At 39.4% G+C, this 57,671-nt stretch carries 43 protein-coding genes and 2 tRNA genes (1 of these 45 running past the window's edge); 20 read left to right on the plus strand and 25 right to left on the minus strand.

What is annotated here, in order from left to right; genetic code table 11:
• Nucleotide 1: 1 nt before the first annotated feature.
• The 3 genes from WNY98_RS17895 to WNY98_RS17905 all read left to right on the plus strand — a co-directional run bounded on the left by WNY98_RS17895 (nt 2) and on the right by WNY98_RS17905 (nt 1,525).
• Nucleotides 2–77: transfer RNA gene (locus tag WNY98_RS17895), tRNA-Lys, on the plus strand.
• Nucleotides 78–218: 141 nt separating this feature from the next.
• A complete protein-coding gene (gene nadA, locus WNY98_RS17900) occupies nt 219–1,259 on the plus strand; it encodes a quinolinate synthase NadA (protein WP_342878569.1) in 1,041 nt (346 codons plus the stop codon).
• Nucleotides 1,260–1,435: 176 nt separating this feature from the next.
• Nucleotides 1,436–1,525 (plus strand) — tRNA-Ser (locus WNY98_RS17905).
• Nucleotides 1,526–1,595: 70 nt separating this feature from the next.
• Here the strand turns inward: WNY98_RS17905 and WNY98_RS17910 are convergent.
• Nucleotides 1,596–4,274 (minus strand): CHASE domain-containing protein, encoded by a 2,679-nt coding sequence (locus WNY98_RS17910; protein WP_342878570.1) that lies wholly within the window; start codon nt 4,272–4,274, stop codon nt 1,596–1,598.
• 812 nt (nt 4,275–5,086) lie between these two features.
• Here WNY98_RS17910 and WNY98_RS17915 point away from each other — a divergent pair.
• Together WNY98_RS17915 and WNY98_RS17920 are read left to right on the plus strand one after the other, a co-directional pair.
• On the plus strand, nt 5,087–6,412 hold the full coding sequence (locus WNY98_RS17915) for an OprD family outer membrane porin (protein ID WP_342878571.1): 1,326 nt from the start codon (nt 5,087–5,089) through the stop codon (nt 6,410–6,412).
• Between the two features lie 96 nt (nt 6,413–6,508).
• Nucleotides 6,509–7,375, plus strand: coding sequence for an alpha/beta hydrolase (locus WNY98_RS17920; RefSeq protein WP_342876440.1), 867 nt, complete (start codon nt 6,509–6,511; stop codon nt 7,373–7,375).
• 71 nt (nt 7,376–7,446) lie between these two features.
• Here WNY98_RS17920 and WNY98_RS17925 read toward each other — a convergent pair whose 3' ends face one another.
• Entirely contained in the window at nt 7,447–7,836 is a 390-nt protein-coding gene (locus WNY98_RS17925) for a DUF2750 domain-containing protein (RefSeq protein ID WP_024599157.1), read from the minus strand.
• Between the two features lie 226 nt (nt 7,837–8,062).
• Here WNY98_RS17925 and WNY98_RS17930 point away from each other — a divergent pair, with 226 nt between their 5' ends.
• From WNY98_RS17930 to WNY98_RS17965, 8 genes are all read left to right on the plus strand, one after another.
• A complete protein-coding gene (locus WNY98_RS17930) occupies nt 8,063–9,106 on the plus strand; it encodes an alkene reductase (protein ID WP_342878572.1) in 1,044 nt (347 codons plus the stop codon).
• A gap of 202 nt (nt 9,107–9,308) precedes the next feature.
• Nucleotides 9,309–11,678, plus strand: a complete 2,370-nt coding sequence (locus WNY98_RS17935; protein ID WP_342878573.1) for a TonB-dependent receptor — start codon at nt 9,309–9,311, stop codon at nt 11,676–11,678.
• 168 nt (nt 11,679–11,846) lie between these two features.
• Entirely contained in the window at nt 11,847–15,146 is a 3,300-nt protein-coding gene (gene recC, locus WNY98_RS17940; protein WP_342878574.1) for an exodeoxyribonuclease V subunit gamma, read from the plus strand.
• Entirely contained in the window at nt 15,133–18,711 is a 3,579-nt protein-coding gene (gene recB, locus WNY98_RS17945) for an exodeoxyribonuclease V subunit beta (protein WP_342878575.1), read from the plus strand. Before recC ends, recB begins: the two co-directional genes overlap by 14 nt.
• Nucleotides 18,708–20,723, plus strand: coding sequence for an exodeoxyribonuclease V subunit alpha (recD, locus tag WNY98_RS17950; RefSeq protein WP_342878576.1), 2,016 nt, complete (start codon nt 18,708–18,710; stop codon nt 20,721–20,723). Before recB ends, recD begins: the two co-directional genes overlap by 4 nt.
• A gap of 430 nt (nt 20,724–21,153) precedes the next feature.
• Nucleotides 21,154–22,479 (plus strand): PAS domain-containing methyl-accepting chemotaxis protein, encoded by a 1,326-nt coding sequence (locus WNY98_RS17955; RefSeq protein WP_342878577.1) that lies wholly within the window; start codon nt 21,154–21,156, stop codon nt 22,477–22,479.
• A 292-nt stretch (nt 22,480–22,771) separates the two neighbouring features.
• On the plus strand, nt 22,772–23,839 hold the full coding sequence (locus WNY98_RS17960) for a hypothetical protein (protein WP_024599149.1): 1,068 nt from the start codon (nt 22,772–22,774) through the stop codon (nt 23,837–23,839).
• A gap of 54 nt (nt 23,840–23,893) precedes the next feature.
• Nucleotides 23,894–24,955, plus strand: coding sequence for a hypothetical protein (locus tag WNY98_RS17965; RefSeq protein ID WP_076923817.1), 1,062 nt, complete (start codon nt 23,894–23,896; stop codon nt 24,953–24,955).
• Between the two features lie 85 nt (nt 24,956–25,040).
• Here WNY98_RS17965 and ttcA read toward each other — a convergent pair whose 3' ends face one another.
• The 11 genes from ttcA to ccoN all read right to left on the minus strand — a co-directional run bounded on the left by ttcA (nt 25,041) and on the right by ccoN (nt 35,130).
• Nucleotides 25,041–25,955 (minus strand): tRNA 2-thiocytidine(32) synthetase TtcA, encoded by a 915-nt coding sequence (gene ttcA / locus WNY98_RS17970; protein ID WP_024599147.1) that lies wholly within the window; start codon nt 25,953–25,955, stop codon nt 25,041–25,043.
• A gap of 172 nt (nt 25,956–26,127) precedes the next feature.
• Nucleotides 26,128–27,054: a universal stress protein UspE gene (uspE, locus tag WNY98_RS17975; RefSeq protein WP_024599146.1), complete on the minus strand. Its 927-nt coding sequence runs from the start codon at nt 27,052–27,054 to the stop codon at nt 26,128–26,130.
• A 94-nt stretch (nt 27,055–27,148) separates the two neighbouring features.
• The gene (locus tag WNY98_RS17980) at nt 27,149–27,895 is read right to left on the minus strand and encodes an FNR family transcription factor (RefSeq protein WP_024596435.1); all 747 of its coding nucleotides are present in this window, start codon (nt 27,893–27,895) and stop codon (nt 27,149–27,151) included.
• Nucleotides 27,896–27,936: 41 nt separating this feature from the next.
• Nucleotides 27,937–28,608: a sulfite exporter TauE/SafE family protein gene (locus WNY98_RS17985; protein WP_294118223.1), complete on the minus strand. Its 672-nt coding sequence runs from the start codon at nt 28,606–28,608 to the stop codon at nt 27,937–27,939.
• The gene (ccoS, locus tag WNY98_RS17990; RefSeq protein ID WP_342878578.1) at nt 28,601–28,768 is read right to left on the minus strand and encodes a cbb3-type cytochrome oxidase assembly protein CcoS; all 168 of its coding nucleotides are present in this window, start codon (nt 28,766–28,768) and stop codon (nt 28,601–28,603) included. Before ccoS ends, WNY98_RS17985 begins: the two co-directional genes overlap by 8 nt.
• Complete coding sequence (locus WNY98_RS17995; protein ID WP_342878579.1) at nt 28,765–31,140, minus strand: heavy metal translocating P-type ATPase; 2,376 nt, start codon at nt 31,138–31,140, stop codon at nt 28,765–28,767. Before WNY98_RS17995 ends, ccoS begins: the two co-directional genes overlap by 4 nt.
• 7 nt (nt 31,141–31,147) lie before the next feature.
• Nucleotides 31,148–31,639 (minus strand): FixH family protein, encoded by a 492-nt coding sequence (locus WNY98_RS18000; RefSeq protein ID WP_076923819.1) that lies wholly within the window; start codon nt 31,637–31,639, stop codon nt 31,148–31,150.
• Between the two features lie 148 nt (nt 31,640–31,787).
• Nucleotides 31,788–32,822 (minus strand): cytochrome-c oxidase, cbb3-type subunit III, encoded by a 1,035-nt coding sequence (ccoP, locus tag WNY98_RS18005; RefSeq protein ID WP_076923820.1) that lies wholly within the window; start codon nt 32,820–32,822, stop codon nt 31,788–31,790.
• Nucleotides 32,819–33,004, minus strand: a complete 186-nt coding sequence (locus WNY98_RS18010; protein ID WP_010554061.1) for a cbb3-type cytochrome c oxidase subunit 3 — start codon at nt 33,002–33,004, stop codon at nt 32,819–32,821. Before WNY98_RS18010 ends, ccoP begins: the two co-directional genes overlap by 4 nt.
• Nucleotides 33,005–33,009: 5 nt before the next feature.
• Nucleotides 33,010–33,684: a cytochrome-c oxidase, cbb3-type subunit II gene (ccoO, locus tag WNY98_RS18015; protein ID WP_024599141.1), complete on the minus strand. Its 675-nt coding sequence runs from the start codon at nt 33,682–33,684 to the stop codon at nt 33,010–33,012.
• 12 nt (nt 33,685–33,696) lie between these two features.
• Nucleotides 33,697–35,130 carry a cytochrome-c oxidase, cbb3-type subunit I gene (gene ccoN, locus WNY98_RS18020; protein ID WP_007585649.1) on the minus strand — a complete coding sequence of 478 codons (1,434 nt, stop codon included), beginning with the start codon at nt 35,128–35,130 and terminating at the stop codon, nt 33,697–33,699.
• A 339-nt stretch (nt 35,131–35,469) separates the two neighbouring features.
• Between ccoN and WNY98_RS18025 the strand changes: the two genes are divergently transcribed.
• From WNY98_RS18025 to WNY98_RS18035, 3 genes are all read left to right on the plus strand, one after another.
• A complete protein-coding gene (locus tag WNY98_RS18025) occupies nt 35,470–35,895 on the plus strand; it encodes a hypothetical protein (protein ID WP_342876427.1) in 426 nt (141 codons plus the stop codon).
• A gap of 620 nt (nt 35,896–36,515) precedes the next feature.
• On the plus strand, nt 36,516–38,966 hold the full coding sequence (locus tag WNY98_RS18030) for a TonB-dependent receptor (RefSeq protein WP_337120529.1): 2,451 nt from the start codon (nt 36,516–36,518) through the stop codon (nt 38,964–38,966).
• 104 nt (nt 38,967–39,070) lie between these two features.
• A complete protein-coding gene (locus WNY98_RS18035) occupies nt 39,071–40,423 on the plus strand; it encodes a hypothetical protein (RefSeq protein WP_024599138.1) in 1,353 nt (450 codons plus the stop codon).
• 49 nt (nt 40,424–40,472) lie between these two features.
• On the opposite strand, the gene WNY98_RS18040 is transcribed toward WNY98_RS18035, so the two are convergent.
• The 8 genes from WNY98_RS18040 to WNY98_RS18075 all read right to left on the minus strand — a co-directional run bounded on the left by WNY98_RS18040 (nt 40,473) and on the right by WNY98_RS18075 (nt 49,365).
• On the minus strand, nt 40,473–40,727 hold the full coding sequence (locus WNY98_RS18040) for a hypothetical protein (RefSeq protein ID WP_007585664.1): 255 nt from the start codon (nt 40,725–40,727) through the stop codon (nt 40,473–40,475).
• Nucleotides 40,728–40,746: 19 nt separating this feature from the next.
• Nucleotides 40,747–41,583, minus strand: coding sequence for a peptidoglycan binding protein CsiV (locus WNY98_RS18045; RefSeq protein ID WP_342876425.1), 837 nt, complete (start codon nt 41,581–41,583; stop codon nt 40,747–40,749).
• Nucleotides 41,583–45,056 (minus strand): transcription-repair coupling factor, encoded by a 3,474-nt coding sequence (gene mfd, locus WNY98_RS18050; RefSeq protein ID WP_024599135.1) that lies wholly within the window; start codon nt 45,054–45,056, stop codon nt 41,583–41,585. Before mfd ends, WNY98_RS18045 begins: the two co-directional genes overlap by 1 nt.
• 59 nt (nt 45,057–45,115) lie before the next feature.
• A complete protein-coding gene (locus WNY98_RS18055; protein WP_342878580.1) occupies nt 45,116–46,009 on the minus strand; it encodes a carbon-nitrogen hydrolase in 894 nt (297 codons plus the stop codon).
• Complete coding sequence (locus WNY98_RS18060) at nt 46,006–47,061, minus strand: agmatine deiminase family protein (protein ID WP_342878581.1); 1,056 nt, start codon at nt 47,059–47,061, stop codon at nt 46,006–46,008. The genes WNY98_RS18055 and WNY98_RS18060 overlap by 4 nt, the downstream gene beginning before the upstream one ends.
• A gap of 57 nt (nt 47,062–47,118) precedes the next feature.
• The gene (locus WNY98_RS18065) at nt 47,119–47,727 is read right to left on the minus strand and encodes a PilZ domain-containing protein (RefSeq protein ID WP_007585675.1); all 609 of its coding nucleotides are present in this window, start codon (nt 47,725–47,727) and stop codon (nt 47,119–47,121) included.
• Between the two features lie 220 nt (nt 47,728–47,947).
• Nucleotides 47,948–48,715: a haloacid dehalogenase type II gene (locus WNY98_RS18070; protein ID WP_024599132.1), complete on the minus strand. Its 768-nt coding sequence runs from the start codon at nt 48,713–48,715 to the stop codon at nt 47,948–47,950.
• Nucleotides 48,715–49,365, minus strand: coding sequence for a peroxiredoxin-like family protein (locus WNY98_RS18075; RefSeq protein ID WP_342878582.1), 651 nt, complete (start codon nt 49,363–49,365; stop codon nt 48,715–48,717). The genes WNY98_RS18070 and WNY98_RS18075 overlap by 1 nt, the downstream gene beginning before the upstream one ends.
• A gap of 122 nt (nt 49,366–49,487) precedes the next feature.
• On the opposite strand from WNY98_RS18075, the gene WNY98_RS18080 reads away from it, so the two are divergent.
• Nucleotides 49,488–50,375 carry a LysR family transcriptional regulator gene (locus WNY98_RS18080; RefSeq protein ID WP_024599130.1) on the plus strand — a complete coding sequence of 296 codons (888 nt, stop codon included), beginning with the start codon at nt 49,488–49,490 and terminating at the stop codon, nt 50,373–50,375.
• On the opposite strand, the gene WNY98_RS18085 is transcribed toward WNY98_RS18080, so the two are convergent.
• Complete coding sequence (locus WNY98_RS18085) at nt 50,355–50,870, minus strand: DUF2937 family protein (RefSeq protein ID WP_024599129.1); 516 nt, start codon at nt 50,868–50,870, stop codon at nt 50,355–50,357. The two genes, WNY98_RS18080 and WNY98_RS18085, sit on opposite strands and share 21 nt — an antisense overlap.
• 108 nt (nt 50,871–50,978) lie before the next feature.
• Between WNY98_RS18085 and WNY98_RS18090 the strand changes: the two genes are divergently transcribed.
• From WNY98_RS18090 to WNY98_RS18100, 3 genes are read left to right on the plus strand one after another with little or no spacing between them, the layout of a single operon-like run.
• Complete coding sequence (locus tag WNY98_RS18090; protein ID WP_024599128.1) at nt 50,979–51,545, plus strand: RNA polymerase sigma factor; 567 nt, start codon at nt 50,979–50,981, stop codon at nt 51,543–51,545.
• On the plus strand, nt 51,542–52,621 hold the full coding sequence (locus WNY98_RS18095; protein ID WP_342878583.1) for a FecR domain-containing protein: 1,080 nt from the start codon (nt 51,542–51,544) through the stop codon (nt 52,619–52,621). The genes WNY98_RS18090 and WNY98_RS18095 overlap by 4 nt, the downstream gene beginning before the upstream one ends.
• 9 nt (nt 52,622–52,630) lie before the next feature.
• Nucleotides 52,631–55,666, plus strand: a complete 3,036-nt coding sequence (locus tag WNY98_RS18100; RefSeq protein WP_342878584.1) for a TonB-dependent receptor — start codon at nt 52,631–52,633, stop codon at nt 55,664–55,666.
• A 372-nt stretch (nt 55,667–56,038) separates the two neighbouring features.
• Here WNY98_RS18100 and WNY98_RS18105 read toward each other — a convergent pair whose 3' ends face one another.
• The 3 genes from WNY98_RS18105 to aceK form a co-directional block, all read right to left on the minus strand.
• Nucleotides 56,039–56,482: a PA2169 family four-helix-bundle protein gene (locus WNY98_RS18105; protein WP_024604016.1), complete on the minus strand. Its 444-nt coding sequence runs from the start codon at nt 56,480–56,482 to the stop codon at nt 56,039–56,041.
• Between the two features lie 177 nt (nt 56,483–56,659).
• Nucleotides 56,660–57,598 carry a LysR family transcriptional regulator gene (locus tag WNY98_RS18110; protein ID WP_076923831.1) on the minus strand — a complete coding sequence of 313 codons (939 nt, stop codon included), beginning with the start codon at nt 57,596–57,598 and terminating at the stop codon, nt 56,660–56,662.
• Nucleotides 57,599–57,617: 19 nt separating this feature from the next.
• Nucleotides 57,618–57,671, minus strand: partial view of a bifunctional isocitrate dehydrogenase kinase/phosphatase gene (gene aceK, locus WNY98_RS18115; protein WP_197185088.1) — the 3' end only. The gene runs 1,665 nt beyond the window's last position; the window shows 54 of its 1,719 coding nt (coding positions 1,666–1,719); its start codon lies off the right edge, out of view — the gene reads right to left on this strand; the stop codon is at nt 57,618–57,620.

Here is a 57,671-nt window from a genome sequence, read left to right on the forward strand (position 1 = left end):
CGGGTCATTAGCTCAGTTGGTAGAGCAGTTGACTTTTAATCAATTGGTCGATGGTTCAAATCCATCATGACCCACCACTCTCTAATACTTTCCTTTATATTCTTTTTTAATTTCCCACTTTATTTTTTATAAACAGCCTTACTAGTTCGCTGTTATTTGCTTTCATATTCTCGTATAATTCGCCCTAATTAATGCACTGTAGATAAGTGGTCGAGAACATGAGTCTAGCTCAAACTATTATGCCTGAAGGTTATATTTTTCCCCCTAAGCCAGCACCGTTAACACAAGACGAGCAAGGCGAATATAAAGCGCGTATAAAACAATTACTAAAAGATAAAAATGCAGTACTTGTTGCCCATTATTATACCGATCCTGAAATTCAAGCACTTGCTGAAGAAACCGGCGGCTGCGTTGCCGACTCGCTAGAAATGGCGCGTTTTGGCGCACGTCACGATGCAGATATGATTATTGTTGCGGGCGTAAAATTTATGGGCGAAACAGCCAAAATTTTAACGCCAAATAAAACGGTTGTTATGCCAACGCTTGAAGCAACATGTTCGTTAGATATTGGCTGCCCGATAGACGAGTTCTCTGCGTTTTGCGATCAGCACCCTGATCGTAAAGTAGTTGTATATGCAAACACCTCTACGGCTGTTAAAGCACGTGCAGATTGGATTGTAACTTCATCCTGTGCACTTGAAATAGTAGAGTACCTCGATGAGCAAGGCGAAAAAATCATTTGGGGCCCAGATAAGCACCTTGGTAGTTATATTCAAAAAAATACCGGTGCTGATATGCTTATGTGGAATGGCGCATGTATTGTACATGACGAGTTTAAAACAAAAGCACTCAAAGACATGAAAGCGCTACACCCAGATGCAGGCGTTTTAGTTCATCCTGAGTCACCAGCAGAAATAGTTGCTCTTGCCGATTCGGTTGGATCTACGAGCCAATTGATCAAAGCAGCGCAAACAATGGACAACAAAAAGTTTATTGTAGCAACTGATCGCGGCATCTTTTATAAAATGCAGCAACTATGTCCAGATAAAGAGTTTTTTGCGGCTCCTACTGCAGGTGAGGGCGCTTCATGTAAAAGTTGCGCACATTGCCCTTGGATGGCAATGAATGGCTTAAAAGCGATTGAAGAAGCCCTCATAAGTCCTAAAGGCAAAGAAGTATTCGTTGATATGGATTTACGCGAAGGCGCTCTTAAATCCTTAAATCGCATGCTTGAGTTTACTGCGAGCATGGCTAAGTAACTTTTAGAGTATAAATTAAAAACGGTTAAGTCTTAGATTTAGCCGTTTTTTTGTGCCTATAGGTAAGTGTTGCTTGATTAGTAAGCATTTAAAGGCCCAAATTTAAAAATGCCTTGCACCTTAAGGGTCTATTTCATACTATAGCGCGCTGTTGCATTACACAATTGCAGCACCGTGGAGGGATGGCTGAGTGGCTGAAGGCGCACGCCTGGAAAGTGTGTTTAGGTTTATCCCTAACGAGGGTTCGAATCCCTCTCCCTCCACCATTATTCTTAGAGCCCAGTTATTAATATCGAAAGGTAACAATAACTGGGTTTTTTAATGCCCTCAGAATGACTAATTATTTACTAAGCAAAGTGTCGATAACATGCCGACAAGTTCATGTTTTTCGATTGGTTTTGAAACGTAACCATCAAATAGCTGCCTGTATATTTCTTTTTGTTCTGTAAAAACATTAGCAGTTAATGCAATAACAATTTGTTCGCTATTAAGCGCCTTAATTTTTTTACATGCCTGAAGACCATCCATTTTTGGCATTTGAATGTCCATAAAAATAATGTCTGGTTTGTGTAACTCGTATAATGAAATCGCTTCTAAACCATTGTTGGCAATAATAATGGTGGCTTTAGTTGGTTCAAGCATCGCAGCTGCAACAAGCTGATTTATTTTATTATCTTCAGCTAATAAAATAATTTTTCCAGATAGGTCAGGAAGCTCAATATTTTTGGTTGTTAATGTGCTGTCATCCACCTGCGCTTGTTTTAATGGTAAGTACACATAAAACTGACTCCCTGAACCTAACTGGCTTGTTACTTTAATTTCGCCATTCATAAGGCCTATTAATGATTTAGTGATGGGTAAGCCAAGGCCCGTACCACCATATTCACGCGTGGTTGATTGCTCAGCTTGTTCAAAGCGCTCAAACAATCGATCAATTGCTTGCTCAGAGATTCCAATTCCGGTGTCTGATATACAACAACATATTTTTTTTTCGTCGGTTAGCCTAAACGTTACTGTAACGCCACCTTGAGATGTAAACTTAATCGCGTTAGATATTAAGTTTAAAAATACCTGTCTGAGTCTAACTGGGTCGCCCACCCAATGCTTGTGCTCAATATCAATCACAAATTTAAGGTATATGTTTTTATCGCTAGCTTGCAGACCAAGATCGGACTCTAGGTGATGAATAAGTTCAAAAAGATCAAAAGGTTTATGCTCTAATGAAAGCTTACCGGCCTCAATTTTAGAAAAATCGAGAATATCATTAATAATAGTGGTGAGTGAGCGGGTCGAATAAAGTGATTTTTTTAAATACTCTTTTGACTTTTCATTGAGGGGCTGCTCTTGCAATAACTGTAATGTGCCAAGTATGCCATTCATTGGGGTTCGTATTTCGTGGCTCATATTTGCTAAAAACTCAGATTTAGCCTGAGATGCTTGTTCAGCTAGTTCTTTAGCGTGTCCTAGAGCTTGTTCGTGATTAATTTGCTCTGTTAAATCATAAGCAATACCTAAATAGCCAACGATTTCATTTTCATTATCTAATAAAGAGGTGACGCTTATATTAACTTGTACGTGCTCGCCTGTAGAAGAAATGTATGTCCACTGATTGATATCAGGCTCTGTAGCCGTTGCTTTTAAAATCAAGACTTCAAAACTAGGCGGTACAGCTTTATTTAATTCAGTACTAAGCTGGTTCGCTTTTTTTATTATTTCTTCTTTTAAATGAAAAATTGCTGGGTTTTCAATTCCAATAACATCTTGCGCTTTATAACCTAATAACTTTTCAGAGGCGGGGTTAAATAAAGTAATTAAGCCGTTTATGTCGGTTGCAATAATTGAATAACTGGCACTATTTAAAATACTTCGTTGAAGCATACTAATATCGGCAATTTCCTTAGTGCGTAATTTTACTTCTTTTTCTAATTTTAAATTTGTTTGCTGAAGCATATGCTTATTTTGTTTAGCTTTGACAATTCTTCGCTGCGTTCGTTGTGCCCTACGGTAAAAAAATAGCTGTAGTAATAAAATTATAAACATGCAAATAAGAGTATAAAAAATACCATTGACAATAGCTTGATATTTACCCGGCAAATGCAATGTTTCAATAAATGCGTCTGAAGCACTAAGCGTGAGTTCCCATGTTCTTCCCATCACTTTAATTATTTTAGTTAACTGGTAATTAGCTGAATTGCTTTGAATACCGTAGCTAAAAAAGTCAGTTTTAGCGTTGTTAGCTATATCGCTAATGACTAGCTTATTCTCATCAACTAGCGAGAGAGAGTCTAAAATTTTATTTATTAATAATGGAGCGTATGCCCAGCCTAAGATCTCATTAATGCGTTGCTCTTTATTATCCGCAATCGTAATGCTTTTATAAATTGGCAGTAAAATTAAAAACCCTTGCAGTGATTGCTCATTAGCCTGTACTAAAGTTATAGGGCCCGTGAGTTGAGCCTTATTGTTAGAAGCTGCATTTAATGCTGCTTTTTTACGCATGCTCTCTGAGCCAATATCTAAACCTATTGCTTGTAAATTTTTATGTTCAGGAAAAATATACTGAATAATAAAATGTTCATTATTATCATTATTAAGCTGATTAAAGTTAAATGTTTGAGTGGGTCTATCATATTTTGCAGTATGTAAAAACTGGGTTAGATTCTTAGATGTTACCTTTCGAATGAAACCAATCCCGTTTGCACCGGGGAATTCTTGGCCATAGTTACGACTATTAGAGTAATTAGAAAATGTTTGGTAGTTTAAATTATTAACGCCTATACCGTGTATAAACCCTTTTAAACCGAAGAGCCCATATTTATATAAGTCGATTCTATTCGTTACGCCTGTTGAGAGCGTAGAAAGGCGGTTGTTAAGTGCTTCGTTTATTTTATAGTTAAGTGCGTTTTGGTGTTTAATGTGAGCGAAGAAAGTTAATACAATACCGCTGATAAGAAAAATGGCATGAGCAAGTATAGAGACTAAAAACCCTTTCCTAACCAGTCGTCCTGAGAACATTAACTCATCCTTTATTATTAATATGCTGAGTGCGTATCTACCTCTATTATCAAAATAAATATAGCACTTATTATTCAGGATACAACTTTGTTCATAATTAGAATATATATATTTTATAGAGGTTTAGAGCTCGAGAGTGAAAGGAAATTTAATTCTGAGTTTTATGAGTAAATAGAGAGTGCATATAAAGCTAATGATTTATATGCTTTCTATTATTTTAGAACTAGCGAAAAAGTATTGGTTTAAGGTGTTAAACCTTCCATGCTTTTTGATCTTTTACTGATAATTGCGATCCACATAACAATGTCGGTTAGCTTTTTATTACAGTGCAATAATATTTGAAGATTACACTGCCGATATATTACGATATTTAAATGACTTAAGTATGTATCTAATAAATATAGCTTTCTTCAGGGCCATAATAAAACCATAAACCATATATTTCTGTATGCACGCTTCAACCTAATAGCTTAAGGAGTTCTTTATAATATAAATTTGGTAAGTGTAAGCTGAGTCAGATGAAATCGTAGTCATGATATTCTGAAAGTAAATTGGTTATACAACTACGAGTTGTATAACCAATTTCTCTGTCATTTTTGTATTCATCCGATACAAAAAAATATTTAATATTTTATAATATGAAAATTAAATCATTAAAAACTCATATTGTTCTATATTTAGTGCATGAAAGAAAAGTCATTGCGTGAAATTTAATTACCTTATTACATGTTTGCCGTGTAGGTCGCAAAATATACACGCTGTTAAGCACTACACAGTCAAAATTTAAACAAAACAAGGTAACGGAGACAACTATGGCTCAACGGTTCTCTAAATCACTTGTGGCAACAAGCGCAGTATTAATATGTTTTTCTATTCCTTCGTATGCCGCTGTTAATGGACTGACAGAACAAGATGTGTTTAATATAAAACTCAGGTCAATTTATTTTGATCGTGACTACGATAACGATGCAAGCGACGATTCAACCTTCGCTCAAGGTATAGAACTCAATTACACCTCTGGTTATATAAACGACTTAGTTAGTGTGGGTGTATCGACCTACACCGTGATGAATATTAATTCTACAGGTTCAGCCGCAGGTAATATTTTACCAGCAGGTAATGAGAGCGGTGGAGTTGACGATAGCTTTTCTAAATTTGGTCAATATTTTTTAGATTTTAAATTGGGTAACAACGGTCACGTGAAAGTGGGCGGGCAAAAAACTAAAAGTATGTTGCTTAAAAGCTCTGGGAGTCGGGCTATTCCTAATACCTTTAGAGGTGTTTTTGGCGACTATAAAATTGGCAACACTAAGGTATATGGTTATGTATATGATAAATGGAGCCGACGACACGATGATAGATGGGAAGACTTTTCTACCGAACAATCGGCAACTGGCGCTATTAGTGTAATTTGGGGCGTAGGTGCTACGCACAAAAAAGACGATCTAACATTAGAGGCTGAATATTTAAAGTCCCAGAATTATCTAAGTAAAATGGGATTAAAAATGAGTTATGATATTAAACTTAAACAAAGTAAGTTAACACTTTCAAGTGGTATATTTACCTCACAAGATGATGGTGATTTATTTGTAACAGGCGCAGAGGGCGGCGATTTAGATGATGAAGATACACCTGGAGCATTAACAGGCTTAACTAAAAGTGAAAACGATGGATTTGCTTATTACTTAGATGCTGATTGGAAAAAAGGTATTTGGAGCGCAGGTGCTGCATTTACGAAAGTAAGTGATGCTTGGATTGAAGATAACTTTAGTGGCGATCATGGAACAAATCCATTCCCGACGCGCTCCCTGATTGGTGCCGATTTAACAAACCAAAATGAAACATCATGGCAGGCACGCTTGGGCATTAACTTAAAAGCTGTATCGCCAGGGCTCAGTACTAAGTTTTATTACACTAGCGGTACGGGCGCCGAAAATTCAGCTTTAGGTCAAATAGGCGGTGAAGCCGAAGAAAAGTACTGGGCTTTAGATACACGTTATAAAGTTGAGGCAATAAAAGGTTTAAGCTTACGCTGGTTGTTTTTAGATTATATAACCGATAAAACAGGCAGTGTTGACGGTGTTAAAGGTGACAGAGCAGACCATCGAGTATATATGGATTACACTATTAAATTTTAAATGACTTTTAAAAACCAATGCTATTTTTATACACTGGTTTTTTTTCTGATTACTATAATAAAACTGACAAATAAATAATAACAATTAAGTTAATACATGTTTTCTCTACAGCAGTGGCGTTCTCAGGGTTCATTTACCAAAATTAATGGCCATCAAATTTTTACTAAAACAGCCGGGGATGTAACAAACCCCGTGCTGCTTTTAATACATGGCTTTCCTAGCGCCAGTTGGGACTGGGAAGGTATGTGGCAAACGCTTAGCGATCATTATTTTGTGATCACACTCGATATGCTAGGTTTTGGTTTATCAGATAAACCAAAAAATGCAGACTATAAAATTACAGAACAAGCTGATTTATACACACAATTTTTAAAGCGTTTAAATATTAATGATGTGCATATACTAGCCCATGATTATGGCGATACAGTCGCTCAAGAGTTATTAGCAAGGCAAGTAGCTTCGCAAAGTGAAATACAAATTAACAGCGTGTGCTTTTTAAACGGTGGGTTATTTCCTGAGGTGCATAAACCCTTATTTATACAAAAATTATTATTATCTAAGTTTGGTTGGCTAGTGCCAAAATTAATGAATAAACAAAAATTTGCCAATAATCTAGTGACTATTTTTGGTAAAAATACACCGCCTACAACACAGGTAATAGACACACTTTGGGAACTGCTGATTTACAAAGATGGCTTAGCCGTTATGTCTAAACTCATTAGTTATATAATGCAGAGGCAGCAAAACCGAGAACGCTGGGTTGGTGCTATTGTAAATAGCCATATACCACTTACGTTTATAGCAGGCGCAGTAGATCCGATTTCTGGTAAGCACATGATTGAGCATTACAAAAAGTTGATACCAAACGCGAGTGTTAAAGAGTTCTCAGAGCTTGGCCATTATCCACAAGTAGAAGATGCAAATGCTATAACGCAAGCGTATTTGAGTTTTAGAAACGGGTAATAAAAACGCGGCTACTAAATTAAGTGCCGCGCTTATAAATTAAAGAACTCTGAGTATTTAGGCTTTACACCTTAGTACTTTTTCTTTGGCGCTTTTAACTGTTTTTCAAATTCATCTGAAAACAATATCGTACCGTCGTCTTCCTCAGTAGGAAATGCGGCAATAAGTAAATCATCTTCTTCAAGACCTGGTGTCCAGCGACTAAACCAATCTGCAAGTGGGATTGCTTTAGCGCTACAGCCAGCCCATTCGCCAGTAGCCCACGCTTCTGCAAATTCACGAGTTGGCCAAACAGGCACGCAATCGTCGTCTTCATTGGCAAGCATAACGCAGCCATCGTCGTCGTTTAAAATCCATACTTGCTTAAATTCTTGCACGGTTTCGAACATGTAAGCTAAGCGTTTTTTTGCCCCAAGGCCTAAAATTACTGCTTGTTGTTCGGTTGCATTTTCGCTCGTCATGATTGGCTCACTCTCGTTGCTATCGATATTTAATATATAGCGTACAAGTATATCGAGTTATATGACAGAGTGTTGAAAAGTTATTATTTAATTTCATTAATGCAGATCTAATTCACATATTGAGCAGTATAACTCCTCACTAATTTGAGCGATCATTCAAAATAAGCTTGAATGTTTGTAAAAAGGCCACATTGTAGTAAGCATATACTTAATGAAGGATTGAAAAATGACTACTGATTTACTTGCTCCGTTTAAACTAAATAACACAATTGAGCTTAAAAACCGCGTACTTATGGCGCCACTAACTCGTTGCATGGCTGACGATAACTTAGTGCCAACACAAGATATGGTTGAATATTATGCTCGCCGTGCCGAAACCGGTTTAATTATTAGTGAAGCAACTATTATTCGCCCAGACGCGCAAGGTTACCCAAATACTCCGGGTTTATTTACCAGTGAGCAAATTCAAGGTTGGAAAAAAGTAACAGATGCAGTACACGCTAACGGCGGCAAAATGTTTGCACAGCTTTGGCATGTTGGCCGTGTTGCACATCCTCACTTTTTTGATGGCGATGTACTGGCACCATCGGCAATTGGCGTTGAAGGCTCTGTGCCTCGTATGCGTGAGCTTACCTACATCACTCCAAAAGCAGCCACTACAGATGACATTAAATCTTTAGTAGCCGATTACGCAAAAGCGGCAGAAAACGCAATTGAAGCAGGTTTTGATGGTGTAGAAATTCACGGCGCTAACGGTTATTTAATTGACCAGTTTTTACATTATGCTGCAAATACACGCAGCGACGAATACGGTCAAACGCCTGAAAATATGTCGCGCTTTGCATTAGAAGTAACAGATGCGGTTATTGCAGCTGTTGGCAACGAGCGTACTGCACTTAGATTAACACCGGGTGCTTACTTTAATATGAGTGAAGATAACCGTGATAAAGCGGTATTTGACTACTTACTACCAGAACTAGAAAAAAGAGATTTAGCGTACTTACACGGCGGTATTTTTGACGACAGTACAGCGTTTGAGTCGCTTGAAGGTAAAACGACGTCTGAATTTTTACGTGCAGGCTACAAAGGTACATTAGTAGGCGTAGGCAGCTATACTTTTGAGTCAGCAAAAGAAGCAATTAACGATGCTAAGTTTGATTTAATCGCTATTGGTCGCCCACTTATCGCAAACCCAGATTACATTAGCAAAATTGCAAACGGTGAAGAACTAGTACCATACAGCGATGAAATGCTAGCTGAATTAAAATAAATTACTATTTGTAATAAGTTCTAGAAAATAATTAAGGCACCCAAAGCTAAACCTTTGGGTGTCTTTTTTTGTACATATTCTCGCCATAAATCTTCCATATTTGTTTAACCTTTATGTAAATAAAGTTCATCCTCGTTGTCATGTTTAAAATCCATACTGTGCTCGTTTTCATATTACATAATTAAAACTAAACGGGACAACAATGTACGCTTTAAAAAACAAATCGCTATTGAGCATGGCTATTGCCATGGCGGTATCAACATCTACTTATGCTAACGACAACACCATAGAAGAAGTAACCGTTGTAGCTAAACCAACGAGCTACGCTAACAATGTTATTGAGCCTGCAATGCTTGAGCAGCAAAGTTCGGTATCGAGCATATTATCGGTTATTGATAACTTACCAGGTATTAGCATAAACGAAGGTGATGCATTTGGTGGCGACGATTGGTCTACTACAATCACTATGCGTGGTTTTAGTATTGATGGAAACCAACAACAATTAGGTATGACCGTTGATGGCATTCCCAATGGTGGCTCTAATTACGGCGGTGGTGCTAAAGCTAACCGTTACTTGGAGAGTGAAAATTTAGCAACAGTAGAAGTTGGTCAAGGTACCTCTGATATTAAGTCGGCTTCACTTGAAGCACTAGGCGGGACATTTAACTTTGTAAGTAAAGACCCAAGCATTGAAAAAGGCACTACCTTTGCTTATACATCAGGCAGCCACGATGCCACGCGTTATTATATTAAACACGAAACAGGCACTGTTTTTAATAACACACAAGCGTACGTAAGTTACTCGCAAACCGATACAAGCCGCTGGATTGGTTCGGGCAGTAATGGGGGCAAAGACAACCAACACGCTGAGCTTAAGTTTGTATCTAATTTAGACGATTTAACGCTCACTGGTCGTTTATCTTATGATGATGTAAGCGAGACAAACTATAACAGCGTAAGCCTAGAGCAGTTTGAACAAACACCCGATTGGGATCAGCTAACATGGAATTGGACAGGAGTTCCGCATTTTGACCAAATGTTTGCAGAAGGTTGGGGAACGCTTCGTGAAAATACCTTAGGCTATTTAAAATTTGAATACGCGATTTCACCAACTTCATTATTAACTGTTAGCCCTTATTATCATAAAAATTCAGGTCGCGGCGATTGGATCCCACCTTATTTAACAACGCCTGTTGATGAAAATGGCGACCCAACAACGGAGGGTGGCACTAATGCAGGCTCTTATGGTTTTGCTGATAGTGAAGGCAACCCGTTTGCACCCAATGCCGATTGTACGCAAAGTTTGAGCTGGCCATGGGAGTCGGGTCCTGGTTTAAATCCTGCGTGTTACGATGCAACAGCAACGCCGGTTATGTCTTACCGCCATACGCATTACAACAAAGATCGTTTAGGTGTAACGGCAAATTACCAAGCTACATTTGGTGATCACGATATCGAAGCGGGCTTTTGGTATGAGCAAAGCGAGCGTGACGAGTCGCGTGATTGGCACAAAGTAATTGACGCGCGTATTTATCATCACTTTGATAGCACGCCTTACTGGACACAATACAAAAACACTTTTGATACCGATACATTCAAATGGTACTTACAAGACTCGATTAATTTTGGTGACTTAACATTAAATATTGGTGCAAAACAATATTTAGTTGAATTACAAAAGTACGACCACTTTGCTAACGAAAGATCAGATAAAGTAGATAGCGACTCAGACGTGTTATTTAGCGGTGGCGTATTGTATCAGCTAAATAACAGCACAGAATTATTTGCCAGTTACAGCGAGAATTTTTCAGCAATAAAAGACGGTGTGCTTGAGCGAGACAGCTCAACACTTACAAACATAGAGCCAGAAACTGCCGACAACATCGACTTTGGTGTACGTTACCAAGCCGACAGATTAACCCTTACAGCAACGGCTTACAGTGTTAAGTTTGATAACCGCATTACCTTTATTGCCCCTGGTAGTGGCACAGACGGAATTGATTATACCATTGGTACAAATGGCTCGTACGTAAATGTGGGGGGGATTGACTCAAATGGGCTTGAGCTTGCAGCAAGCTATATGTTAACACCAAGCTGGAGCGTGTACTCGTCGTATACAAATAGCAGTTCTGAGTATTCGTCGGATGATCCAAATGCATACGATTCACAGGGTGTAATATTAAGAGATGAAAGTGGTAATGAGGTAGCACCGAGCTTTAGAAAAGGCGACAGCATAATAGATTCATCAGAAGATTTATTTGTGGTATCTACCGATTACTTTAGCGATGGCTTTCGTGTTGGTTTATCGGCTAAATACACCGGTGAGCGCTTAGGTGCATGGCAAGACGAAGACACTCGCACGCGTAATAAAGTAAACGGCTACACCGTACTTGATTTTAATGCAGGTTATTCAACTGACGTAGATGCAGGTCCGTTTAAAGCCATTGACGTATCGTTTGTTGTTTATAACGTTACAGACAAAAGCTACTTAGCAGGTGGCACTGGTAACGGCGCTACTTATTACATTGGTGCGCCTCGCACTGCAGCAGTTACATTGACCGCTGACTTTTAAGTTAAATTGTAAGATTAGTTATTAAATTAAAACAAAGCCCATTATTGATGGGCTTTTGATTATTTAATGACTAACGTATTGATTTATTAGAACCAATTTCAGTGAATAACTACCCCTAATATTGAAAATATCTTACACTGGTTTTATCTCAAGCAAGGTCAGTGTTATATGCTAAATATTATTCAATCAAACCGTATGGAAGCCCTGCAAGCGCAGTTCCACCAGCTGTTAAAAGTAAACCCATTGCAAAGCCCGTTCGACAAAGAAGTAGTGCTAGTGCAATCTCCGGGTATGTCGCAGTGGTTAAAAATAGGTTTGAGCGAAAACTTAGGGGTTGCAGCGCAGGTGGATTTTCCGCTGCCGTCGAGCTTTATTTGGCAGTTGTATCAGCAATTACTGCCAAATGTCCCTAAAGAGTCGGCATTTAACAAGCCCAACCTTGCTTGGAAACTATTTGCAATTTTACCAAACTGTATTGATGAGCCATTATATTTGCCGCTAAAAACCTATTTAGAGGGCGATATTGACGGGCAAAAAACTTTTGCGCTGTGCGAAAAAATAGCCGACGTGTACGACCAATATTTAATGTACCGACCACACTGGATAGCCACATGGGATAGCGGCAAAGATGAGCTTGATGATGTAGATGTAGCCATTGCACCATGGCAACCTGACTTATGGCGACGCATTGTAAAATTAAGCCAAGACCTTGGGCAAAGTCAATTTCATCGCGCTAATATGCAAGGGCAGTTACTTGCAGCGCTTGAGACTATGGATAATAGCTTACTGCCACAACGCATTAGCTTATTTGGTATATCTGCGATTGCCAGCTCCCAGCTAGACGTATTTGAAGCGCTGAGTAAAAAAACCGAGGTTATATTATTCTTTTTTAACCCGAGTGAGCATTACTGGGGCGATATTATAGATGAAAAAACAGCGGCTAAAATAAGCGCTAAATACGCTAAAATGCCGCTGGTGGAAGCACAACAAAAAAAACAAACCAATCCAGATGAAGAATACTACTTTATTGGTAATCCGTTGTTATCGTCGTGGGGTAAATTAGGCCGCGACTATTTTGAACAACTTGTACAGTTAGATGCCCGTTGGATTGACGGTTTTATTGATGTGTTTGACGACACCTTACTAGGGCAAGTACAAAGCGAGATTTATCAGCTTGCGTTTAAAGGTGAATCGCTGACCGATAACAAAGAGTGGTTTATAAACGACGAAGGTAAATTACCAATCAGCGCAACCGACACCAGCATTACGCTCAGCGATTGCCATACACCGCTCAGAGAAGTTGAGCGCTTGCACGACTACTTACTTAACTTGTTTAATCAAAACCCGGCGCTTACCCCCAAAGACATAATCGTCATGATGCCCGATGTAGGCACTTACAGCCCCTACATTGAAGCCGTATTTGGCGGGGCACAAGGCAGCCGCTTTATTCCTTACGCATTGGCCGATCTAGCCATAGAGCAAGAAAAGCCCGTGCTTAGCTCATTTGCTAGTTTAGCTAACTTACCGTTTTCGCGCTTTGGTGTGTCGGATATTCTCGATTTATTACAAGTGACGCAAATAGCCGAAAAGTTTGGGCTTGAAGCGCACGAGTACGAGCAAATTCAATACTGGCTTGAACGAGTAGGGGTTAAATGGGGCATAAACGCAGCGCATAAAAGCAGCTTTGATTTACCCGCTATCGACTTAAATACCTGGCAACATGGGCTCAACCGTTTATTGCTTGGCATTGCCATGCGCGACGAGCAATGCCCGTTTAATGGTATTTACAGCGCCGATGAAGTAGAAGGCATGGCGCTTGATACACTCAACAAGCTCGTGCACTTTATTGATGTACTGCAAAGCTTTAAAGAGCAGTTAACGCCCGATGATACGCTCACTAATAAAGCGCATATTTTAAGCGAGCTATTAAACGCGATATATGAAAGTGAAAGCGACGACAGCTGGGATTTATTAGTACTGCAAAACGTGCTCGAAGAGTTACAAAAACACCACGACAACGGCGATTACAGCAAAGCAGTTTCGCAGCGTATTGTTAGTTACTTAATTAAACAAGGCATTCAAGAAAAAGGCGTAGGGCAGCGGTTTTTAGTTGGGCAAGTAAACTTTTGTACACTTATGCCCATGCGCGCCGTGCCATTTAAAGTGGTATGTATGCTGGGTTTAAACGATGCCGACTACCCGCGTAACGTACAGCCTATTGGTTTTGACTTAGTGCCGTATTCTAAAAAGCAAAAAGGTGACCGATCACGTAAATTAGATGACCGTTACTTATTTTTAGAAGCACTACTAAGTGCCCGCGACAACTTATACATGAGTTACATTGGTCGTTCGTGTTTTGATAACCAACCGCGCATGCCATCAACGCTTGTAAGCGAGCTGTTAGAATATATTGGGCGTAGCTTTGTATTAAGCGAGAAAAGCGAAAAAACACTGCCAGAATGTCTAATCAATCAGCAGCATTTACAGCCCTTTAATAGCCATTATTATTTAGCCGATGAACAATCCAATACTGTGCTGAGCAACCACAGTTACAATCCAATTTGGCTGCCAAGTGAGTCAATTAAACCACAGCCGGTTATTGCACTTGATGTGACTGTGCCAGAACAGTTAGATCTTGATGTGTTTATTAGAAGTGTGTGCAGCGCACAAGAGAGCTTTTATCAACAAACATTAGGTTTACGCCTGCCACAATTTAACGAAGTAGCAAAAGACGAAGAACCCTTTAGCCTAGATGCGCTGCGCCGTTATTTTTATCTTGATGAAATACTTAAAGCCAATATAAACGGGCAACCGCTGAGTACAGAGCAAATACTGCAGCGAGGTGAGTTACCTCAAGCCAATGTAGGCAGCCTCATATTTGAGAGTATGGAGCACCGAGTTGACGCGCTTGCAGGGCAGGTTAAAGAGCACATTAAAGGCGGGAAAAGTGAGCCAATAGAGGTTTTGCTTACCATTGAAGGCACCAAAATAGAAGGCTGGCTCAATCATGTTTATTTGCAAAAACAAGTGTTTTACCGCAGTGCGAGTATTAAAGCGAAAGATTTAATTAAAGGCTTTATTTATCATCTTGCAGCGCAAAGTATGGATCATCACGTAGAAACATTGTTACTTGGGCTTGATAAGCAAATTACCTTTGCGCCCATAAACAAAGCCGATGCGGATGCACTATTAGCCGATTGGTTTGAGTTATACAAAGCGCTGCGCGCAGAGCCGGTGCCGTTTTTTCCGGTAAGTGGGTATGAGTACGTTAAAAGTGGCGGCGATATAATAAAAGCAATGAGCAAATTTAGCCCGCAATACATAGGGCGAGGCGAGGGCGAAAATCCGTATATTCGCTTAACGGTGCAATCGCTAAACGACTGCCAAGAAGAATTTATAAAATGGAGTGATAAATTGCTCACGCCTTTATTTGAACACGCAAAGGAGAGTGACCATGCAAGCGCTTAATCCTCTTACTATGCCGCTCATTGGTCAAAGTTTAATAGAAGCCAGTGCGGGTACTGGTAAAACTTATACCATTACGGGGCTGTATTTACGTTACTTATTAGGTATGCAAATAGAAGGTGAGTTAAATACGCCGCTCAGTGTTGAGCAAATTTTGGTAGTAACCTTTACCGACGCTGCCACCCAAGAAATTAAAGACCGCGTACGTAGCCGAATTATTGCTGCACGTGACGCACTGCTTGGGCAAAACCCAAACGATGAACTCATTGAAGGCGTAATTGCCAAAATTGATGATAAACACCGCGCCTTTGATTTACTCGATGCAGCTGCTAAATCAATGGACGAAGCCGCTATTTTTACTATTCATGGCTTTTGTCAGCGGATGCTAAAACAACATGCGTTTGAGTCGGGCGTGGCGTTTAACCTCGAATTTATTTTAGATGAGCGCGACATACTGCTCGAAACTATTAAAGATTTTTGGCGTGCGTTTGTATACCCACTTAACAAAGAACGCACCGATGCTATTTTAGATGTATTTGCCGCACCAGAGTCTTTATTCGCTCAAGTGGCGAGCATTTTAAACAAAGCTAATGCGCACATTACACCACAAATAAATTTAGATGATGTATGGAAAGCCCGTGACGAGTACATAACCCGTGTGCCCGCATTTAAAAAAGCAGTGTTAGATCAAGAGTTTATCGGTGCCATTAAAAGCTCGGGTTTAAGCGGGTCTAAAACGCCAGCACGAAAAGGCAGCCTTGGTGCGCTTGAAGCATTTTGTTTAGCCGGCGATTTGTTTTTTGAATTTGGCACTAACAAGTATTCGTTTGAGGTGTGGAGTACAGAAAACTTAAGCGATGTGAGTAATTATAAAAAAAATCAGCCATTATTTGTGCATCCATTACTGAGTCAGTTTGACGAGCTTGCCGCACTTAATAACAGCATAAACCAAGGGCTCAAAATAGCGGTTGTACAACATGCAGCGCGCTGGGTAAAAGCCGCAATAGTTAAGCGCAAGCAAGAGCAAAGCGTGATCACCCCAGATGATTTACTGACCAATTTACACAGTGCGCTTAATAACGAGCAAGGCGACGTACTAGCGCAAAAAATTGCGCAGTTGTTTCCGGTTGCCATGATTGATGAATTCCAAGATACCGACCCGATTCAGTACGGTATTTTTAGTAAAATTTATGGGCAACAAAATACCACGCTTGCCATGATAGGCGACCCCAAACAGGCTATTTATGGCTTTAGGGGCGCAGATATTTTTACGTATATTGGCGCAAAAGAAGCTGTACAGACTGATCAGCAATTTACGCTGGGTACTAACTTTCGCTCAAGCACCGATATAGTAAATAGTGTTAATAGTTTATTTGGCAAACACGCTAACAGCTTTATCTATAACGACGCCATACCGTTTAACGCAGTGGCTGCTAAAGGTAAAAAAGCGGAAGACTCTTTTTTAATTGATGGCAAACCCGCGACCGCATTCGAATTTAACGTATTTGTAGATGAAGCCGCCGATGAAAAAAACAAACCAACTAACAAAGGTATAGGGCAAGCACATTTAGCCACTCATTTTGCTAATAAAATAGTGGCCCTGCTTGAAAAAGCAAAACAAGGTAATGCCTGTATTGGCAGTACTCCTGTAAGCGCTGCCGATATTTGTATATTAGTGCGCGACCGTGTTGAAGCGCAAATAATGAAAAAAGCACTTAGCGAAGCCAAAATAGCCAGCGTGTATTTATCGCGCGAGAGCGTTTTTAGCCAAGAGCTTAGCCATCACCTACTTAACTTTTTAACAGCGCTGCATGGTCAATATGACGAGTCATTGCTGCGCGGTGTTTTAGCCGGCCCGCTATTTTGTTTAAGTTATAACGAAATACACGCACTCGCCGATGATGAAAATAAATGGCAAGACTACTTAAACTTTTTTGCACAACTTAGCCACATTTGGAACAAGCAAGGCGCTATGGCAATGCTTGAGCGTTTAATGAGCCATAATCAGCTTAGCGCTAAATGGCAAGGTTTAGGGTATAACGTTGAGCGTTGGCTGACTGACTTTAGGCATTTGGGCGAAATACTTCAACAAAAACAAATAGAGCTTGAAGGCACGCTGCGTTTACTGCGCTGGTTTGCACAAAAGGTAAGCCAACAAGACGGTGAAACAGTACAAGTACGCCTAGAAAGTGACGCCAACTTAGTTAAAATTGTCACTATGCATGCCTCAAAAGGGCTAGAATACCCACTGGTATTTATGCCGTTTGCCAGTGGCTATCGCGAAACAAAAGAAGCGCTTTATCATAATAATGGCAAGCTAATTTACGATTTAAGTAAAGACGAAGATGCACTGCAAAAAGCAGAGCAAGAGCGCCTAGCTGAAGATTTACGCCTGCTTTATGTCGCTCTCACACGGGCTGTGCATTTTTGTGCACTGGGTGTTTATAACATAGGGCAAGGGCAAAGTAGCCGCTTAGCTATGCAAAGTAGTGCACTGGGGCATGTGTTATTTGCAGGGCTTGAACTTGCCAGTAGCCAAACATGGCGTACGCATTTAAGTGAGTTTTGCGACGCTAATAGCGCGATGAGCTATCAGCAATTTACCTCACAAACGTTATTAGAGCAGGGAACACTTAGTTTTAATAATAGTAAAATTGCGCAGCAAACATTAAGTGTTAATAAAGTAACGGCAAGTATAGAGCGTAACTGGCGAGCAACCAGCTTTAGCGCGTTGAGCTTTAAAAAGCACAGCGACCAATTAGCCCCAGGGCGAAGTGATGAAGATCACGAAAAAGACGAGTTTGCAGTGCAAGAGGACGAACTACCATCACCTTATAGCTTTCCTAAAGGGCCAAAGCCGGGTAGCTGTTTGCACGAAATATTTGAACAAATAGATTTTACTAGCCCAATAGTCCACCCAACTAATACTGAGCAAAACTTATCGGAAGTTGTTAAGCGCTGCCTTGAAAAATACCACATAGGTGAGCAATGGCGAGAAGTGGCTGAAAAATGGGTGCTCGATGTTCTTGCGTGCCCCCTAGATAACAGCTCTCTAGATAAGAGCCTTCTTTCATTGGGTGTACTTACACCAAGCGACTGCCTAGTCGAAATGGAGTTTAATTTACCACTTGAGAGCTTAAGTGCACCTAAGCTAAACGAAATGTTGGTTAAACATTTTGGTTTTACGCAAAGTAAGCTTGAGTTTTCGCAAGTAAAAGGCTTGTTAAAAGGCTTTGTCGATTTAATATTTTGCTACCAAGGTAAGTATTATATTTTAGATTATAAGTCTAATTATTTAGGCAGTACGCCAGCTGATTACGAAGGCGATATGCTTGAGCAAGCGATGAGCAGCCATCAATATCATTTACAGTATTTAATCTACACGGTAGCGCTGCATCGTTTATTAAAACAACGTATAGCTGATTATTCAATTGAAACCCATTTAGGCGGCGTGTATTACACTTTTTTACGTGGAATGCCTGCAGGGCAAGGCGTGTACTTTAAAAAGCTAACTGTAGAACAAGTGATTATTTTAGATGGCTTATTTAGCCAAGGAGCCATGCTATGAGCGATTTAAATGAACAACCTGGCTTGTTTGACGATATTGATCAAGCGCCTAGCGATGAGCCTCTAAATATTCTTAAATCACAAAATGAGGTGGCTGTAAAATATTCAATTACCGAAGTGCCGTTACTTGAGTATCTATTAGCTGAAAATCGGCTACGTGTCGTTGATGTAAAACTCGCTGAGCTATTGTGCGCTAATAACGTTCATAATGAATTTTTTTATATTATTTTACTGCTGTGCTTATCGCAGCAAAGTCAGCACAGTTGTTTAACCTTAAATGAAGTTGATTGGAGCAATCCTTTTAATTTACGCAAAGGCGATTTTAATAAACTCGATGGCAATGTACCCAGTACGCTAAGCCCGTTTGATGATGACTTTAATGTACACACAGCGGTTAGTTATTTACAAAACCATGAAAGCGTTGGCGAGAGTAAGCCATTGCAATTATTTAACGAGCGACTTTATTTTGCGCGCCTTGCCGGTTATGAGCAAACACTCGCGGATAGACTATTAAGCATGAGCGAGCGAAAGCTCAATATTAATAATGAAGTATTGGCTGAACTTTTAAATACCTATTTTCCTGCTGATTCAACTGTTGAAACTGATTGGCAAAAAGTGGCGTGCGCGATTGCGGCCACCAAAGGCTTTAGTGTGATCACGGGTGGCCCAGGTACAGGTAAAACTACCACAGTGACTAAGTTGCTGGCTATTTTGCAGTCACTTTATGAAACAGCACCCCTTAGTATTAAGCTGGTGGCCCCTACAGGTAAAGCCGCTGCACGTTTAAGTGAGTCTATTTTGGGCGCCAAAAATAAGCTCACAACGATTCCTGATGATATAAAAACGCTGATACCGCAAAGCGCTCAAACGATTCATCGCTTACTGGGCGTAAAACCGTTTACTAATAAATTTAGACATAACAAAAGCAATCCGCTGCATTTAGATGTGCTGATTATTGACGAAGCCAGCATGGTCGATTTATCGCTGATGGCTAAATTAATAGAAGCACTGCCCGCGCACGCGCGGTTAATACTCTTAGGTGATAAAGATCAGCTTGCCTCAGTAGATACCGGCAGCGTAATGAGCGATTTATGCCAAGGTTTAACACTTGGACAAATGCCACGCTATTCGCAAGCACGTTGTGATGAGTTAAATAATTTATGCTTTAATAACGAGGCTAAACTTGCAGCGCAAAGTGCGAGTGAATTTAAACTCGCAGATTGCATTGCCTTTTTACAACACAGTTATCGATTTGACGCACAAAGCGGTATTGGTCAACTTGCACTTGCGGTAAACACCAATAACACCGGTATTTTAAATTACGTAGAGCTAGAAAGTACTGAAGGGCGCTTTAACGATGTAATTTTAGATTACGACTTTGTAGCAAAACCGATTGAAAAACTCGTTAAAAGTGCAGCAAGTCATTATGCAAAATACCTTAACTTAATTGCCCAAGGTACAGGTGTTGCACAAGTGCATGCTGCTTTTGCTAGTTATCAGCTTTTAGCTGCGGTACGAGAGGGCGATTACGGAGTGCATAGCTTAAATCAACGAATAGAGCGCGTGTTGCAACAGCAAGGTTTAATTACCGTTAGTCCTAATACTCACCACTATACGGGTATGCCTATTATGGTGAGCCAAAACGATTATCAACTTAAGTTATTTAACGGTGATATTGGTATTTTAATGCCAGATGAAAGTAATCAACTCAAAGCCATATTTATTGATGAGCAAGGTAACCAACGAGCATTTTCGCCTGCACGACTCCCCGCACACGATAAAGTATACGTAATGACCATTCATAAATCACAAGGCTCAGAGTTTAACTACACCGCTATGGTATTGCCACCGCTAAAACAAGCGCGCATGGGTATAAACAGGCAATTAGTTTATACGGGTATAACCCGCGCTAAAAATACCTTTGAGCTGGTGGCTGATAAAAAAGTACTGCAATTAGCAATGAATAAAAGCGTATCAAGAGCATCTGGTTTATATGAAAGGCTAACTTTTTAAGCTGTTAGTAATAGCATAGCACCGAGACGGTTAGATAAATACATTCTCATTCATGTAGAAATTAATACGCGAAAGTGGTTAAAGTTCTTATTATTTATCGCGTTATGATAAATGTCTTCTATACTAAAATTAATTTTATATTGAATGTATTCGGGCGTGTTGATCTTTGGTGGGTGAATTTGCAGCTGTGTGTTTGGTTTTTAGACAAGGCAGAGCCTATGTAGTGTGGTTATTCCCCATAAATAGGCTATAACGCTGCATAAATACCAAACATACGCTGCTCTTTGGGTTCTTTCTAGGGGCGATTAATTATTTGTTGCTCGGTTTTTACTTAGCCCACTAGGTTACAAACCTCGCGCCGTGATTTAATCGCGCCTAGATTGAACAAATTTCAATTCACAAAGATCAACACGCCCTAGTAAGGATATTAATGTTTTTTTCTAAAAATAAACAAAATGAAATAGCCTCTTTAAAAGCAGAGCTCTATCCATTACAACAAGTGTGGGAAGGGCTTTACCGAGAGATGTTAGTACTGAACATTCTTTATGATGGCAGGATTTCGCACGCCAACGATAAATTTTTAGAAAACCTAGGCTATAGCGAAGATGAGCTAACTAATAACTCTTTTGATAATTTTATTACAGATTCGTCTCGACAATCTGTCGAATTTAAAAGCTTGCAACAAGCTATTAAAAAAGAAGGGCATTGGGGCGGTGCATTACAGGTTATGCGCAGCGATGGCAAAGCTGAATGGTTACGTTTAATAGTACATCCTGTAAAAGGTGAGCAAGATCAGTTGCTCTATTTTTCTATATTCGGGAGTGTACTTACAAAAACAATTACAGCTTCTCGCGAGCAAAGCGATACTATTAAAGCTATATATCGCTCTATGGCGGTAATTGAGTTTGATTTAGAGGGTCATGTTTTAAAAGCAAACGAGCAGTTTTTATCGGCAATGGGTTATCAAGAAAGCGAAATATTAGGTAAACATCACCGTACATTTTGTGAACCGTCAGAATCAAACTCCCAAGAGTACTTACAATTTTGGGCTAAATTGGGAGAAGGACAATTTATTGCAGAGCGTTTTAAGCGAGTTGATAAGCATGGCAATATTGTTTGGCTAGAAGCGTCATATAACCCGATATCTAATGATGCTAATGAGCTTTATAAAGTGATGAAGTTTGCGACTGTTATCACTGATCAAGTAAATCAAGAAATTGCAATTTCACAAGCGGCCGAAATTGCCTATAGCACCTCAACTCAAACAGACAAAAAAGCTGAACAAGGCGCGAGCGTTATACAAGATACGGTTACTGTAATGACGGAGTTGGCTATTAACATGGAGCAAGCTGCAAATGAAATTTCAACGCTTGATCAGCAGTCGCAACAAATATCGAGTATTGTACAAAGTATTAGTAGTATTGCTGAGCAAACAAATTTATTAGCACTAAATGCGGCAATTGAAGCGGCTAGAGCTGGCGAGCAAGGTCGAGGCTTTGCAGTTGTTGCAGATGAAGTTAGGCTGCTTGCATCGCGTACCTCAAAAGCAACAGAAGAAATTGTAGAAGTGGTACAGCGCAATCAATCACAGACACAAAATACGGTGGCGGTAATAGAAAAAGGTAAAGAAAAAGCAGAGCAAGGCTTAGCGCTATCTAAAGAATCGGGTGAAGTGATGCAGGAAATTCAAGAAGGTGCACAAGAAGTTGTGAATGCGATTGGGCAATTTACCAGTGAGCTTAAAGCCAACGGTTAGATTAGCTTTGTCCTTATTCTATAGCGGGCACTTTTAATGGTGCTCGTTTTAATCTTATACCTCAATATCCCCCTGAAACTCATTTAATAATTTCATATTTAACAACTATCCCTTTGTTAACTCATTAATCAGTTTGAAATAAATTCCCACCCCTCCTAAATGATAATAAGTTGTTGCATTTTTGTTCGTTGTTCCTAATACTAGTGAGCGCTTAGGCTGACAAGCTTACGCAGACCAACATGAATACCTTAAATGACAATAAAATATTAAGTACACAACATTAAGGAATTGTATGAACAACAAATACACACACAAATTAATTAAGCCAAGCCACCTAATCGGTGCGGGACTTGCTATGTTAATGAGCTTTTCTGCAGCGAGTAAAGACTACAAAATTATATTAATTCATGGTTTACAAACCTCGCAAATAACCAATAAATCGGGAAGTGATGTAATTAATGATGGTGAAACATATTGGCAATCGTACTGGAATAATCGTGCGGATGAGCGAATTGACTGGCCTGCTTATGAACGCGTTGAAGGTAAGATTGCTACCGATTGGGTATGGCCTAAATTAAAGCAAATTTCACGCTCTAATTTATGCAGTGATGGCTGTGTATTTGTAACACATTCAACAGGTGACTTAGTTGCACGCCATATTATTGATAATCAAGAAAACTGGTTAGAAAACGAAGGATTACAGCCGCTTAATATCGTGGCTACGTTTGATTTAGCAGGCGCGGGCGGTGGAAGTGAGCTTGCTGACGTCGCTGTTAGTGCTTTAACAGGCGCATCATGGAACTTTGCGGTCGATGCTGCACTCAAATGGTGGCTAGGAAGTGATGTAACCGAGGCCGTTGGCGTATTACACGATTTAAAAGTGAATAACGCCCGTAAAATATCACCATTTCCTGATGCACGTACACCTCGTTTACGCTTTGTGGCAGATGGTAATGCATACTTAGGATTAACAGGTGGATTTTTAAAAGGCAATGATGACTCGGTGGTTGCATCGCACTCTTCATGTGGTGCAAGTTCAGCTCGTTCATTTGGAAGTTGTAGTCAAAGTATTGATACTGATGGCCGTTTAAAATCGCAAGGTGATGCGGTAAATAGCTTTATGCCAAACCATTATCCAATGATGATGAGTGACAGTTATAGCCATAACGAAATACATAATGCCCAGCGCAAAGGTAATGTAACAATCGCCATGAATAACGTAAATGTTGAAGGTGACACGGTAGGGTTTAATACGTTTGATAAAACTACAGGTAGTTGGTTTTGGAAAAAACAATATCGTTATATTAAGGATTCAAATAATTTAAGCGCATCAGCACTTATTTATAATGTGATCCCATAACATGCAAGGCGTGTAGCTCAAAGCTATACGCCTTATAAAGGATTAAATTAACTAATGAAAAAATTTTATGTCGTTGCTTTAATTATTAGCGCTATTTTATTTTCGCTATGGTTTACAAGTAAAAATGACACTCATAAAGTTGTAGAGCCAGTGACAACGCAGGTTAAACAAGCCGCTAGCGTAGTTGATTTATCACCTGTAAAAGTGATTCCCATAGATGTACCTAAAAAAAATAAAACACAATCAAAAAAGCAAGTCGCGTTTAATGAAGACTTAACAAAAGCGGCGCAGCAAGTGGTTATGCAATACCAAAGCGCACTTAAATTTCCTCCTTATTCTCAACCATTAAGCCCACTAGATGAAGACCGATTAAAACCAAACCAGTTTTACCCTGTGTCGAGCCCTATTGACGAAAGTGGTGATGCTTTAACGTTAAGTATTAAGCAGTATCGTTTTGTATACCCAGAAGAAATAATAATAAGAGTAAGTGCTCAAGGACTTGGTAAAGTAGTCGTTGAGCTTGCAAATACAGATACAAAAGAAGTATTAAATACTCATATAGGTAATGCACGTGAAGGTGAGGCAACTATCACCTTTAAAGGAGAGGATGATTACCCTCGTAGTTTGCAAGTGTTTGTAGAGGGTGATGTTGCTGGTAAAAAAGTCCCTGTAGTTGCACAAATTCAATATATGGCGCCGAGTGCGACTTTAACAGGTTTTGAAACTGCATATGCACAAGATGAAAACATGGTCGTGCCAGCTAATTTAACAGTGATAAAAAGCGGTTTGTATCGTGTTAGGGCTAACTTATACAGTGGCGATACACCACTTGCTCATTTAGTATCTAAAGAGCGGTTAGCACAGGGAAGCCAAACACTTAATTTGAAAGCTCACTGGTCGGTATTACCACAAGGTATTACAGATATGCGTTTAAGTGATTTTGTAATTGAGAAAATGTCCCCAAGCCCCGGTGAGCGTAACAGCTTTGGGAATAGTGAAATAAGTCACTTTGATATTAACGATTTTTCGTACGATAGCTTGCAACAGTTGCCATACCAGGCCAATGCACAAGAAAAGTTAAGTTTAGAGTTTTTACAAGGTTTAGCTGAGAGTTAAAGTAAAGCTTAAGATTAAATTGGTAAATTAAAGGGTTTGTATATAAATACAAACCCTTAATTCTTTACTCTTAGCTAACTAAAAGTTAGCTAAGATTTATAGTAACTACACTTGGCACTTCTTGTTCATCAATTTCACTACTTACTGGTACTTTAGGTATGTCAGGTTTATCAAGGGCGATATCGCCACCATCAATTACTTCACCTGTTTGTAAGTTTTTAAAATCAAATAAGTCGGCATCAGCTAAATGTGAAGGCACTATGTTTTGCATTGCTGTAAAAATACTTTCAATACGGCCCGGGTGCTCCGCATCCCATTTTGCAAGCATTGCTTTTGTATGTTTACGCTGTAGGTTTTCTTGTGAGCCACAAAGATTACAAGGGATTATAGGGTAGCCTTGTGCAAATGCGTATTGGGCTATATCGGTTTCTTTGCAGTATGCAAGTGGGCGAATAACCATGTGCTCGCCATTATCACTCATTAATTTAGCCGGCATACTTTTTAGTTTACCGCCATAAAACATGTTCAAAAATAAGGTTTCAATCATGTCATCACGGTGATGCCCAAGGGCTATTTTAGTAGCGCCTATCTCATTTGCTGTGCGGTATAAAATACCACGACGTAAGCGTGAGCAAAGTGAACACGTTGTTTTACCTTCAGGGATAATATCGGTAACAATGCTGTAGGTATCTTCTTCTACAATTTTGTACTCAACATTTAGTTTATCAAGGTACTGGGGTAGTACATGTTCAGGGAAACCTGGTTGTTTTTGATCAAGATTTACAACAACTAGGTCAAACTTTATAGGTGCTACACGTTTTAAATGTTGAAGCATTTCAAGCATGGTGTAGCTATCTTTGCCGCCTGATAAACACACCATAATACGGTCGCCTTCTTCAATCATATTGAAGTCCATAACAGCTTGACCAGTTTGGCGACGTAAACGCTTTTGCAGCTTATTTAAGTTAAATTGAGCTTTAGCTTGATCTGAGTGTGACAATTACGCCCCCTAGTAAAACAATACAGCAAAGTTATTTGCTAAAAATAAAGGGGCGTATTATACCCAAACCACCTGAATATGCGAGTTTAGGATGTAATTAAAAGCAATTTAAACACGGTATTTTTAGCAAGTAGTATATGAGCTGTTACTTGCTAAAAATCTTTTGGTTAATCTAGTTCTTTGCAAGTGGGCTCACGTAACCATCGGGTTTGAGTGCCAGTACATCACAGTCTAGGCTATCAATTACATGCTCTGCTGTATTACCTACAAGAGCAGCACTTAAGCCGGTACGCCCAACGGTACCAATAACAACTAATTCGCTATTTAACCGCTTCGCTACATCAGGGATTACATCCTCTGGCAGGCCTTCTTCAATAAAACATTGCTCTGGGTTTAAATTAAACTCTGCAGCAAGTGCATTGGTTGATTCATGATGATGCTTTTTAACTGATTCGTTATAAAGCCCCGGGTTAAACTCAGGAATTTCGATTGCGATATTAATGGGTGTTGCAGGATAAGCATTAACTAAATTAAGTTTTGCGTTGGCAAGTTCACATAAAAATTGTGCGTCTTTAATAACGCGTTTATTAAGTGCTACATGCTCTTCATTTTCGCTAACAGCATTTACAGCAGCTAAAATATTACCGTTAGCAGGCCATGCCATTTCTTTTACAAATAAAACCGGAGCGGGGCATTTGCGTACTAAGTGCCAATCGGTCGGGGTAAAAATAACGGATTTAAGTGCACCATGTTGATGTGTGCCTTTAATTACTAAATCGTACTTTTCATCAATTACAGTATCGATTATGGCTTCGTAAGGGCGATTATGCCAAACCACTTGGGTTTCAATATTTATATCTTTGTAAGGAGAGACTAAATCGTTTAGCCATAGCTCACGATCTTTTAGTACAGCGTCACGCATTGCTTCGCGTTCATCGCCAGATAGCATGGTTGTCATTTCGTAAGAGAAGTCGTAAACCGTCATAAAAGCGGTAATACTTGCGCCAGACTTTTTAGCTAAATCTATTGAACGTGCTAAGCCGTGTTGATCGTCTTTGGTAGGGTCAATAACCGCAATAATGCGTTTAATAGTGTTCATATGCTACTCCATTTACATAACGGGTGTACATTTAGTGTAACGTAAATATAAAACAGTTAAAGGGGTAGCATATAAATTGTTGTTCTAAATCAAACTATTTAATTTGACGAGGTTTTACTATTGCTGCTGTTTTAGCCAAGGCATCATTATCTAAAATTGTAATAAATTTACCTTCTACTTTAATTAAGTCTGCTTTTTGAAAACGACTTAATAAACGACTAATAGTTTCTACAGTTAGGCCTAGGTAGTTGCCTATTTCACCGCGAGTCATCGTAAATCTAAATTCCTTACGCGAAAAACCACGCTCACCAAAGCGCTCAGATAAGTTATAAATAAAACTAGCTAGGCGTTCTTCTGCTGATTTTTTATTGAGTAGTAACAGCATTTCTTGATCGTAAGTAATTTCGCTACTCATTAAACGCATTATTTGTTGGCGAAGTTTAGGTAATTTCCCTGATAGTTCGTCAAGAGTATCGAATGGGATTTCGCAAACCATTGACGTTTCAAGTGCTTGTGAGAAACTTGGATGAGTCATTTTATTTATCGCATCAAAACCAACTAGATCGCCAGCTAAATGAAAGCCAGTAATTTGCTCATCACCTCGCTCTGATAATGTGTACGATTTAAATGAGCCTGAACGTACCGCATAAATAGCCTGTAAAGGTGCGCCTGATTCAAATAAGTAGTCGCCTTTATGGAGAGGTTTTTTTCGCTCAATAATTTCGTCTAGCTTGTCCATTTCTTGGCCATTAAGTGAAAATGGCAAACACAATTGACTAATACTGCAGTTATTACAGCTAATAGCACAATTACCTTTAGTACGGCTTTGAGAGAAATCCATAATTTAATCCGTTTAAATTTTTATTCACGACATTGTGTAGATTAATGTACCAACTTGTCGGTTGCAATAATCAATAAGTAGATACCATACCAAATTATAACACTGCCTAATACAATTCGGGTCCATGGATGGTTAATAATAGTATTTAGTTTTTGCGCTGCAACGCCTAACGTGATCATCGCGGGAAAAGTACCCAGAGCAAAGCAAAGCATAACTAAAGCACCATCTAAAGCACTAGGACTAGTCATCGCCCATGTAAGCGCTGAATATACTAAACCACAAGGCAGCCAGCCCCACAAAGCACCGTAACCTAGGGCTTTAAAAGGAGAGTTGATAGGCATTAAATATTTATTTAGTTTAACAATGTGTTGCCACACCAAGGTTTTACCAATTTTCTCTAACCACTGCAAAGTAGGGCCCAAGCGCATTATATACACGCCAACGAGGAGCATAAAAATAGCAGCAATGAATGAAAGGGCTAAAGAAAAGGACGTATTTTGCCTTGCAAATTGACTACTAATTCCTGCAACAAGTGCGCCTGCTGCCATGTAGCTCAGGGCACGTCCAACATTATAGGCAAATGAATAGGTAAATGTTTTGCGTTTGTCACTAGCCAGTTGTAATGAGCTTGCAATACCGCCACACATAGCAATGCAATGACCGCTACCGATTAGGCCCATTAAAAATGCGCTGGTATAAAGAGGGTCAATCATTACTTTTGTTATGTTGCTCTTTGTCGTCTTCAAACAAAATACTATGACCTTGCTTGTTTAAATCCGAAAACTGCTCACTTTTTACGGCCCAAAAAAATACGCCAATAGCAATCATGACAAATAAAATGGCAATAGGGATCAAAATGTAAATTATGCTCATAACTTTAATAGCCTTAGTGAATTACTAATCACAATAATTGAGCTGGCAGACATGCCAATAACAGCCATCCATGGAGCTACTAAGCCCAGCGCTGCCAGTGGTAATATGGAAGCATTATACAATAAAGACAGCGCAAGATTTTGTTTAATAATACGTCTGGTTTGTTTGGCAACATTAAGTAAATGACCAATGGAGGCTAAATCGCTATTAAGAAGCACTACATCAGCACTATTTTTTGATATGTCAGCACCGGTTTCCATAGCAATTGATAAATGCGCGCTGGCAAATACTGGGCTGTCGTTTATGCCATCACCGACCATAGCAACCACTTCGTTTTGTGAAGACCATTGCTCAACTGCGGTTTGTTTATCCTGTGGGGAACATCCTGATTGTACGCTTTCAAGTTTAAGCTGTTTAGCTACTTTTTGCCCTGCATCTGACGCGTCACCGGTTAACATATGACACGTTAAGCTTTGCGATTGAAGAGACTCTATAAGCTTTTTCGCATCGTTTTTTACTTTATCAACAAAGTAAAAACGTGCAACAACTTGTTTATTTATATATAAGCTTGCTTGTGCATTCGATTTTTTGCTATCAAACCAGCCACTTTTACCAATTGCGTAATGATGAGTTGCATCTTGTGCGCTAATTCCTAGCCCTGGATGTACTTCAACGTTATCAAGAGTATTATGAACGGGCGTGATTTCATCAAATGCGCTGGCAATAGGATGCTCAGAATAACGCTCTAGCATGGCTGCCATATCTAGCACTTGCGTTTTTGTATATTGTTCATCGATTATATCTACTTCATCAAGGCTAAATTTACCTTGCGTAAGTGTGCCTGTTTTATCAAATGCAAATAAAGTGATTTGTGAGAGTGTTTCGAGCACATGTGCTTGTTTTATTAATACGCCTTTTCGAGTAAGTGTTGCCACTGCACATGTAAGCGCGGTGGGTATCGCTAAACTCAGCGCACACGGGCAGGTAGCAACTAAAACCGAAATGGTGATCCAAAATGCGTGCTCAGGATCAATTTGGTACCAGCCGAACGCTGTAAGTGAAGCAAATACAAGCAAACAAGCTATGAACCACTGCGCAACTTTATCAGTAATTTCAACTAGTTTAGGGCGCTTGGTTAATGCGTTATGTTGCAGGCGTATTATTTGATTCAAAAGTGTATTTTGGCCAATTTTATTAATTTTTATTTCAATAACGCCGTCGTGGTTAACGCACCCGGCATAAACATTGTGACCAATAAATTTAGTTACAGGTTGATGCTCCCCCGTCATCATTGACTCATCAACGGTGGTTTTACCTTTAATTAGTTCGCCATCGGCAGGAATCGTTTCACCCGCTTTAATAAGTACTACGTCATTAAGTTTTAGTTTTTTGGCTGCAATTATAAGCTCTTCGCCACTTTCGTTAATGGTGCGGGCTGTTAATGGCAATAGTTTTTGTAAGTTGGCAGTAAACTCACTCGCTTTTAAACGCGCTCTAAATTCAAGATATTTACCTAACAACAGTAAAAAGGTAAACATGCACACAGATTCAAAATACACTTCGCCGACTTGCATAAATGTGGCGTAACAACTTGCACCAAATGCGCCAAAAATGGCCAGTGATACAGGTAAATCCATATTGAGCTGTTTTGCTTTTAAGCCATTTATAGCGTTGGTTAAAAAGGGCAGAGCACTATATAAAATAACTGGTGAGGCCAGTACTAAGCTGATCCATCTAAAATACTGCTCAAAATTACTGTCCATGCCTGAAAACATGCCAAAGTACATGGCAAATGCAAACATCATTACTTGCATGGTCATTAAACCGGCAACACCTAAACGGCGAATATAGGCTTTTGCTGTTTGTTGCTTTTGTTGGGATTCAGTATCGGCTTGAAACGGGTAGGCTTTATAACCAATCTTAGCAAGCGCAGTAATTATTTCGCTTAATGGGGTGCTGGTTTTATCCCATTGGATCATAGCGCGGTTAGTGGATGTGTTTACATCAACACGTTTTACTGAGGTTAAATTTAATAGTTGTTTTTCGATAAGCCACGCACAAGCGGCGCAGGTTATACCTTCGACACTCAGTAATACTTCTGAGATATTATCGTTAGTGGCTATAAATTCGTCTTGAATGTCTTCGTTGTCATAACTTTTTATAAATGCGAGTTGCTCGGGTACCAATTGTTCCACTTTACCTGCACGTACGGTCCGATATTTGTAGTAATCGGTCATACCTTGGTCAACGATGTTTTGTGCAACAGCTTGGCAGCCAATGCAACACATTGGCTGGGCTTTATCGTCAATTATAACGCTTGCACTAAATCCGTTTGGCACATTTTCAAGGCAATGAAAACAAGAGTTAGACATAGTTATACTACTTATAATTAGGAGTAACTAAAACAGTTTGTACAGTTGGTAACGTTATATTTTCTTTCATTTTCCAACTGCCATCTATAGGCTCAATAAATACTGAGTAGGCACCTGGTGTGTACATATCAAGTAGTGCTGTAAACTCTTGATTGGCATTAGGGGTTAGAGTAGCGGTAAAGTCATGTGCTTTAATTGTGCGGTGGTAAAAAGAGAGTTTTAATACATGCACATTGCTGCTGTCGCCTTTTGTAAATTTAAAGCTTACGCGCTCATTGGTTACATTTAATCCGCCATGCAGATAAAGCGCTTTTGCTTTTTCAAACTTAGTAAGTTCTAAGTTGATTGCTTTACCTTTTTTGTAGTAGTCGTCAACAACCATATCTGGACCGTTACCTATTGCCGTAATAAATAGGCTAATACAGCCAATAATGGCCACTAACGGAAAAAAGATTAAAAACCAAGGCCAAAAATTCTTATACCACGGAGTAGGTTGCATAGTTGCTCTAAATTAGTTTAGGGAGGTTTATTTTATAGGATTTATACGTAAAAGACTAAAAAAAAGCCTCACAGTGGAGGCTTTTTTGATCTGGATTAATCTATTGAATTAAATAAATTAATTTATAAACATTTTATTAACCGCATGCTTATTTATCTTGCGATAAACTGTAAACATAGGCTGTTAATAAGTGAATTTTTTCTTCACCTAAAATGTCTTTCCATGCAGGCATTACACCAGCACGACCATGGTTAAGTGTTTCTTCAACTGCACGTTGAGAACCACCATATAACCAAATGTTATCTGTCAGGTTAGGCGCGCCAAATGGTAGGTTATGTGCAACCGACCCTTTACCGTCAGCACCGTGACATGCGGCACACATTGCAAACTTAGCTGCACCTGCTGCTGCATCTTTTTGGTTAACAGTACGGCCAGAAAGGCTTAGCACATGTGCTGTCATTTCTTTAACGCCTTGCTCACCAAGAGCATCGCCCCAAGCTGGCATTGCAGCTATACGACCATTAAGGAGTGTTTCTCTAATTTTGTCTGGTGTTCCGCCATATAACCAATCTTTATCAGTTAGGTTAGGAAAGCCGGTACCACCACGCGCATCAGAGCCATGACATTGCGCACAGTTTTGTGAGAACAAACGCTGACCAATTTCGATGGCTAATTGACCATCTGTTTGCTCGTGTTTGTCGCCATTTTCTAGAGCAACTTGCTGCGCTGCATCACCTTCAAACTTAGAATTAACTAAATCTAAAACCGGTACCTGTGCCAACTTATTAAAAATAGGACCGAAGCGTTCTTCTGCAGCTTCATACTCTTTATCAAGTTTAACAAAGCGACCTTCTGCTTTGGCCTCTGCAACTGCTTTTTTAGATTCAGCTAAAGACGTAATACCTTGGTTAGAACTCGTCCATTTACCTAAACCTTCCCAGTTACCTAAACCTGGGTAAGCTGCAAGATAATATACTGACCAAATAAAAGTTGCGAAAAACATGTAAGTCCACCATTTTGGTAGTGGATTATTTAGCTCTTCAATGCCGTCAAATTCATGTCCACAGCTTTCACCTTCTTTTACGCCAGCATAGTTTTTTAAGTTCCAAACTAATAGGCCAAAGATGATGCATAAGCATGCAAGGGTTAAAACAATAACCCAAATACTCCAAAAGCTAGTCATTTTTCAGACTCCTTTTCCTCGTTAGAGAGTGTGTTGTCATGTTTTTTTTCATCTTCGAAAATGGCATTAGCTGCGCTATCAAAACGGGTTTTGCTTCGCTTACTATATGCCCATGCAACAATCACAATAAACAATACTAAAATTACCAGAGTCAAAATGCCTCTGTATGTTCCGTAATCCATAATTTTTACTTCAAGTGGGTGCCAAGTTGCTGTAAATACGCGATTAGAGCTTGTATTTCTGTTGCGCCTTTGCCGTCATTCATAGCATTAACTTTATCAACATCAGCTTGAAGCTCTTCGTCGCTGCCATAACCTAAACCCGGATGTTTTGGGTTTTCTGGGTTAATAGCAAAAGTATCACGGAAAATTTGTAGTTTTTTCAGAGTAAGGCTGGTATCAACCGTATTCTCTGCTAACCAAGGAAAGCCTGGCATGTTTGACTCAGGAACCACAGCGCGTGGGTCAACTAAGTGAGCATAGTGCCAGTCGTCCGAGTAGCGCTTACCAACACGAGCCAAATCAGGACCAGTACGTTTAGAACCCCATAAGAACGGGTGATCCCAAACAGATTCACCGGCTACAGAGTAATGACCATAACGCTCAACTTCATCACGAAAAGGACGAATCATTTGTGAGTGACAGTTAGAACAACCTTCACGCACGTAAAGATCACGGCCTTCCATTTCTAAAGCATTAAGAGGGCGTAGGCCTTCTACTGGTTTAGTTGTATCGTCTTGGAACATTAACGGAGTGATCTCAACTAGTGCGCCAAAGCTAATAGCAAAAACAGTCAGAATAGCCATAAGGCCAACGTTCTTTTCTACTATTTCATGTTTGTTTTGCGAATTTTTCTTGCTCATCATCTCACTCCGTTATGCTAATTGTGCTTGCGCGTCTAGTTTCAGAGATTCTTTCTCAGCTGAAATAGTGCGGTAAACGTTATAAGCCATAACTAACATACCTGTTACGATGAATACACCGCCTACAAAGCGCATTATATAGAAAGGATGCGACGCTTCTAAAGACTGCACAAAGCTGTACATTAATGTACCGTCGGCATTTACTGCACGCCACATTAGACCTTGCATTACACCAGAGATCCACATTGCAACAATATATAAAACAACACCTACAGTGTGTAACCAGAAGTGGGTGTTAACCAATTTAACGCTATACATACGACCTTGCGCGAATAACGCAGGAATTAAGTGGTAGATAGCACCAATTGAAATCATAGCAACCCAACCTAGTGCACCTGAGTGTACGTGGCCGATTGTCCAATCTGTATAGTGAGATAACGCATTTACAGATTTAATTGCCATCATAGGACCTTCAAACGTAGACATACCGTAGAAAGACAATGAAACAACTAAGAAACGAAGTACTGGATCGGTACGTAGTTTATGCCACGCGCCAGATAGCGTCATAATACCGTTGATCATACCACCCCAAGACGGTACGAATAGGATAATAGACATGACCATACCTAAACTTTGCGTCCAATCAGGAAGCGCTGTGTAGTGAAGGTGATGAGGACCAGCCCAGATATATAATGAAATTAGAGCCCAAAAGTGAACTACCGATAAACGGTATGAGTAAACTGGGCGACCTGCTTGTTTTGGTACAAAGTAATACATCATACCCAAGAAACCAGCAGTAAGTAGGAAACCTACAGCGTTATGACCGTACCACCACTGAACCATAGCATCTACCGCACCCGCATAGATTGAATATGATTTAGTTAACGACACAGGCACTGCCATACTATTTACAATATGAAGTACTGCAACAGTGATAATAAAGCCAGCGTAGAACCAGTTAGCAACATAAATATGCGACACTTTACGCTTAATTAAAGTACCAAAGAATACAATAGCGTAAACAATCCAAACCACAGCGATTAAAATATCGATTGGCCATTCAAGTTCTGCGTATTCTTTTGAGCTAGTAATACCAAGTGGTAATGTAATTACTGCTAATACAATAACTAGCTGCCAGCCCCAAAATGAAAAGGCGGCGAGTTTGTCTGAGAAAAGACGCGTTTGACAAGTACGTTGTACGACGTAATAAGACGTCGCAAACAGTGCACTAGTACCAAATGCGAAAATTACTGCGTTCGTGTGTAACGGACGTAGTCGAGAGTAAGTTAACCATGGTGTATCAAAGTTAAGTGCTGGCCAAGCTAATTGGGCAGCAATCAGAACCCCAATACTCATGCCAACGATGCCCCAAATCACTGTCATAATAGCGAATTGGCGTACAACCTTATAGTTATACTCAGTTTGTGATGCTACTGTTTGGCTCATTTTCTGGCTTCCGCTGCAATAAATGCGTTTAGAAATGAATTACCCACCTTTAAAAGTGGGGCCTACTATTTTCTCAAGCGTGTTATCTAAAACTTTCAATACATGAAAGCTTCAGAAAAAAAACTTGAGAAACCCTTATTTTTTGCGGGTGAAATGATAAATTTTTTGGCCTAAAAAAGATAGGTCAATTACATAAAATTATGACATCAATCAATGTTTGTGAGCTTGTTGTTTATTTTTTGATACAGTTTGTGCCTAATTTGGCTTAATAGTAACACTCACACTTGTTATTTGCAGTCGCGATTATTAGTATTTGCTTTTCTTTAGTGCGAAATTGTTATGCTTATATATAGGTTAAGTTTATTCACCGCGGTATTTTTTTTATTAACAGCGTGTGATTTTTCCAAAAATACAGATGAAAAATTTCTAAAAAATGCCACATGCACAGCCAATTTGCCTTGTACTTTTTCAAATGATGTTAAAGTATGGTTAAGCGAGAAAACTCTTTCTCCCGAAACCCCATTTACTATTTTTAGTGATTTACCAACAAATATTACAATTGAAGATGCCAAGCTCAAAGGCATTACTATGTATATGGGTTACATTCCTCAGCAATTTAAAAAACATAATGGCCTGTGGCAGAGCAATACCATGGTTGGCATTTGTTCTGAGCAAAATATGCTCTGGAATTTAGAGCTAACAGTCAAAGATAATACAACCTCTTTAATACAAACACTAAATTACTCTTTTTATGTAACGTATTGAAGTTGCGACTGGAAGCTTCTGCATACAACGTACATTTTTGGTGTGAATTTGCTTTCTCATACATACGATTATTTGAGTGACTAGATCAATTAAATTATTTTTTTAGATTTTGAGACTTATAAACTTCAATGATAAATAAGTGCTCTCAAAAAGTTCAACTTTAATTGCGACTGAATAAAAAATCTAATCAAAAAACTTTCCAAAGTGGCTAAATAAGACTATTTAAGCACCAAGTATGCATAAATATGGTTATTAATTAACATTTAGTTTTGCGGTTTTAATAATGTGCTGTGATTAAGTTGTTAATTTGTCAGTTTTTGGTACATAGCTCAATCAATTACATTTGATTACAAAGTGAATCACTTTGGTTTCAGGTGTGTTTCTAATGTTTCTGTATTTTCTCATACTTTTGTTTTTAAAGTATATTTATTAATTAACACTGAAACATAATGTAACCTATGTACCTAAAATGGTTTATCCACATTGTTGCTTGATATAAATTGAGCTGTCGTTAAGTTTTCGTTCAGTTAAAAGCGCCTAAGTTGCCCACCTGACTCACTATTCTAATAAAAAGTGAGCATTACCAATAAAGGTAAATTTCCAACAAGTAGGGTTCTTTCATGAAAAAATCAACTCTTGGCTTAGCTGTAATTGCAGCAATACCAATGTTCTCAAGTGTGCAAGTTTTAGCAGCTGACGAAGCAGCTACATCAATTGAAAAAATTCAGGTGACGGGCTCTCGTATTAACCGTACTGATATGGAAACAGCAAGCCCAATCACAGTTATCGGTGATGACTTCATTGCAAAAAGTGGTTTCACATCTGTTGCTGACATACTTTCTACTCAGCCATCAGCTGCTGGTATTAGCTTAGGCGCTTCAAGTAATAATGGCTCAGGTGGTTCTGCGACAGTTAATTTACGTGGTATGGGTTCGCAACGCACACTGGTATTATTAAATGGTCGTCGTATGGTTTCTTCAGGTACCGGCGCAGATTCTTCTGTTGATTTAAATACCATTCCTGTAGCAATGATCAAATCTATCGAAATCTTAAAAGACGGCGCGTCTGCAGTATATGGCTCTGATGCTATTGCTGGTGTTGTTAACATCATAACAAAGAAAGATTTTGAAGGTTCAGAGCTAAACGTTGAAGGAAGCCGCACTACAAAAGGTGATGGCAATAACTACGGTGTTAGTTTATTACACGGAATGAATATTGCCGATGGCAACTTAGTTGTTGGTGCTCAATACTCAAACCGTGGTGAAGTAATTCAGTCGGATCGTCGTTTTGTAGAGCCTGGCGAGTCTTCATTTATCCCTGAAGGAACACTGGGCGGCAGAACTTACCAGGGTAATGGTGTTTTTGCAGATAGAACTACTTCATACGACTTCACAACATCAAGCTATGCTCAAACACCTAATGAGCTATACAGCTTATTTACTAGTTTTGACAAAGAGCTAGACTCAGACACTACATTTAATGTTGATTTGATGTATACACGTCGTGAATCTAATCAACAACTTGCACCACAACCAGCAAGTATTGATTTAAGTACTTCTAGCTTGGATTCAACTTACACAGATAGCTTCCGTGACGCAGATACAGGCGATCTTACTGACTCTTTAGAGTACAGAAGAAGAATGGTTGATGCTGGTCCTCGTATTTATGAGCAAGAAACTGACACTTACCGTGTATCTGTTGCATTACAAGGTTTATTAGATAACGATGCAAGCTGGGATGTAAGTGCAACTTACGGTCGTAATGACTCAAAAGATAAAGTTCAAAACTCAATTAATGCAAGTCGAGTTGAAGAAAGCATTTATGCAAACCAAGCTCTTTGGTTCAGCGGTGATTCTTTAGATCGTAGCTTATTAACATCTAACGATTCAATTTATACTGAGTCAAACGAAGGTGGTAACGAGCAATTTATTCTTTCAGCTGGTTACAGCGCAGTAACAGAAAGTGATATTGGTTACGCAATCGGTGTAGAAAACCGCTTTGAAAGTGGTTACTACACACCAGATCTAATTACTCAGCTTGGTGAGAGCACAGCTGCACAACAAGATCCAACTGAAGGTGATTTCTCAGTACAGTCTATCTACTTTGAAACATCTATGCCGGTATTAGAGACTGTTACCCTTGAAGGTGCTGCTCGCTACGATAACTACTCTACCTTTGGTGGCGAAACAACGTGGAAACTTGGTGCAACGTGGAATGTAACTGAAGAGTTTATGGTTCGTTCTGTATTAGCTACTGGCTTTAGAGCACCAAACGTATCAGAACTGTTTGGTGGTAACTCAGGTTCGTACGATTACCTAGCTGATCCATGGGGCAACGAACAAGATGCTCAAATACTTGTAAACTACACAAGTGATAACGATCTTAAAGCCGAAGAAAGTCGCTCTTTCACTTTTGGTATGGTTTGGGAAGTAGCTGACGGTTTATCAACAACTCTAGATTACTGGAAGTTTGATATTACTAATGCGATTACTCGCTTAGATGTTCAAAACGAAATGAATAGTTGTTTTGCAGGTGACTCAGAATCATGTTCATCAGTAAACATTACACAATCTGGTGACTTATCTAACCTAAGTTCAGCACTTACTAACGTAGGTTCTCAAGAAACGTCAGGTGTTGATTGGAATATTAGCTACTCTGCAGATAACTACCGTATAAACCTTGATACAACTTATTTAATTAAGTTTGAAGAAGATGACATTAATTACACAGGTACTATTGATGGCAACATCGGTGGTTACTCTAAAATAAAGTCTAACCTTTCAGTTAATTACGATCTAACTGATTCATTAAATATCCTTTATAACGCAAGATTCCTTCGTGGAATGGATGGTGACTACTACGGTGAAAACTTTAGTACTGACAACGTTATTTACCACGATATTTCAATGAGCTACAACTTGAATGATGCATTACGATTTACTGGTGGCATGAACAACATTTTCGATAAAGAGCCTGAGAAAGTATTAGGTGGTAACGATATGGGTACTGTTCCAGAAGTTTATGATGTAATTGGTTCACGTGTTTTTGCAAGTGTAAACTACAAGTTTTAACTAGCACATTAATCGTATTAAGGCTCAGTATTTACTGAGCCTTTTTTATTGAACAAAACAAAGGAGACAAGTACACTAAAACGATATTTTAGAAGGAGAACTGATTGTTAAAACAAGATGAAAACTTATCTTTTGTCATTGAACCAGAGCTTACTCCTCGTTCTGAACAGCGCATAGATCTGTATTTTTCTATCCCTAATGAAATGGGGATTAATCCGCAAACGCTCACCGAAGAATCTTACTTTAATAACCACTTTAAATCACATTTAGCCTACAACGCTAACAACATACACTTGCCTTTAGTACGAAGCCGCTTTGTTAGTAAAAACAAAGGTGAGCAGCAAGATTATCGTCAAAACCTTAATTTATTTTGTTACCAAGTACGTTTAGCCCTTGATGCCGACATTAAAGATGCGTTAAAAATTGATGAAGCAGAAGACTTTTATAAACGCGCTAACGAAGTATATGAACAAAGTGAAGGACTTCTAAAAAAGCTGCGTCGCTATACGCCAGATGATGAAAAACTACTGCCATTTTTTACCAATGCTGATAACTATTTAAGTTGGCATGTTGAGCAATCATTTTTAAAGCTTTTAGATGAAGGCCCACGTAGTAGCGATTATGCAAAAGAGCGTAACGATTTAATGCAGTTTTGTAAAAACGAAAATGCGTACCGGGCTGACAAAAACTATAATTCTGAAACCACAATGCAAGACGCTAATCGAATAACAAATAAAATGCGCTTGCTACAACGCTTAATTGAGCATGGCGTTATATTACAGCGCCAAACACGGTTTCTTAACAGCTATCTTAAACGATTAGTTAAAGGCACTGTAACGGCAGTTATCATGGCATTCGTGATGGTTGTTATACTTAATGCCCGCTCAACGTTTACTGAAGTCACCGCGACCCTTATTTTAATTTTAGGGGTTATTTACGGGCTACGTGAAATATTTAAAGAAGATATTACGCGTATGATTTGGCGAGCTATTGTACAAGGGCGACCTAAGTGGAGATTTAGTTTTAAAAATAGTATTACTAAAGACAAAATAGCGAGTCAGCTAATTTGGCTTGAATACACACGCTTTAAAAAAATCCCTAAAGAAGTAAAATCTATATTTTCAAAACGTCGTCAACAAAATAAACAAGCTGCGCAGTGGTTACACTTTGCAAGTGAGACACGGGTAAGCGCTAAAGAATTTTTACCTGGGTACGATACACTGCAGCAAACGCTACAATTTAGTCTTGCGCCATTTGCGCGTTATTTAAAACGTGGTGAAGGGAAGTTATATCATTTAGACAGTAATAAAATATCTAAACAGGCAGTTGAACGGCGCTACCAACTTAACATGGTGCTTGTGCTAACCGAGGAAGATAGAACACTTTATCAACGCTATAAAATAACGTTAAATCGAAGTAAAATCGTTAATATTGAACTTATCTACTCCAAAAAATGAATTTTAGTAATTAAAAAAGGGACTGATAAAATCAGTCCCTTTTTTTAATTTATTTATTAGCTAAACCATGCTTACTATATAAAGTTACTTTGTTTGATACTAGCGTGATCTCGATATTTTTTGCTTCGTCGCCCCACACACAATTAGTATGCAGTGTTTTTTCAACACAGTTATCCGCAGAGCCCAAAATGGTTTCAACTTCAGTCTTATCCATACCTACTTTGATTTTTTCGTAACTCTCAAGACTTACCTTAGAACAAGCCGCAAGGCTTAATGTAGCTGCGATGATAAGGAGTTTTTTCATTGTTATATCCTACTTAGTATTAATGTTTGAATTTTCTGATTTGGACAATCATGCCCATTCGTGGGTGGTCAAAGTAATGTACTTCACCACTTATTACACGTCTAAACTGAGAAAAGCGGGCTGACTCTATATCGCCATTTTCTAGCTTTTGGCTAATATCAAAATTAGCTGTAATGTATAAATAATGTCGTAAGTGTATTTTAAATAAACCGTCTAGTTCCCATTCTGCCTTTGATTGCTCCGGGTCGTTAAATAGTTCAGGTTGTGAATTTAATAAACTTACAAAATCAGGGTTTGAATAGCTAGGGGTTACGTTAGAGTCACTTTTAAGGTGTTTACCTGCGATTAAATGCATGCTTGGTGCACGCGACTTACTTGCGCCTTCAAAGCGCCAGCCTGTATGTAGAATAGGTGTTAATCCTTTGCGATCTAGCTGTCGGTACTGCGCTTTAAATTGCAGCTGTTCTGGCGCTAATAAATAAGTTTGCTGCATATCATCTTTAGCGGGCGCTAGAGGTGTAACAGGTAGCTCATCATAGCTTTGTAGGTAGTTTGTACTGTCACCACATACACCCGATTGCGGGTTTGAATTAACTAATGAATCTGTAAAAGAGCGTTTTTGAAAACGCTCATCACCATCTATACAGGCTTGCATTGCTTGCTCTGTATAAAGAGGGGTCATTAAATCTAGAGAGTTTTTATCCTCAATAGCTTTGTGCTTAAGTGTAAAATCTTCTTGCAAATACGGAGCTGGGCGCTGTTTAAATACAAGCACCTCAACCTCAAACCAGCGTTCTGCAAATGCAGTGCTGCTAAACAAGCAGCATAAAATAACCAGCGATTTTTTTAGCAACATTAATGGCTAACCTTTTTTTCGAAATCTGCAATCATTGCAGTGACCATTTTTAAGCGTTCGCGAGCGTTAGCTTCACTAATTGCAAAGCGCAATTTATTTGCGCCATCCATTTTGTACACCTTAGGCGCACTTTGTATCAAACCAATGATGAAGCTAGGGTTAACCTTGGTATCTTGGCTAAATTCAAAATAACCACCTTTTGGGTTTGCCTCAATTTTTGTTATACCCAAATTACTGGCCTGCATTTTAAGCTGCTGCAAGCTGAACAAGTTTTTGGCTGCATCTGGCAGTAAACCAAAACGGTCTATAAGTTCTACCTGTAATTCGTCCATGTCGTCAAGGTTAGCACAACTTGCAACGCGCTTGTACATGCCTAAACGTGCATTTACATCGTGTATGTAGTCATCAGGTAATAGGGCAGCTAGTTTTAAATCTACTTCGGTTTGTTTTTGAAGTAGGTTTTCAAGCGTTGGCTCTTTACCTTCACGTAGTGCATTTACGGCCTGCTCGAGCATTTCCATATACAAACTAAAGCCTATAGTTTGCATTTGACCTGATTGATCGTCGCCAAGTAACTCACCGGCGCCACGAATTTCTAAATCGTGTGTAGCGAGGGCAAAACCCGCGCCTAAATCTTCCAATGATTCGATTGCTTGTAAGCGTTTACTCGCATCTTTAGAAAGTGCTTTGGGGTCACCTGTGAGTAAATAGGCATACGCTTGGTGATGGCTTCGGCCAACTCGTCCACGTAATTGGTGTAATTGCGCAAGGCCAAGTTTATCAGCTCTATCCATAATAATGGTGTTGGCTGTAGGTACATCGATACCGGTCTCGATAATCGTAGTACATACAAGCACGTTGTATTTTTGATGATAAAAGTCAGTCATTATTTGCTCAAGCTCTTGCTCGCGCATTTGGCCATGGGCTGAGGTTACGCTTGCTTCTGGCACCCATTCACTAATTTCTTGTGCAACACGCTCAATAGTTTCTACATTGTTATGCAAAAAGTACACTTGGCCACCGCGTTTAATTTCTCGCAGTACGGCTTCGCGTATTAGTTCTACATCGCGTTGCCGTACAAAGGTTTTAACCGCTAAACGTTTAGCCGGTGGCGTTGCAATAATTGATAAATCGCGCATTCCGCTCATGGCCATGTTAAGTGTACGCGGTATTGGCGTTGCAGTTAGTGTGAGTATGTCTACATCAGCGCGCAGTGCTTTAATTTTCTCTTTTTGGCGAACACCAAAGCGATGTTCTTCATCGACAATGAGTAAGCCTAAATCGTTAAACTTAATATCTTGCTGAATAAGTTTATGTGTACCAATAACTATATCGAGCTTACCGTTTGCCATTTTTTCAAGCGTATCTTTTTGCTCTTTAGTGGAGTTAAAGCGCGAAAGTACACCTACTTCAATAGGAAAATCAGCAAAACGGTCTTTAAAGTTTTCATAGTGCTGCTGAGCCAGCAAGGTGGTAGGCACTAAAATTGCCACTTGTTTATCATCGTTAACCGCTACAAAAGCAGCGCGCATGGCCACTTCTGTTTTACCAAAGCCTACGTCACCACATACTAAGCGGTCCATGGCTTGCTTTGATTGCATATCACCTAATACCGCTTCTATGGCGTTGCGCTGATCGTCAGTTTCTTCAAACGGGAAGCTATCGCTAAATTGGCGATATGCAGGGGCGTCTAGCGTAAACTTATTACCGGGTTTTGCTTGGCGCTGTGCATAAATGTCGAGTAATTCTGCTGCTACATCGCGAACTTTTTCAGCCGCACGTTTTTTTGCTTTTTCCCATGCATCTGAGCCAAGCTTATGCAGCGGGGCGCTAGCTTCTTCACCACCAGAGTAACGACTCAGCATATGCAATGCAGACACTGGCACGTATAGTTTAGCTTCACTTGCGTAAGTAATCGTAACAAACTCAGTAATTACACCTGCAGCATCAATTGTTTGCAAACCTTGGTAACGCCCAACACCGTGATCGAGATGCACAACAGGTTGGCCCTCTTTAAGCTCGGCTAAGTTACGTATTAGTGCATCTTGGCTGGCTTCGTACTTGTGCTTACGGCGTCTGCGCTGAGATACTTTTATACCTAGCAGTTCTTGCTCGGTAATAATAGATAGGCTTGGTTTAGTGCCAAGTACGACACTTTGTTCAAGCGGGCTTACTATTAAACCTACATCACTCGCGCTTTTTGTAAATTGTTCGAGTGTTTCAAATTCTTTAAATTTTAAACCGCTTGGTTTTAAAATACTCAGTAATGATTCGCGACGACCATCGGATTCAACACTGAGTAATATGCGGCCTTTTTTCTTTTTTTGCTCTGCTACATAATTTATAAACGCGCCATAAGGTTCATGCTGCTTATGATCAATTCGAATAGCAGGCAGCTCGCTAACGCTTAAGTTTTTATTGCCCGCTTTAGTACCAAGCTTTGCAAGCGATAAACGAATACGTGCAAAATTGCCTAAATTAGAAAACAGCTCTTCAATAGGCTGATAAAGCGCATTGGGTTCTAGTAATGGGCGAAGTGGGTCAACTCTGCGGTTCTCATAGCGTACATTTACATCGTGCCAAAAGTTATCTGCCGCGTGCTCTAAATCGCCCAGTTGCATAACGGTAGTTGTTTCTGGCAGGTAGTCAAAAATAGTCGCGAGCTTTTCAAAAAACAACGGCATGTAGTATTCAATACCGGCAGGCCAGTTACCTTTGCTTACTTGCATGTATACAGAGTCTTGCTGCGAGCTTGCACCAAATTTTTCACGGTAGCTTATTCTAAAACGTTCAATATCAGCGTCGTTAGTAGGAAATTCATGTGCTGGAAGTAGCTCAATTTTATCTACTTTTTCATCAGAACGCTGCGTTTCTACATCAAATAAGCGAATAGTATCGAGTTCGTCATCAAAAAAGTCGAGTCTAAATGGATGCGGGCTACCCATTGGGTATAAGTCGACGATAGAGCCGCGTATAGCGTATTCGCCATGTTCCATTACTTGTTGAACATTTAGATAACCGGCTTGCTCTAAATTGTCACGAAAGTTATGTGTGTCTAGCTTGTCGCCCACTTTAAAGTTTATTGTCGAACCGTAAATAAACGAGGCCGGGGCTGTTCGCAACATTAAGGTAGATACAGGTACAATTAACACACTTTGTTGTTCTTTTTTTAAGGTGTTTAAAGTGGCTAACCGGGCTGAAATAATATCTTGATGGGGAGAAAAGTGATCGTATGGCAGAGTTTCCCAATCAGGAAATACCATTACTGGGTTATCGGGTAATAAATATTCTAGCTCTGTTTCAAGGCGCAGTGCACTTGGTGTATCAGGCGTAACAATCAAAACTAAGTTATCTTGCTGTTTAACGCCTTCAGCAATGGCAATACTTAAACCACTTCCGCTTAGCTGGCCCCATTGAATTTTATCTTTATGAGATTTTACCCAAGGCAAGGCTGCCCATTGCTCAAACGCCATTTATTACTCCATTTATAGTTGGCTCTTAGCAAGTAAGAGCCATCTTGAGTTAAGTTTATTTAGTCTCGGTATATTTTTGTTAGGTCTTTATAGTGATCAATTCGTCGGTCACGCAAGAACGGCCAAATACGTCTTACGTTTTCTGAGCGTTTTTGATCAATTTCAACCACTAAAATTTGCTCATCAGTATTATTAGCCTCTGCTAATAATTCACCTTGTGGGCCTGCAATGAACGAATTCCCCCAAAACGCAATACCATCGCTTTGCGCACTTGGGTCACTTTCATGGCCGACACGGTTACAGCTAATTACCGGTACACCATTGGCAACAGCATGGGCACGCTGGCTAATAACCCACGCGTCTTTTTGACGAGTTTGCTCAGCAATGTCGTCGTTAGGATCCCAACCGATAGCGGTAGGGTAAATTAACACCTCAGCGCCTGCCATTGCCATTAAACGTGCAGCTTCAGGAAACCATTGATCCCAACATACTAGCACGCCTAATTTACCCACCGAGGTTTGAATAGGCTCAAACCCGATATCACCTGGGGTAAAGTAAAATTTTTCGTAAAAACCAGGATCATCAGGAATATGCATTTTGCGGTATTTACCCGCAATACTGCCATCTTGTTCTAATACAACTGCGGTGTTGTGATAAAGGCCCGTAGCGCGTTTTTCAAATAAAGAAGCGACAATTACAATACTTAGCTCTTTAGCAAGCTCACCTAATGCATTACTGCTAGGGCCTGGAATGGTTTCGGCTAAATCAAATACGTCAACATCTTCGGTTTGACAAAAATAGAGGCTTCGGTGTAGCTCTTGAAGTACGACCAGTTTTGCACCTTTTTGAGCGGCTTCACGAATGGCACTTATTGATTTTGCCATATTGTCTTGAGCGTTATCGGTATTGCTTTGTTGCACTAATGCAACGGTTAATTTTGCAGGGCTTGTCATAGTGCTGCTCCAGCTAAAAATCCACGAGGTAATTGCATTGTAATACAGTGCAGGCTGCCAAATTGTTCAATTATTGGTTGGCAATTAACGCCAATAATAGTGTGTTGTGGGTATGCTTTTTGAACTTGTGCTAGAGCACGTTCATCATTGGCATCATTATACGTTGGCACAAGCACAGCATTATTAATAATTAAGTAGTTAGCGTAGGTAGCCGGTAGGCGTGTTTGCTCATCGTCATAAGCGGCTTTTGGCCACGGTAACTCAATTAAGGTATATGAGGTGTTATCGGTAGTTTTAAAGGTTTTTAGTTGTTTTTCCATTGCATCAAGTGCGCTAAAGTGCTCATCAGTTTTATCGTCACACTGCACATATACAAGGGTATTATTTGGCGCAAAACGCACTAAAGTATCAATGTGGCTGTCGGTGTCATCACCCGCTAAATATCCATGATCAACCCATAAAAAATGTGTTGCGCCTAAGTGCTCTTTTAAAAGTACTTCTATATCAGCAGGGTTTAAATCTGGGTTACGGTTTTTGTTAAGCAAACATTCGCTGGTTGTTAGCAACACACCATGCTCGTTTATTTCAATACCGCCACCTTCAAGTACCATATCGAGCGCTTGGTATTGGTTGTTTGTGCTACTTAGCTCTTTTACCAAAGTACGATTAATTTGATTATCTAATGCGCTTTCAAATTTATTGCCCCAACCATTAAAAGTAAAATCATATACTTTTAGTTGTTCTGGTGAATCAATAGCGGCGCAAGTAAGCGGACCATGATCGCGAGCCCAGGTATCGTTGGTAGGTGTTACTACAAAATAAACACGATTAAGGGAGACGTTAGCGCTATTTAGCAATGCTGTAATATGCATTTTTAGGGCACTGTTGTGCGCCACAATAACAAGCTGCTGTTGCGTTGTTATATGCTTAGCAAGCTCAATATATACAGGCTCTACACGTGCTAAATTATCAGCCCAATCGGTGTCATTGTGAGGCCATGTAAGCATAACAGCGTCTTGCTCGGCCCATTCTGGTAAAAGTCTAAAGTTCATGAATTTTATATACTAATTAAGATGACGCTAGTTTAGCATTTTACATAAAGATGTCAGCTAATTATCACTGTTTAAGTCGGCCTGGTTTTGATCAAGTTCTTGACGTTTTTTAAGTTGGCGGGTTTGAGCATGTAAACTCGCTCTAACAATCAGTTCTTGGTCAGTGGTTCTAATTGCGGTAAAGAGCATGGTGTATTGATAATGTTCGCTATCTTGTTTTTCTACTGCTACAACTTCGGTGTAACAATAAACCGCAGAGGCTTCGTGGTGCAAAAATAGTTTTGTTCTAAACGCTTGGCCAATTGAGTGTACTTCGGGTGATGTAAAGCGAATACCGCCACCGCCGTAGCTATCACATTGAATTGCATTATCTTGCGCTTGTTCTGAGGCCAAAATATGGCTCATTATTAAATCTATTTTACGTGACTGCGCTTGTAAAAATGTAGCAAGCTCTTGTGCTATATCGCCCAAGTTACGCAGTGGGCGTAACGAGCTTTGCTCAAGTTCACTTACTTCATTTGCTAATCTAAATAGTGGGGGAATGTCGTCTTCTAGCTCAAGCTGCGATTTAGGAACTTGTCCGTTCGATACAGCGAATAAATTCACTCTTATACTTTCATTAATTTGAAAGTACTGCTCAAACTCACCTAATCTTTCACTATTCATTATGTTCTCCACCACGTATTTATTTAATAGTAGCGTTGTGAGTACTAAATTGCTAGCAGATAAAATAACTCATACTGGGCTAAATGCTTTGTTTACATTCAATTTTTAACATACTGATTATGAAAATAATTACACTAAGACATATTTAGGGGTAGTTATAAAAAAGCGGCCAATGTCATCCTAACATTGGCCGCTTGGGTATTGATTCATCAGCGCATACTTATTTAAGTAGAGCGGCTAATTCATGTAAATCTTTCACAACGTGATCTGGCTTTTTAGCTAATGGGTAAAGTGCTTTACCTGGGCGTGCAATGAAAGTGGTTTGTAAGCCTGCTTCTTTTGCGCCAGCAACATCCCAGCCATGGGCTGCAACCATCATTGCTTCATTTGGTGCTACGTTTAGCTTTTTAAGTACCCATTCATAAGCACGTAAGTCTGGTTTGTAAATTTTAATATCTTCAATGCTGTAACGAGCATCAAAGTAAGACATTAAACCAGCGCTTTCAAACTGTGCCTTTACACCTTTGTTTGAAGAATTTGTAAGGCTTACTAATTTATAGCCCTGAGCTCTAAGTTTTGCCAGTCCTTCTTTAACATCGCTGTGTGGAGGAAGTGTTAAAAGAGGTGTAACAATAGCTGTTTTAGCTTGTTCACTAGTAATATCAATATTGTTATTTTGAGCAACCATAAGAAGTGACGCCACCCCAATTTGCCCAAAGTCGTGATAGCTACCGCTTACTGTATCTACTAATGAATGGTGCAGCATAGTCGAAAACCAAAGTGGTAATAAATCTTCACGTCCGCCTAGTGCTTTACCAATAGAGGTACGCATTGACGTTAAATCAAGTAGGGTTTCGTTTACATCAAAAATAAGCACTTTGGGCTTTGCTTGTTCTTTTGGTTCATCAGCGACTGCATAACCAGATACAAGGCTTGTGCCTACAAGTAGTGAAAGAGTAAGTGTTTTTAACGATTTTAAAATAGACATTAGTTATTCTCCGATTCAAGTGCTGCCATAATATCAGTAGGTTCTGCGCGTAGGGTGTAGTCTTCGTTTAAAAATGCATATGTAATAACACCTTCTTGGTTTATCACATAGGTAGCCGGTAGCGGCAATTTAAAGCTTTTATCGCCGTAGTAGTGTTCAAAATCAATACCAAATTGTGTGTATAACGCTTGAATACGTTCATCAAGTGTAAACAATAGACCAAATTGATCAGCTACTTTATTACTGATATCTGACAGCACATCAAATTCAAGGTCGTTTTTTTGTGCAGTTGAGAGAGTTTCATCGGGCAGTTGTGGTGATATTGCCACTAACTGAGCACTTTGAGTTTTAAATTGCGGTAAGTAGTCATTAAGTGCTTTTAGCTCTAAATTACAATATGGACACCAGCCACCACGATAAAAGCTAATAATTACCGGACCTTTTTTTAATAAATCCGCAAGCTCAATGTTTTCGCCGTTATGGTTGGCTAGGCTGAAGTTTTCTACCTTTTGACCAATTTGCAACGCATTGTCTTTAATATGCTGTGCAATAAGCTCTTCGTTTGTAGTGTTCATTAATGCTAAAACGTCAGCCGGTAACTTGGCATCTTTTTGTACGTTATAGGCATCTATTTGCGCTTTTAAACTCATGATTGAACCTCAATAATTAGACTATTTGCAATTATAGTGTTTTACATATTTAAATAAACATTGCAAAACTGAAAGCTTCATTCGAAAATGTTAAACATTGAAAAGTGCACAATGGCATCTTTATGTATAATTTAAGCGACCTAGAAACATTTATAGCAGTAGTTGAAAATAAAGGAGTGCTTGCTGCTGCTCGCGAGCAGCGTTTATCGCCTGCAACGGTAAGCCATCGCTTAAGTAAATTGGAGCGTGAGCTTGCAACAGTACTTGTTTTTAGAGATAGCCGACGAGTACGGTTATCTCCCGCAGGTGAAATATTTTATACGCGAGTTGGCGCTATAATTGAGGCATTGCACGACGCTGAGCATAGTATTGGTGCACGTAGCTCATCGGTAAGTGGTTTATTACGCGTGACTATGCCCCCTTGGATTTTTTCGAAATACGTAATGCCAAGGCTTAACGAGTTAGAGCAGGCCTATCCTGAACTAAAACTTGATTTTTTAATTACGGATCATTTTGTAAATGTGGTTGATGACGCACAAGATGTGGCAATTCGTGTAGGGCAATTAAATGATTCCGGTTTACTGTCGCGAAAAATAGTAAACAACAAACGTATACTTTGCGCAGCTCCTAGCTACATAAAAAAATATGGTATGCCTAAAAGCTTAGCTCAATTAAGCGAACACTATTGGGTTTGCCTGCCGTGGCAGCGCCAATTAAAGCTTTTTGATGAGCAGGGTAAAATACATACTTTTAATGCGAGAACACGCTTTACCATTTCTAATTCCGATAATATGACTCAAGCAGCTATTGCGGGTCATGGCATTGCAATTAAATCAATGATAGCTATTCATGAAGATATTAAAAATGGCATTTTAGTTGAAGTTATGCCCGGTGTAATGGCACAAGATGATGCTCCAGTTTGGTTTTTGCGTCCGCAAAATAGCTTAACTACCCGTAAAACCGATGTGTTTTATGATTTTATGAAATCACTATTTTTGAGCTGCGAATAAGCGCTTGAATGAGCGTTTTACTCCAGTTAACAACAAATAACCAGTAAGCTCGGCAAGTAAGGCAATTATAATGGCTGCAATAATGGCGGCTATTATAGAGTCTTTTTTTAAAATGATTTGACCTTCAAAGCGTTGCCACACTTGTTGCTTTACATCGCTCATGCCACTGATCAATGTAAAAATATATGGAGATTGCGCAAACCTATTTACAGCGATTTGTAAGTCTTGTTGTCGCGTGTAAAGTGTACTGATATTGCTTGCACCTTTATTCACAATCCCATCATCAATATTTTTATAGTGTTTTATTAGCTTATCTAAATCATTATTAAAATACTTAGCGGCATCGTTTTTAAATGGTGCAATGGCATTTTTAGCTTCAATTAATTGGGCTGATAATGCTTGGCCAAAATCGCTTACAAATGCAGGAATTTGCACTCCAAGTAGTAAACCGAATGCAAAGAAGCTAAGTCGGATGTAATCTAAAAATTTACTCATTTATCTTCCTATCCATTTAAATAACCCAGAATTAACATTTGAGCTTGTTTTTATATCAAAAACTCGTAACCTGTCGGTAATAAAAATAACAACAGGTGTATGTTAAGGATGACGAAAAAAGTAAAGTTCACGTCAACATTTGTTGATATTTCTAAACAGCTCAAACGTTTTGTATCGCGCATAGTTCAACCCGACGATGTAGAAGATATTGTGCAAGAAACCTTTGTAAAAAGCTATGAAGCTGATTTAAAGCAAGACATTCAGTTTACCCGCAGTTATATGCTTAAAACAGCAAAACACCTAGCACTAAACCATATAGCAAAGTGGGACAACAAATTTAATGATTCGTTAGAAAATGATAACGAATTACCCGTACTACTCAAATCAATGAAGCTTGAAGATGAATACACATCTAAAGAGCGCTTCTTACTTTTTTGTAGAGCTACTGAGCAACTAAACTCATCAATTCGTAAATGCTTTATATTAAAAAAAGTTTATGGCATGAGCCAAAAAGAGATCGCAGATCAAATGCAGTTAAGCCAAAGCACTGTTGAAAAACACATTGCAAAAGGATTATTACAAACCATGTTGTACATGCGTGAACATGAGCAAAGCTCTCAAATACATCCTAAAGCTCAAGCACACCCTATATCAGTTAAGAGGGTCGCAGAATGAGTAATGTTCATCAATTTAATTCAAAAGATTTAATTTTAGAAAAGTCATGTGAATGGATTAGCGCAATTGATCGTGGTTTAACTGATGATGAAAAGGATCAATTTAAATTATGGATGATGCAAAGCACCGCCCATCAAGACTCTATATATGAGCTTGCTCAGCTTTGGGATGAACTTTCGGTATTAAATGAATTAAGTCATTTATTTCCTCAGCGTAACAATACTAAAGCATCAAAAAATAAGTGGATGTTTTCTTACTCAATTGCAGCGAGTTTATTTGCAGCGTTAATGGTGTGCAGCTACTTATTAATTAATTTAGAAAATGGCTATAACCAAGAGCTTGCAAAAGTTAATTACACTAAAATTTACAAAACAAAAGTAGGCGAGCAAGCAACGTATGTGTTGCCAGATGGCACCATAGTGCAGCTTAATACTAATAGCTTGCTAGAAGTTGCTTATAGCAAAGGCCGCAGGCAGTTATTACTTAGTCGTGGAGAAGGGCGCTTTAATGTAGCAAAAGATGCCACGCGTCCGTTTAGTGTTATGGCAGGCGACAAAAGCTTTACCGCACTCGGTACCGTATTCAATGTACAGCGTAATACCTCATCAGATTTAGAGCTTGTTGTTACCGAAGGCAAAGTGATGATCACCGACCCTAGTGTAGCGGTTGATGCAAATGACTTTAAAGATTATCAACTTGCAGATAACAGCACGCAAAAAATTCGTCAAATTAATGCCAACATTGTTACCTCAGGCGAAAAGGTAGTTATAGAGCAGAGTGTTACAAAGCCAATTACCCAACTTTCAATGAACGACGTACAACGTGATTTGGCATGGCAAAATGGCATGCTTATTTTTAACGGAGAAGAGCTAAGCGATGCTTTAAATGAAGTAAGTCGTTATACCGCGACACGTTTTGAGCTTTCTTCAGCCGAGCTTGCCAGTATTAAAGTAGCTGGGGTATTTAAAGCGGGTGACGTTGAAGGTTTACTAGAAAGTTTACAAACTAATTTTTCGATTGATCATGAGCGTTTAGGTGAGCATGTAGTAACGCTAAAACACCATACAGAATCATAAGTAGACGTTATGCAAATCAGACTAATGTTAGATAAAGTTGCATCAATAAAGATTGAACGTAAAAAAAACATTAAAAAAAAGAGACAAAGCCATAGAGGATTTTTGTTTGTCAGCTGTTTATATAAGTTGCGCAGTAACCAAACGCATTTATTGAGTGGATTTAGTGTGCTTGCACCGGCTATTTTTAGCTTGAGTGTACAAGCAGCAACTCAAACCACTGGGCAAATGGTGCAATTTGATATAAAAGCGCAGCGAGCAGACAAAGCCTTAATTGAATATGCTAAACAAACAGAGCAAACCGTGGTGTTTTCTTATGAGTTGGCAAAGCAGTATGACGCAAATTCAGTTTATGGATTTTACACTCAACTAGATGCCCTAGAGGCATTACTAGGTGGGACAGAGCTCGATGCGGTTGTTGATCAAAATGGTTTACTGAGTATAAAACTCAAACAAATCAACAGGAATGATAACAACATGATGAAGCTTTCAGCGGTCAGTGCAGCAGTATTACCAGCCTTACTTGCAGTTAATTCGCAAGGTGTAAACGCAGCAGAAGAAGTCGCTCAAGAAAAAATTGAAAAAATTGCTATTGTCGGTAGCCGTGTAGCAGGACGTTCAGTTGAAGATTTACCCGTTCCAGTAGATATCTTAAGTGCAGAAGCGCTTGAAAATACAGGCCAAACAGAAGTTGGTCGTATGCTACAGTCTATCGCTCCTTCATTTAACTTTTCAAGCTCTGCAATTAGTGACGGTACTGATGCTTTAAGACCTGCAACACTTCGCGGTTTAGGCCCCGACCAAACATTGGTGTTAATTAACGGCAAACGTCGTCACCAAGCAAGTATTATTCATATTAATGGCTCTGTTGGGCGTGGTACTGCAGGTACTGATATGAATGCAATTCCAGCCTCTGCAATTAAACGCATTGAAGTATTACGTGATGGCGCTGCTGCTCAGTATGGTTCTGATGCGATTGCTGGTGTTATTAATATTGTACTTAAAGATGGTAGCGAAGGCGGTAAAGCGGCTATTAACTACGGCCAATATTCAGAAGGTGATGGCGAAACCATCAACCTTGATTTTAATAAAGGCTTTGCGCTAGGCGATGACGGTTATTTAAATACAACTATCAATTACCGTGACCGTGCACCGACTAACCGTGCAGGTTTACATGGCTCTTGTCAGTTTTATGGTTGTACAGAGTTAAGTGACGGTACTTTACTTGCTGGCGATCCGCGTGAACTGACAGCCGATCGTGATACTTTTAGAATTGGTGATGCTGATTCTCAGCAGTTTGGTTTAACAATTAATACCGGTTACGAGTTAGGTGATGGCGAGCTTTACGGCTTTATTACTTACTCAACACGTGAAAACGAGTCGGCTGCACTTTTCCGTCATAATGCAAATGCAGGTGGTAACCCAGTACTGCAAGATAACGATGCGACAATTCCGCTAGGTTTCTTACCAAAAATTAATACAACTATCGACGATATCTCATACAACTTTGGTTATAAAACTGAGTTTGATAACGATGCAAGTCTTGATTTGTCTTACACCTACGGTGAAAACAGCATTGATTATACGACAAGTGACACTATTAATGCCTCATACGCTAACTTTTTACGTTATGACCAAGGTTTGAGTGCAGCTGATATTCGTACAACTATCCCACGTGAAGCGTACGCTTACGGCATGGAATTATCACTGCAAACAATCAACATTGATTTTACGCAAAACTTTGATGATTATTCGTTAGCGATGGGTGCTGAAATTCGTACTGACGAATACCGTATCTTAGAAGGTAGTGAATATGCATACCGCGATTACGATACTACCAACGGTGTAAGTATTTATAATGGCTTAAGTGGTGGTGTTGGCTCTGAAGATGCATCAGGTGGTTCACAAGGTTTTGGTGGTTCGTCTCCTGCGTCATCAGTTGATGAATCGCGTGATGTAATCTCATTTTATGTAGATGCAGAAGCTTATGTGATTGAAGATGTAATTTTATCGGGTGCACTTCGCTACGATAACTACAAAGGCTTTGGTGATACAGTAAACTTTAAGCTTGCTGGTAACTGGTCTGTAACCGACGATATTTCACTACGTGGTGCATTAAGCTCAGGTTTTAGAGCACCTTCAATGCAACAGCTTTACTTTAATAATGTAAGTACGCAATTTGTTGTTGATACTAATGGTAACTTAGTTGCAGAAGAGGTTGGTACATTTAGAAATGATTCAACACTTGCGCAAAGCTTAGGTATTCCAAAGCTTAAAGAAGAAAAATCACAAAACCGTAGTTTAGGTATTGTGTATAACGTTACAGATAATATTAATGTAACCGTTGATTACTATTCAATTGATATTGACGACCGTATTGTAATTAGTGACCGCTTAGGTAAAGGGTTATCTACAAGCCTTGATGCTGCATTAAATAGTGCGGGGGCTGGCGTAGGGCAGTTTTTCTTAAATGGTGCTGATACTGAAACTCGTGGTGTTGATTTTGTAGCAACGTGGAACACTGAAGGTTTAGGCGGTACGCTTGATTTTACACTTGCAGCTAACTTCACTAAAACAGATGTTGTATCGTTATTTTCTCCTGCTGGCTCAAGCCTTGAGACAGTAAGTGTAGACGATATATTTTCAGCGGAAGATATCTCTATTATAGAAGAGTGGCAACCAGAGGATCGTATTAACTTAAGTGCACTTTATCAACGTGATGATTGGACAGTTAACCTGTCACTTAATCGCTTTGGTGAGTACACAGTAGAAGATGGCGGACGTCAAACGTATGGCGCAGAAATTTTAACTGACGTTAAAGTTAACTACTTCGTTACTGAAGATTTGTCGGTAAACATTGGTGCAAATAACTTGTTTGACGTTTACCCAGATAAAAACGAAATAGGTAACTCTCGCTCAGGTACTATTGTGGATGCTAGTGGCAACACAGTAATAAGTAGTTCAGGTGTGTTTGACTACTCACGTCGCTCGGCTCCATTTGGATTTAACGGTGCTTACTACTACGTAGGTGCAGAATACCGTTTTTAATTAATAACCTCCCTTTCGTTATTTAACTCAAAGGGCCGTAAGGCCCTTTTTTTGGTTTTATACCAACCTGCATAAATCTTTGATCAATTTAACGAATTAAATTGCACTATAACGTCGTTAAAAGTTTTTTATTTAGAACAACTAGATATAAAAACTTTTACCTAGTTCTAGCGTAATTTTCTTAACGTTAAATAGACCCCATATATAAGCAGATTGGTATTAGCTTGGGCTGATTTTATTGATGATCATCAAGCCCATTCAAAATGAATTTCTTAAACAATATACTTTAAATACGACGTGAAGCGAGGCGTTGTATTAGAGGCAATAAAAAACCCAGCGCTAGGCTGGGTTGTATTTATGCGTTATGTAAGCTTACTGCTTTTGCATACGGCTCATTTCTGCATGGCAGCTTTGCATCGTTAATAATGTTTTAGCCAGTGCTGCTTCGCAATCAGCTGGTTGCGGTTTATCCATAGCGGCTTTAATTTCTTCAAGCGTTTTATCTTCTACTTCTTCAAGCTCTTTAACATACGTGCTGTCGTTATGTGAAGTGAAAGTAGTCAATAGGGCTGTATATGCACGTCGTGCTTCAACTGCGAAAGATGAACCATCTTCGCGTTCGCCTTTTTCATTAATTGCATATGGCTGCAAGCGCTCAACACTCACTTTTCGGGCATCTATCATACGCTGAAAAAGTGCGCCAATAGCAGGGTCTTCAACTTTTTCCTGTGCTTTTTGATAAAAATCGATGCCGCTGTTCATAACTTGAATGATGTCAGTAATATGATTTACTTCTGATCCTTGATGGGTGTTCATAATGACCTCTTTTATTAAATGAATGTATAGTTCAATTTAATAAAAGCAATGTACGTTCCACGTTTTTATTTTTATGTAGTTATTTGATTTTATTGATTTAATTTTATTACAGGAAGAGGCTAAGTTAATGAGGAAAGTATTAACCTAGCAATTTTTACATTATATTGTGTAATAAAGTTATTTTAGCTCTTCAGCTACTTCAGCTACTTTTTGGCGTAACCAGATATGGCTCGCATCGCGATGCAGCAGTGGGCTCCAAATCATATCAAGTTCAAAAGGTGGAATCGGAAACGGTGGCTCTAAAATTTTAAGCCCCGGATCATCTAAGTATATATTTGCGGCTTTTGAAGGAAGGGTCGCAATCAAATTTTTCTCTTTAGCTAAATGAATCGCTACATGATAGTTACGCGTAAAAGTAGCAATGTTACGATGTTTACCAAAGTGGGCAAGTGCTTCGTCAACCCAGCCGAGTTTTTGCACATCTTTAGGGTCCATGCCCACACCTACACCAAAACCTGTTTTACTCACCCATATATGGCGTGCTTTTAAGTAGCTGTCGAGGCTAAAGCTCTCAATAATAGGGTTGTCGGCCTTAACTAAGCAGCAAAAACTGTCTTTCCAAATACGTTTATGATGAAAAGACTGAGGTAAGTTTTCAAAGCGGTTGATTGCCATATCTACTTTACCGTTTTCTACGTCATGAAAGGTTACGTCACTTGGTGTGAGTATATCTAAAGTAGTATCGGGGGCTTCTTCGTGTAGTTTACTTAAAAGCTTTGGCGCTAACGTACTTGCAGCGTAATCACTGGCCATTATTCTAAATACACGTTTACTCTGGCTTGCCTCAAATTCTCTATTAGGTGCTAGAGTTTCTTCAAGCGTCATTAATATGCCACGAATAACGGGTTGTAACTCTAAAGCGCGCTCTGTCGGGACCATACCATCGCTGGTACGAACTAAAATAGGGTCGTTAAATAGGTTACGAAGTCGTTTAAGGCCATTACTCATTGCGGGTTGCGTAATACTCAATTGATTAGCAGCGCGTGTTACGTTGCATTCTCGAAGCAATGTATCGAGATAAACGAGTAAATTTAAATCTATTTTACTTATATTCATTGTGTGTGTCCTTTAGCGCTTACCAGTGGTGAATAAATCGCTGTGCTGTCGGGTATGGGTAAATATGACTTAC

This window comes from Pseudoalteromonas sp. AS71, from assembly GCF_038900275.1.
In the GTDB taxonomy this organism is placed as follows: Bacteria; Pseudomonadota; Gammaproteobacteria; order Enterobacterales; family Alteromonadaceae; genus Pseudoalteromonas.

Bases quoted from the DNA above. Each gene is read 5' to 3' on its own strand.
- recD (WP_342878576.1), top strand. From the start codon at position 18,708: ATGAGCGATTTAAATGAACAACCTGGCTTGTTTGACGATATTGATCAA.
- WNY98_RS18055 (WP_342878580.1), bottom strand. From the start codon at position 46,009: ATGACAAGCCCTGCAAAATTAACCGTTGCATTAGTGCAACAAAGCAAT.
- WNY98_RS17995 (WP_342878579.1), bottom strand. From the start codon at position 31,140: ATGTCTAACTCTTGTTTTCATTGCCTTGAAAATGTGCCAAACGGATTT.
- WNY98_RS18090 (WP_024599128.1), top strand. From the start codon at position 50,979: ATGACGAAAAAAGTAAAGTTCACGTCAACATTTGTTGATATTTCTAAA.
- uspE (WP_024599146.1), bottom strand. From the start codon at position 27,054: ATGAACACTATTAAACGCATTATTGCGGTTATTGACCCTACCAAAGAC.
- WNY98_RS17920 (WP_342876440.1), top strand. From the start codon at position 6,509: ATGTTTTCTCTACAGCAGTGGCGTTCTCAGGGTTCATTTACCAAAATT.
- WNY98_RS17985 (WP_294118223.1), bottom strand. From the start codon at position 28,608: ATGATTGACCCTCTTTATACCAGCGCATTTTTAATGGGCCTAATCGGT.
- WNY98_RS17915 (WP_342878571.1), top strand. From the start codon at position 5,087: ATGGCTCAACGGTTCTCTAAATCACTTGTGGCAACAAGCGCAGTATTA.
- WNY98_RS18080 (WP_024599130.1), top strand. From the start codon at position 49,488: ATGTATAATTTAAGCGACCTAGAAACATTTATAGCAGTAGTTGAAAAT.
- WNY98_RS18100 (WP_342878584.1), top strand. From the start codon at position 52,631: ATGCAAATCAGACTAATGTTAGATAAAGTTGCATCAATAAAGATTGAA.
- WNY98_RS18095 (WP_342878583.1), top strand. From the start codon at position 51,542: ATGAGTAATGTTCATCAATTTAATTCAAAAGATTTAATTTTAGAAAAG.
- WNY98_RS18030 (WP_337120529.1), top strand. From the start codon at position 36,516: ATGAAAAAATCAACTCTTGGCTTAGCTGTAATTGCAGCAATACCAATG.
- ccoP (WP_076923820.1), bottom strand. From the start codon at position 32,822: ATGACTAGCTTTTGGAGTATTTGGGTTATTGTTTTAACCCTTGCATGC.
- WNY98_RS18065 (WP_007585675.1), bottom strand. From the start codon at position 47,727: ATGAATAGTGAAAGATTAGGTGAGTTTGAGCAGTACTTTCAAATTAAT.
- WNY98_RS17910 (WP_342878570.1), bottom strand. From the start codon at position 4,274: ATGTTCTCAGGACGACTGGTTAGGAAAGGGTTTTTAGTCTCTATACTT.
- recB (WP_342878575.1), top strand. From the start codon at position 15,133: ATGCAAGCGCTTAATCCTCTTACTATGCCGCTCATTGGTCAAAGTTTA.
- WNY98_RS18000 (WP_076923819.1), bottom strand. From the start codon at position 31,639: ATGCAACCTACTCCGTGGTATAAGAATTTTTGGCCTTGGTTTTTAATC.
- ccoS (WP_342878578.1), bottom strand. From the start codon at position 28,768: ATGAGCATAATTTACATTTTGATCCCTATTGCCATTTTATTTGTCATG.
- WNY98_RS17960 (WP_024599149.1), top strand. From the start codon at position 22,772: ATGAACAACAAATACACACACAAATTAATTAAGCCAAGCCACCTAATC.
- WNY98_RS17955 (WP_342878577.1), top strand. From the start codon at position 21,154: ATGTTTTTTTCTAAAAATAAACAAAATGAAATAGCCTCTTTAAAAGCA.
- WNY98_RS18070 (WP_024599132.1), bottom strand. From the start codon at position 48,715: ATGTCTATTTTAAAATCGTTAAAAACACTTACTCTTTCACTACTTGTA.
- WNY98_RS18105 (WP_024604016.1), bottom strand. From the start codon at position 56,482: ATGAACACCCATCAAGGATCAGAAGTAAATCATATTACTGACATCATT.
- WNY98_RS17935 (WP_342878573.1), top strand. From the start codon at position 9,309: ATGTACGCTTTAAAAAACAAATCGCTATTGAGCATGGCTATTGCCATG.
- WNY98_RS18040 (WP_007585664.1), bottom strand. From the start codon at position 40,727: ATGAAAAAACTCCTTATCATCGCAGCTACATTAAGCCTTGCGGCTTGT.
- WNY98_RS18045 (WP_342876425.1), bottom strand. From the start codon at position 41,583: ATGTTGCTAAAAAAATCGCTGGTTATTTTATGCTGCTTGTTTAGCAGC.
- WNY98_RS18085 (WP_024599129.1), bottom strand. From the start codon at position 50,870: ATGAGTAAATTTTTAGATTACATCCGACTTAGCTTCTTTGCATTCGGT.
- WNY98_RS18075 (WP_342878582.1), bottom strand. From the start codon at position 49,365: ATGAGTTTAAAAGCGCAAATAGATGCCTATAACGTACAAAAAGATGCC.
- WNY98_RS17980 (WP_024596435.1), bottom strand. From the start codon at position 27,895: ATGGATTTCTCTCAAAGCCGTACTAAAGGTAATTGTGCTATTAGCTGT.
- ccoN (WP_007585649.1), bottom strand. From the start codon at position 35,130: ATGAGCCAAACAGTAGCATCACAAACTGAGTATAACTATAAGGTTGTA.
- WNY98_RS18060 (WP_342878581.1), bottom strand. From the start codon at position 47,061: ATGAACTTTAGACTTTTACCAGAATGGGCCGAGCAAGACGCTGTTATG.
- WNY98_RS18025 (WP_342876427.1), top strand. From the start codon at position 35,470: ATGCTTATATATAGGTTAAGTTTATTCACCGCGGTATTTTTTTTATTA.
- nadA (WP_342878569.1), top strand. From the start codon at position 219: ATGAGTCTAGCTCAAACTATTATGCCTGAAGGTTATATTTTTCCCCCT.
- WNY98_RS18010 (WP_010554061.1), bottom strand. From the start codon at position 33,004: ATGGATTACGGAACATACAGAGGCATTTTGACTCTGGTAATTTTAGTA.
- WNY98_RS17925 (WP_024599157.1), bottom strand. From the start codon at position 7,836: ATGACGAGCGAAAATGCAACCGAACAACAAGCAGTAATTTTAGGCCTT.
- ccoO (WP_024599141.1), bottom strand. From the start codon at position 33,684: ATGAGCAAGAAAAATTCGCAAAACAAACATGAAATAGTAGAAAAGAAC.
- mfd (WP_024599135.1), bottom strand. From the start codon at position 45,056: ATGGCGTTTGAGCAATGGGCAGCCTTGCCTTGGGTAAAATCTCATAAA.
- WNY98_RS18110 (WP_076923831.1), bottom strand. From the start codon at position 57,598: ATGAATATAAGTAAAATAGATTTAAATTTACTCGTTTATCTCGATACA.
- WNY98_RS17965 (WP_076923817.1), top strand. From the start codon at position 23,894: ATGAAAAAATTTTATGTCGTTGCTTTAATTATTAGCGCTATTTTATTT.
- recC (WP_342878574.1), top strand. From the start codon at position 11,847: ATGCTAAATATTATTCAATCAAACCGTATGGAAGCCCTGCAAGCGCAG.
- WNY98_RS17930 (WP_342878572.1), top strand. From the start codon at position 8,063: ATGACTACTGATTTACTTGCTCCGTTTAAACTAAATAACACAATTGAG.